At 49.2% G+C, this 48,968-nt stretch carries 44 protein-coding genes, 3 pseudogenes and 3 riboswitches; of the genes and pseudogenes, 15 read left to right on the top strand and 32 right to left on the bottom strand.

The genetic code is table 11. The annotated features are described in order from the left end of the window. The coding region (locus ON064_RS01955; protein ID WP_274623392.1) for a tryptophan 2,3-dioxygenase family protein at positions 1-220 on the bottom strand (220 nt) is incomplete at its 3' end. A gap of 146 nt (positions 221-366) precedes the next feature. Here ON064_RS01955 and ON064_RS01950 point away from each other — a divergent pair. After that, positions 367-885, top strand: a complete 519-nt coding sequence (locus tag ON064_RS01950) for a YusW family protein (protein WP_274623391.1) — start codon at positions 367-369, stop codon at positions 883-885. A gap of 45 nt (positions 886-930) precedes the next feature. Here ON064_RS01950 and ON064_RS01945 read toward each other — a convergent pair whose 3' ends face one another. The 4 genes and pseudogenes from ON064_RS01945 to ON064_RS01930 all read right to left on the bottom strand — a co-directional run bounded on the left by ON064_RS01945 (position 931) and on the right by ON064_RS01930 (position 6,518). Next, a complete protein-coding gene (locus ON064_RS01945; RefSeq protein ID WP_274623390.1) occupies positions 931-1,821 on the bottom strand; it encodes a GNAT family N-acetyltransferase in 891 nt (296 codons plus the stop codon). Between the two features lie 107 nt (positions 1,822-1,928). Beyond that, complete coding sequence (locus ON064_RS01940) at positions 1,929-3,752, bottom strand: ABC transporter ATP-binding protein (RefSeq protein ID WP_274623389.1); 1,824 nt, start codon at positions 3,750-3,752, stop codon at positions 1,929-1,931. After that, positions 3,745-5,469: an ABC transporter ATP-binding protein gene (locus ON064_RS01935; protein ID WP_274623388.1), complete on the bottom strand. Its 1,725-nt coding sequence runs from the start codon at positions 5,467-5,469 to the stop codon at positions 3,745-3,747. Before ON064_RS01935 ends, ON064_RS01940 begins: the two co-directional genes overlap by 8 nt. Before the next feature lie 166 nt (positions 5,470-5,635). Beyond that, positions 5,636-6,518 (bottom strand): annotated as a pseudogene (locus ON064_RS01930) (DMT family transporter). A 267-nt stretch (positions 6,519-6,785) separates the two neighbouring features. Between ON064_RS01930 and ON064_RS01925 the strand changes: the two are divergent. Together ON064_RS01925 and ON064_RS01920 are read left to right on the top strand one after the other, a co-directional pair. Beyond that, entirely contained in the window at positions 6,786-8,150 is a 1,365-nt protein-coding gene (locus ON064_RS01925) for a sensor domain-containing diguanylate cyclase (protein WP_274623387.1), read from the top strand. Beyond that, complete coding sequence (locus tag ON064_RS01920; protein ID WP_274623386.1) at positions 8,057-8,764, top strand: EAL domain-containing protein; 708 nt, start codon at positions 8,057-8,059, stop codon at positions 8,762-8,764. Before ON064_RS01925 ends, ON064_RS01920 begins: the two co-directional genes overlap by 94 nt. A 670-nt stretch (positions 8,765-9,434) precedes the next feature. Here the strand turns inward: ON064_RS01920 and ON064_RS01915 are convergent. From ON064_RS01915 to ON064_RS01890, 6 genes and pseudogenes are all read right to left on the bottom strand, one after another. Beyond that, positions 9,435-9,902, bottom strand: coding sequence for a threonine/serine exporter family protein (locus tag ON064_RS01915; protein WP_101191415.1), 468 nt, complete (start codon positions 9,900-9,902; stop codon positions 9,435-9,437). A 12-nt stretch (positions 9,903-9,914) separates the two neighbouring features. Next, the gene (locus ON064_RS01910) at positions 9,915-10,670 is read right to left on the bottom strand and encodes a threonine/serine exporter family protein (RefSeq protein WP_058382863.1); all 756 of its coding nucleotides are present in this window, start codon (positions 10,668-10,670) and stop codon (positions 9,915-9,917) included. A 91-nt stretch (positions 10,671-10,761) separates the two neighbouring features. Then, the gene (locus tag ON064_RS01905) at positions 10,762-11,901 is read right to left on the bottom strand and encodes a zinc-dependent alcohol dehydrogenase (protein ID WP_274623385.1); all 1,140 of its coding nucleotides are present in this window, start codon (positions 11,899-11,901) and stop codon (positions 10,762-10,764) included. A 108-nt stretch (positions 11,902-12,009) separates the two neighbouring features. Beyond that, positions 12,010-14,148 (bottom strand): beta-propeller domain-containing protein, encoded by a 2,139-nt coding sequence (locus ON064_RS01900; RefSeq protein ID WP_274623384.1) that lies wholly within the window; start codon positions 14,146-14,148, stop codon positions 12,010-12,012. Positions 14,149-14,219: 71 nt separating this feature from the next. Continuing rightward, positions 14,220-15,122 (bottom strand): DHHA1 domain-containing protein, encoded by a 903-nt coding sequence (locus tag ON064_RS01895; RefSeq protein WP_274623395.1) that lies wholly within the window; start codon positions 15,120-15,122, stop codon positions 14,220-14,222. 69 nt (positions 15,123-15,191) lie between these two features. Beyond that, positions 15,192-15,410 (bottom strand): annotated as a pseudogene (locus tag ON064_RS01890) (alanine--tRNA ligase-related protein); the annotation flags it as partial. 82 nt (positions 15,411-15,492) lie between these two features. On the opposite strand from ON064_RS01890, the gene ON064_RS01885 reads away from it, so the two are divergent. Beyond that, the gene (locus ON064_RS01885) at positions 15,493-16,305 is read left to right on the top strand and encodes a diacylglycerol/lipid kinase family protein (protein ID WP_274623383.1); all 813 of its coding nucleotides are present in this window, start codon (positions 15,493-15,495) and stop codon (positions 16,303-16,305) included. Positions 16,306-16,469: 164 nt separating this feature from the next. Here ON064_RS01885 and ON064_RS01880 read toward each other — a convergent pair whose 3' ends face one another. The 3 genes from ON064_RS01880 to ON064_RS01870 are packed head-to-tail and all read right to left on the bottom strand — an operon-like array spanning position 16,470 to position 20,338. Further along, the gene (locus ON064_RS01880) at positions 16,470-17,660 is read right to left on the bottom strand and encodes an acyl-CoA dehydrogenase family protein (protein WP_274623382.1); all 1,191 of its coding nucleotides are present in this window, start codon (positions 17,658-17,660) and stop codon (positions 16,470-16,472) included. 15 nt (positions 17,661-17,675) lie between these two features. Next, positions 17,676-18,842, bottom strand: coding sequence for a saccharopine dehydrogenase family protein (locus ON064_RS01875; RefSeq protein ID WP_274623381.1), 1,167 nt, complete (start codon positions 18,840-18,842; stop codon positions 17,676-17,678). 14 nt (positions 18,843-18,856) lie between these two features. Beyond that, entirely contained in the window at positions 18,857-20,338 is a 1,482-nt protein-coding gene (locus ON064_RS01870; protein WP_274623380.1) for an aldehyde dehydrogenase family protein, read from the bottom strand. A 205-nt stretch (positions 20,339-20,543) separates the two neighbouring features. Here ON064_RS01870 and ON064_RS01865 point away from each other — a divergent pair, with 205 nt between their 5' ends. Together ON064_RS01865 and ON064_RS01860 are read left to right on the top strand one after the other, a co-directional pair. After that, a complete protein-coding gene (locus ON064_RS01865) occupies positions 20,544-21,338 on the top strand; it encodes a MerR family transcriptional regulator (protein WP_274623379.1) in 795 nt (264 codons plus the stop codon). Then, positions 21,331-21,459: a hypothetical protein gene (locus ON064_RS01860; RefSeq protein WP_274623378.1), complete on the top strand. Its 129-nt coding sequence runs from the start codon at positions 21,331-21,333 to the stop codon at positions 21,457-21,459. The genes ON064_RS01865 and ON064_RS01860 overlap by 8 nt, the downstream gene beginning before the upstream one ends. Before the next feature lie 51 nt (positions 21,460-21,510). Here the strand turns inward: ON064_RS01860 and trhO are convergent, their stop codons facing one another. From trhO to ON064_RS01805, 11 genes and pseudogenes are all read right to left on the bottom strand, one after another. Further along, the gene (gene trhO / locus ON064_RS01855; RefSeq protein WP_274623377.1) at positions 21,511-22,473 is read right to left on the bottom strand and encodes an oxygen-dependent tRNA uridine(34) hydroxylase TrhO; all 963 of its coding nucleotides are present in this window, start codon (positions 22,471-22,473) and stop codon (positions 21,511-21,513) included. Between the two features lie 152 nt (positions 22,474-22,625). Beyond that, on the bottom strand, positions 22,626-23,576 hold the full coding sequence (locus tag ON064_RS01850; RefSeq protein ID WP_274623376.1) for a 2-hydroxyacid dehydrogenase: 951 nt from the start codon (positions 23,574-23,576) through the stop codon (positions 22,626-22,628). 46 nt (positions 23,577-23,622) lie between these two features. Continuing rightward, positions 23,623-24,224 (bottom strand): annotated as a pseudogene (locus ON064_RS01845) (DedA family protein). 129 nt (positions 24,225-24,353) lie between these two features. Next, on the bottom strand, positions 24,354-25,925 hold the full coding sequence (gene mbcS / locus ON064_RS01840; RefSeq protein ID WP_274623375.1) for an acyl-CoA synthetase MbcS: 1,572 nt from the start codon (positions 25,923-25,925) through the stop codon (positions 24,354-24,356). 21 nt (positions 25,926-25,946) lie between these two features. Continuing rightward, complete coding sequence (locus ON064_RS01835; RefSeq protein WP_274623394.1) at positions 25,947-26,501, bottom strand: hypothetical protein; 555 nt, start codon at positions 26,499-26,501, stop codon at positions 25,947-25,949. Positions 26,502-26,513: 12 nt separating this feature from the next. Next, the gene (locus tag ON064_RS01830; RefSeq protein WP_274623374.1) at positions 26,514-28,160 is read right to left on the bottom strand and encodes a solute symporter family protein; all 1,647 of its coding nucleotides are present in this window, start codon (positions 28,158-28,160) and stop codon (positions 26,514-26,516) included. A 3-nt stretch (positions 28,161-28,163) separates the two neighbouring features. Further along, complete coding sequence (locus ON064_RS01825) at positions 28,164-28,433, bottom strand: hypothetical protein (RefSeq protein WP_101191442.1); 270 nt, start codon at positions 28,431-28,433, stop codon at positions 28,164-28,166. A gap of 449 nt (positions 28,434-28,882) precedes the next feature. Continuing rightward, entirely contained in the window at positions 28,883-30,142 is a 1,260-nt protein-coding gene (locus ON064_RS01820; protein WP_274623373.1) for a mechanosensitive ion channel, read from the bottom strand. A 177-nt stretch (positions 30,143-30,319) separates the two neighbouring features. After that, positions 30,320-32,467, bottom strand: a complete 2,148-nt coding sequence (locus ON064_RS01815; RefSeq protein ID WP_274623372.1) for a sensor histidine kinase — start codon at positions 32,465-32,467, stop codon at positions 30,320-30,322. A gap of 137 nt (positions 32,468-32,604) precedes the next feature. Further along, positions 32,605-33,297 (bottom strand): response regulator transcription factor, encoded by a 693-nt coding sequence (locus ON064_RS01810; protein WP_274623371.1) that lies wholly within the window; start codon positions 33,295-33,297, stop codon positions 32,605-32,607. Between the two features lie 80 nt (positions 33,298-33,377). Next, a complete protein-coding gene (locus ON064_RS01805) occupies positions 33,378-34,241 on the bottom strand; it encodes a DMT family transporter (protein WP_274623370.1) in 864 nt (287 codons plus the stop codon). 178 nt (positions 34,242-34,419) lie between these two features. On the opposite strand from ON064_RS01805, the gene ON064_RS01800 reads away from it, so the two are divergent. Continuing rightward, positions 34,420-34,650, top strand: a complete 231-nt coding sequence (locus tag ON064_RS01800) for an excisionase family DNA-binding protein (protein ID WP_101191449.1) — start codon at positions 34,420-34,422, stop codon at positions 34,648-34,650. A 185-nt stretch (positions 34,651-34,835) separates the two neighbouring features. Here ON064_RS01800 and metX read toward each other — a convergent pair whose 3' ends face one another. Further along, complete coding sequence (gene metX / locus ON064_RS01795; RefSeq protein ID WP_274623369.1) at positions 34,836-35,855, bottom strand: homoserine O-acetyltransferase MetX; 1,020 nt, start codon at positions 35,853-35,855, stop codon at positions 34,836-34,838. A gap of 12 nt (positions 35,856-35,867) precedes the next feature. Continuing rightward, positions 35,868-37,157 (bottom strand): O-acetylhomoserine aminocarboxypropyltransferase/cysteine synthase family protein, encoded by a 1,290-nt coding sequence (locus tag ON064_RS01790; RefSeq protein WP_274623368.1) that lies wholly within the window; start codon positions 37,155-37,157, stop codon positions 35,868-35,870. A gap of 101 nt (positions 37,158-37,258) precedes the next feature. Continuing rightward, positions 37,259-37,373: riboswitch (SAM riboswitch) on the bottom strand. 186 nt (positions 37,374-37,559) lie between these two features. Next, positions 37,560-37,672: riboswitch (SAM riboswitch) on the top strand. Positions 37,673-37,804: 132 nt separating this feature from the next. Between ON064_RS01790 and ON064_RS01785 the strand changes: the two genes are divergently transcribed. The 5 genes from ON064_RS01785 (at position 37,805) to pepT (ending at position 42,956) form a co-directional block, all read left to right on the top strand. After that, complete coding sequence (locus ON064_RS01785) at positions 37,805-38,836, top strand: methionine ABC transporter ATP-binding protein (protein ID WP_121298546.1); 1,032 nt, start codon at positions 37,805-37,807, stop codon at positions 38,834-38,836. Further along, the gene (locus tag ON064_RS01780; RefSeq protein WP_058382841.1) at positions 38,826-39,476 is read left to right on the top strand and encodes a methionine ABC transporter permease; all 651 of its coding nucleotides are present in this window, start codon (positions 38,826-38,828) and stop codon (positions 39,474-39,476) included. Before ON064_RS01785 ends, ON064_RS01780 begins: the two co-directional genes overlap by 11 nt. A gap of 85 nt (positions 39,477-39,561) precedes the next feature. Beyond that, positions 39,562-40,395: a MetQ/NlpA family ABC transporter substrate-binding protein gene (locus tag ON064_RS01775; protein ID WP_274623367.1), complete on the top strand. Its 834-nt coding sequence runs from the start codon at positions 39,562-39,564 to the stop codon at positions 40,393-40,395. 65 nt (positions 40,396-40,460) lie between these two features. Beyond that, a complete protein-coding gene (locus ON064_RS01770; protein WP_274623366.1) occupies positions 40,461-41,666 on the top strand; it encodes a M20 family metallopeptidase in 1,206 nt (401 codons plus the stop codon). A gap of 72 nt (positions 41,667-41,738) precedes the next feature. Continuing rightward, positions 41,739-42,956: a peptidase T gene (pepT, locus tag ON064_RS01765; protein WP_274623365.1), complete on the top strand. Its 1,218-nt coding sequence runs from the start codon at positions 41,739-41,741 to the stop codon at positions 42,954-42,956. 98 nt (positions 42,957-43,054) lie between these two features. Here the strand turns inward: pepT and ON064_RS01760 are convergent, their stop codons facing one another. The 4 genes from ON064_RS01760 to ON064_RS01745 form a co-directional block, all read right to left on the bottom strand. Continuing rightward, positions 43,055-43,552, bottom strand: a complete 498-nt coding sequence (locus ON064_RS01760; protein ID WP_274623364.1) for a DUF4825 domain-containing protein — start codon at positions 43,550-43,552, stop codon at positions 43,055-43,057. Positions 43,553-43,599: 47 nt separating this feature from the next. Further along, positions 43,600-44,544 carry a lipoyl synthase gene (gene lipA / locus ON064_RS01755; protein ID WP_274623363.1) on the bottom strand — a complete coding sequence of 315 codons (945 nt, stop codon included), beginning with the start codon at positions 44,542-44,544 and terminating at the stop codon, positions 43,600-43,602. Continuing rightward, positions 44,541-45,380 carry a lipoate--protein ligase family protein gene (locus ON064_RS01750; protein ID WP_274623393.1) on the bottom strand — a complete coding sequence of 280 codons (840 nt, stop codon included), beginning with the start codon at positions 45,378-45,380 and terminating at the stop codon, positions 44,541-44,543. The genes lipA and ON064_RS01750 overlap by 4 nt, the downstream gene beginning before the upstream one ends. An 88-nt stretch (positions 45,381-45,468) precedes the next feature. Next, a riboswitch (TPP riboswitch) is annotated at positions 45,469-45,575 on the bottom strand. 147 nt (positions 45,576-45,722) lie between these two features. Continuing rightward, positions 45,723-46,742 carry an STAS domain-containing protein gene (locus ON064_RS01745; protein WP_274623362.1) on the bottom strand — a complete coding sequence of 340 codons (1,020 nt, stop codon included), beginning with the start codon at positions 46,740-46,742 and terminating at the stop codon, positions 45,723-45,725. Positions 46,743-46,876: 134 nt separating this feature from the next. Between ON064_RS01745 and ON064_RS01740 the strand changes: the two genes are divergently transcribed. Continuing rightward, on the top strand, positions 46,877-47,107 hold the full coding sequence (locus ON064_RS01740) for a hypothetical protein (protein ID WP_101191467.1): 231 nt from the start codon (positions 46,877-46,879) through the stop codon (positions 47,105-47,107). A gap of 74 nt (positions 47,108-47,181) precedes the next feature. Further along, on the top strand, positions 47,182-47,604 hold the full coding sequence (locus tag ON064_RS01735; RefSeq protein ID WP_101191469.1) for a pyridoxamine 5'-phosphate oxidase family protein: 423 nt from the start codon (positions 47,182-47,184) through the stop codon (positions 47,602-47,604). A 29-nt stretch (positions 47,605-47,633) separates the two neighbouring features. Here the strand turns inward: ON064_RS01735 and ON064_RS01730 are convergent, their stop codons facing one another. Beyond that, a complete protein-coding gene (locus ON064_RS01730; RefSeq protein ID WP_274623361.1) occupies positions 47,634-48,068 on the bottom strand; it encodes an RrF2 family transcriptional regulator in 435 nt (144 codons plus the stop codon). 216 nt (positions 48,069-48,284) lie between these two features. On the opposite strand from ON064_RS01730, the gene ON064_RS01725 reads away from it, so the two are divergent. Beyond that, a partial coding sequence (locus ON064_RS01725) for a globin domain-containing protein (protein WP_274623360.1) occupies positions 48,285-48,968 on the top strand: 684 nt, incomplete at its 3' end.

Here is a 48,968-nt window from a genome sequence, read left to right as displayed (position 1 = left end):
CCGCCGACAACTCATGCAAGATCAGCTTCATCCATAGTTCGGATACTTGATGGATGATGATGAAAAGCGATTCATCGTGGTGTCCGCTGACGCCGTCCTGTGCAGACAACAGCTTGTCGAGATGCAAATAATCACCGTAAGTCATGCTTTCCTTGAAATCCGTGCGGATATTTTGTTCGTTTGCAGCGGCGATATTCTGCCCGTTTTTGTATTTATCCATTTGAATGGCTCCATTCAAGCTCAGCTTATGCTCGACTCTGCTAGTGCTTCCTATCGTACGATACTTTTTTACATTTTTCATTGCTTACTCCCCATAATTTCGGGAATAGAACGGTAAACATAAATTTGAAAGGGAGTTTTTCTATTATGATCACCCATAAAAAAATGATCTTTCCAGTTCTTATCATGTCCGCTTCACTTGCCCTAGCGGCTTGCGGCGATGACGAAGAAGTCACGCAGCCTGTTACAGACGATGCTGCTGAAGAAACGACAGCACCGGAAGCGGAATCGACTGAAGATGCTTCTCCAAGCGGCGGAACTGAAGGAACTAAGGACGGCGAAACATACGGATTCACTGACTTGTCCGTTGAGGTCGATATGCCTGACCAAGATGACGCCCTAGACCTCAGCTACGAAGAAGAGCGCGGCCAGGTAGAAGCCGAATATGAGAACACAGTCGACGGTGTTGACCTGACAGGCGATGAAGCTTTCAATGAAATGGAACAAGGCATGTCCCAATTAAACTTAACCCCTGACACACCGGATGATGAAGTCATCAGTCAAGTTGTCGAAGCTTTCGGTATCGATCCTGGCTTCAAGAAAATTGAAATCGAAATAGACTATGCAGACGGCTCCGATAAAAACTACGAACAAACAAATCAATAAGCACTAAAGTATAACTGTCCGGCGGGTTTATCGCCGGGCAGTTTTTTATTGCAGCGGGCGCTGCCAATAGGAAATGGTCGATAACCTTGTAAAGCCCGCCTTTTCATAAACCGGCCACGCCACATTTTCCGTTTCCACTTCGACCAGCACACGCGCCAATTTTTTCTGATGCGCTAAATGCCGCGACCACTTCAGAAATGCTTGGCCATAGCCTGATCGCTGGGTATCCGGTGACACTGCGAGCGCTGTCACCCACAACGCCTGGTCTTCACTGCTCAATGTAGCCGTCGCCACGAGCTCGCCCTCCTGCCGCATCAAATAAACATGGCGCTCCGTATCTTCCAGGTTGTGCTCAAGCACCGGAAGAACAGATTCATCAAATGCCGCGCGCAGAAGATCCACCAATTCGCGTGAATATTGCTCTTCGTACGGAATAATTTCGACCGTTTCAGCAAGTTGGTACGTAGAAAGCGGTTGCGCTTCAAACTGCAATTCCTGGAAAGTACAATGATAGCCGAGTCCTTCTAACCAGCTATCTGATGCGCTATGTTCCGTGAATGCCGCGAGTTCACTTTCCGCCCCGCGCTGTACGAGGGAATGCTGCACGCCGTCAGCCAAAGCTGTTGCCAGCCCAAGGCGGCGGTAATCCGGCGAGACAAATGCCGACCATTCGTAATGATGCAAGCCGACCAAATCCGCTGCCGCCGCACAGGCCACCAGCTCTCCGCTATCGGTGTAAGCGAGCACCGCAAATCCTTTTGCGAACTGTTTTTGCCATAATTCACTTTGCAGCAAGGTCCGGCACTGTTCCGGCTCGCCGTCAATCAGCCGCTCCATTTCCCCGGCAGTCTCCGCATCCAGCGGAAACGACGCAATCGACAGGGACAATTCCATTTCCATCCCGCCTTCCTTTTTCTTCTTATCATAACCGCCCAAAGCGCTTGCCGCCACCTGATTCCCGAAATTAAGGTTTCTTCCCGTGGCTCTTCATTTCCATTAAAAAAGCAGAAGCCGGGATCTCCCCGCCTTCTGCTTAGTTTTCGTTATAATTTAGCATCTGCCAGCATGGTGGCATACAAGCCGCCTTTTTCCAGCAATTCGTCCTGGCTGCCTGATTCGACCAATTTGCCGAGTTCCATGACATAGACGAAATCCGCCTTCCTCACTGTATTCAAGCGGTGAGCGATGACAAAACTCGTGCGCCCTTCCATAAGGCGTTCAAGTGCTTCCTGGATTTTCAGCTCTGTCACGGTATCAATCGAACTTGTCGCTTCATCAAGCAGCAAGATGACCGGATCAGCGATGAGCGCGCGGGCAATCGACAAGAGTTGCTTTTGCCCTTGGCTGATCATCGAACCGTCGCCAGACAGCACCGTATCGTAGCCTTCCGGCAGTTTGGAGATGAAGTCATGGGCATTGGCTTTTTTCGCCGCTTCCACCACTTCTTCGTCACTCGCATCAAGCTTGCCGTAGCGGATATTGTCGCTGACTGAAGCTTCGAACAGGAACGGGTCCTGCAAGACGAAGGCAATCTGCTTGCGCAAAGTTTCTCGCGGCATCGCCCCGATTGGCGTTCCATCGATGCGGATCTCCCCTTCATCGACATCGTAAAATCTCGCCAAAAGCTGCATGACGGTCGTTTTGCCTGCGCCTGTCGCACCAACAAATGCCGCCGTCTGCCCGGTTTCCACCGTAAAGCTCAGATTACGGATCGTCCATTCTTCTTCCGCGCCTTCGTATTTGAAGGACACATTATTGAATTCGACTTTTCCTTCAAGCCGCTTATCGGCATTGTTTTTCGTATCGTCTGCTTCTTCTGCTTCGTCCATGATGGCAAATACGCGTTCAGCCCCCGCAATGGCCGAGAGCACCGTGTTGAATTGGTTTGCCAAATCGTTCAACGGGCGCGTGAACTGTCGTGAATACTCAGTGAAGATAACAATCACACCAATGGTGACCGAGCCGTTCAAGGCGAGCAATCCGCCGACACCTGCAACGAGCGCGAAACTGCCATTGTTCAGGAAGTTCATCACTTTCGGAATGAATCCGGCATACGTCCAAGCCCAGAAGCCGGTGCGGCGGAGTCGTTCGCTTTTGACGAGGAACTCATCCATGACGCGGTCTTCCTGGGAAAAGGCTTTGACGATTTTCTGTCCCGAAATGGTTTCTTCGATCATGCCGTTCAGATCCCCGACCGCTTTTTGCTGTTCTTTATACAAAGGGCCCGTACGTTTTGTGATCCAGCGAACGGCCCAATACATAATCGGGATGATGATAAATGTCAATACGGTGAGGAGCGGGCTGAGAAACACCATCACCACTGCCGTCCCGACCAGCGTCAAAATGCTCGAGAACACTTGAATGAACGAGGTGTTGAGCGTCGACGAAACGTTTTCGATATCATTGGTCATACGGCTCATCAATTCGCCGTGCTGGCGCTTATCGAAAAACGACACCGGCAAGCGTTGCAGATGGCCAAACAGCCCCGCGCGCATTTGATAGATGACTTGCTGGGCGATGCCGACCATCCAGTAGTTCTGCAAATAGAGAGAAACCGAATGGAGCACATAGACCATGATAAGCCAGCCGATGATCATGCCCATGCCTTCAAATGCACCCGGCACAATATAGGTATCGATGATATAACCGATCAAAAGCGGCCCGAGCAGTGCCATCGCAGAACTGATGAACACAAGCGTCAGGACGATGATCAATAGCGTCCGTTGTTCGTCGACCAGCTTCCAGATTCGCAGCAAGGTGGACTTCCAGTTTTTCGCGCGTTCATTCTTTTTATCGGGGGATTTCTTTAAATCTTCTTTCGTCAATACCGGCTCATAGCCAAAAGGCCGGCGGATTGCATTAAACATATTCATCCACCTCCTCCGCTTGCTGGGACAGCGCAATTTCACGATACAAAGAAGAGCTATCCAGCAATTCCTCGTGAGTGCCGTAAGCTGAAGCGATGCCATCCTCCAACAGCAGGATGCGGTCTGCACGCATCGCCGTCCGCACTTTCTGCGTCACCAGCAGTGTCGTCGCTTGTTCTTTGTCGAGCTCGGCCCACAGTGCAGATTCGGTCTTCACATCAAGCGCGCTGGTACTGTCATCGAGAATCAAGATCGCCGGTTTGCGGACCAATGCCCGTGCGATTGACAAGCGCTGCTTCTGGCCGCCGGATAAATTGACGCCCTTTTGGCCGACGCGCGTTTCATAGCCTTTCGGGAATCGCTGGACCGTCTCGTCAATTTGGGCTTTTTCTGCGGCCTCTGTAAGTTCCGGAAGCTCCGCATGCTCTTTGCCCCAGGACAGGTTATTGGAAATGCTGCCGGTAAAGAGCATCGACTGCTGAGGCACAAGCCCGATCGTCTTGCGTAGTTCCTGAAGGTCCCACTCGCGGACGTCACGGCCGTGCACCGATACGCTCCCTTCTGTCGCTTCGTAGAATCTCGGAATCAGCTGCAATAAAGAAGTTTTTCCGGATCCCGTGGCGCCCATAATGGCCAGTTTCTCGCGTGGCGCCAGTTCAAAGCTGATGTTTTCAAGCACTCTTCGCGAAGTGCCCGGATACGTAAAGGACACATCGTCAAAACGGACAGTCCCTTCTCTAACCGGCACAGTTGCACCATTCGATTCTTCGCCGCCATCATCCGCCAAAAGGATTTCTTCAATGCGGCCAGTAGATGCCATGGCACGCGCAAACGCCATAATGATGAATGAGAACATCGAAAATGCGCCGGTCATACGCATCGCGTAATTGACAATGGCGACCAATTCACCGATTTGCGCGTCTCCGCTCCGGATCTCAAAAGCCCCAAACCAAACAACCGCGAGTAGAGACACGTTCATGCCGAACAGCAGGATCGGCAAGATGATTTCCATGATGCGGAATGCTTTGACCGTATCGGTCTTGAGCGCACCCGCCACTTCCGAAAAGCGATTCGCTTCATACTTGCCACGCAAATAGGCTTTGATCAGCCGGACCGCCTGCAGGTTTTCCTGTACCATGCGGTTGACTTTATCAAGCCGCTGCTGCACAAAGCTGAAATAGACGACGCCTTTTCGTACCATGACATACAAAAATGCCAATAAAATTGGAAAGACGATGATCAAATAAATCGCCAATTGTGCATTGACGACAAACGCCATGATCATGCTGCCGATGACAAGCAACGGCGCGCGCAGCATGATGCGCAAGCTCATATACAGCACTTGCTGGATCAGCTGGATATCACTCGTCAGCCGTGTGATGAGGCCTGATGCTGGAAATTTATTGAACATCGCCAGCGAGAAAGACTGGACGCGCTCATAAACTTTGCGCCGGACATCAAAAGAGAAGCTATGGGATACATGGGAAGCGAAATATGAATTGGCGACACCCGATAAAAAAGCGATTAATGACAAGCCCATGAGCACAAGCCCCAAGCGAATGATCGTATCCTGGTCCCCTGCCACGATGCCGTCATCGATGATGCTCGCAATGACCAATGGCTGCAAAAGCTCGACGACCAACTCCAAGAGCATCAAGAACAAAGCGACGCCGATCAGAAATGAATATGGTTTGGTATAAGAAAAAACGGTTTTCATAAGGGTGCCTCCTGAACATTTCGAAACTCGAACTTTATTTAAAACTAGTATGCCATAATTTTCAGATATCAGGTAGAGATATCCCTTTTTTTGTCATGCATTATAATGAATCTTTTTTGCTTTCGAAAATGAAAAAGGCACGCAGCATTTTGCTGCATGCCTTTACTCAAGAGCGGTCATCGGCAGTTTTTTCACTGCCCGCAAAAGATAGCCAAGTGACGAAGACCAACATGAGAAAAGCTCCACCGATTTGCAATGGGGATAGAAAATGGCCGAACCAGACAAGCGAAATGACCATCGCCGTCAATGGCTCCATCGCGGATAAAATGCTCGTCTCTACAGGCGAGATGAATCGCATGCTGCTGAGAAACAGCACAAATGCCATCGTGCCGACCACAATAATCGCGATGATCGCCAAAATGAGCGTCGGGTCTGCCAATAGCTCCCATTCATCCGACAGGAAAATCGGATTGATGAGCCCTAGAAAGATGCCGCCGAACAGCATGGACCAGCCGACAACGAGCAAGACGCCCCATTCCTGCATCAGCCTGGCCGGATAAAGCGTGTAGAATGTAAAAGCCAAACCGACCAGAACGCCCCAAAACAAAACGCCCGTCCGTCAACAATAAAAATAAGCCAGCGAGCGTACCGACCATGCCGAGCACTTGATAGACCGGCGGCCATTTGCGAAGGCGCATGGAAATGAAAACAATGACATAGACAGGTGCCAGAAACTGCATCAATGTGGCAAAGACTGCATTGCTCGTATCGATCGCTGCGACGAAACTGTATTGGACACCGAGCATGCCGGCTACTGAAAAGATCAATAAAGGACGCGTCCATATCTTTTGCCGAAAAATCGACGTCACCTGCACCTGCTTCATTTTCAAGAACAACAGCAGCACGATGCCAGCGACAATAAGCCGAATAGTCAATAGAAAGGACACAGTGATCGGGTAGACGTCGAGCGTCCATTCCATGAGCGGCCCGGTCGCTCCCCAAAGCATCGCCCCTATCAGTATCATGGATACTCCCTTTAGCCGTTCCATTCGCCAGCACTCCTTCCATTTAACAAAGCCAATCCGTGACGAATTGGCTAATTCAGCTGTTTTTATCGTTAGAACCCTTTGTAATCGGGACAAATTGGTTGTTTTCCTCAATTTTCAATCGAATCATGCCTATTCTCTCACGAGTGGGTTAAAAAGGATAGTATGGTTTCTGTGCTAAAATTCCCGTATTATATTTTTGTAAAGTGGTGACGAAAGACCTTTTCTTCTTTATAATGAAAGTACAAAACGGTTAAGGAGCGTCAGTTAATGAGTGAAAAGCAGGATTTTTTGGCACAAACCCTAGCATATAACCATATTCCCTTCCCCATCATCATTTTCGATCAAGAAGGACTCATCACTTGGTTCAACGGGCATGCCGAACGCATCTTTCAACTAAATACAGAGACCGCTAAAGGCCAGCCCTTTTCCTATATGAATCCAGAACAAGCCGCACTCCACAAGCAGCCTTGGGAAATGCTGTTGGAAAGCACAAACCCGGTCCGGTTTGAGAACATGGAAATCGGCCTTGGCAGTGGCGGGCAAAACTATTCTACGGTCGTCACGAAAGCGTTCACATCGCATGGCGAGCGTTTCCTTCTGACCATCTATGAAATCGATGATAGCGTAAGCGCTGGCTCAGCCGCAAGGGAACTAAGCCACCTTCGCCATGGGCTGGATGATTCGTTCATGATGACTTATTTCGACCAGGAGTTCCTGGTCACTTACGCGAACCCCCATTTCCTCAAGCTCAGCAAATGGACCCCGAAACGCGTACTCGGCAAACCTGTCTGGCAGATGTTCCATGACAGCGAAGAAGACCTCGAGTTTGTTGATTCGATCCTGGAAAGCTTGAAAGATGGACATGTATGGAACGGCGAAGCGAAAAAAGCGACAAAAGATGGTGAAACTTATTGGGTCGACTTGACGGCGATTCCCATGCAATTATCAGAGGAGGATGCGTATTACATCTTCCTTGAAAAAGACATCACGGAAACAAAGCATGCCCAAAAGCACCTGGAGGAAATTGCTTTTATCGACCCGATTACAGGGCTTGAAAACCGCCACCGCCTTGAGCAGGCCGTCGCGGAACACATCAAGGAAGGCCGCCATTTCTCTTTCCTGTTCCTCGACATCGACCGCTTTTACACCTTGCGTGATGTATCGGATACGGATACGGAAAATGAATTGCTCATCGAATTCACGAAACGCTTGCGCATGTATTTCTCCGATTCATTGATTACACGCGCAGGGCTTCATGAATTTGCGTTGATCACGCCATTGCCGAACTGGTTCATCGAAGGCTTCCTGCCTTATTTGCAGCAGCACCCGATCTATATCGGCGGCACGGCAGTTCCCTTGACCGTCAGCGGCGCCATCACGAAATACCCGGAAGATCAGCAGAGCTTCGTCCACTTGATCAAAGCTTCCTATGCGACAATCAAGAAAGTCAAAGACCGCGGTGGCAGCGCCATTTCCACGTTGACGGCAGACGACCACGTAAACGCCTTGTCCATGCACTGGACCGGAAAAACCTGCAATTGTTGTATCAGCCACAAGTCAATCTCTCGACTGGCAATGTCGAAAGCGTCGAAGCGCTCGTCCGCTGGAATGACGATGAAATCGGCGTCGTGACGCCTGATGAACTCATTCCGATTGCGGAAGAAAATGGCATGATCCATGAAATCGGCAGCTTCGTGTTGGAGACCGCTTGTGCACAGCTGAAAGATTGGAAAGCAAAAGGGATCAATTTGCGCATCAGCATCAACTCCTCCATCCGCGAATTCCGCGATAAGGATATGGCGAGCATGCTGATCGAGCAAATGAAGGCAAATAATTGCGATCCCCATTCCTTGATGATCGAGATTACGGAGAAGTTCGCGCTTGAAGCGGAAGCGGAACGCCCGATCATGCAGCAAATGAACCGCCTGAACCAGCAAGGCGTGCAATTTGCACTCGATGATTTCGGGACAGGCTATGCTTCTTTCCGTTATATGCTGTTATTGCCGATTTCCTCATTGAAAATCGACCGGACCATCATCCAGTCGATCACGAAGCAGGAAAAAATGCAGAAAATGATTAAAGGCATGATCCAGTTCGGCAAGTCACTTGATTTCCAAGTGATCGCTGAAGGCGTCGAAACGAACGAGCAGCTGGAATTGCTTCGGGTGATGGATTGCAATAGCATCCAAGGCTATATCATCAGCCACCCGATGAACGCCCAGGAACTCGAAAAATGGTTAAAATAATCTCTCTCCCCCAGACTGCGGAAATTCCGTGGTCTGGGTTTTTTGTTCTGTTAGGATTGAAAACTTAGTATAGGAATTTAAAATTATTGGAGTTCACATCATACGGATATCCGCTGCCTTGCTTGGGGTTGGCCTTTAGCCACAAGACAGGAAGAACACCTGTCTTGCTGCGTCGGCTCACCCTGTGCGCCCGGCAGCTTATACATTTCACTGATTGTAAGGTGTTTACGGGAATCTGCTTTTTTACAAGTTGCTGGCTAGTGGGGAAATCGCTTCCCGGGGTTCGTGTCGGATAGTGGATATTTAGAAATTTGGAGTTCGCATCACACGGATATTCGCTGCCTCGCTTTGGGTTGGCCTTTGGCTACAATGAATTGGCGAAAGTAAATTGAGCCAATTCATCTGCGATGCTTGAGCGTAGCAAAAGTTGAGCAAGCCGGTTCATACGATTATTGGGTGCAGCTTTTCTCCTACTGCGTCGGCTCACCCGTCGCGCTTGGCAGCTCATATATTTCGTTGATTGCAACGTGTTTACATGGGTCTGCTTTTTTACAAGTTGCCGGCTAGTGGGGAATCGCTTCCTGGGGTTAGTATCGGATTGAGGCGTTATTGTCAGATCCTGCACAAAAAAACAGGCCGCCCACAAATGAGGCTGCCTGTTCGTTATGGATTATTCCTGTGTAAAGCCCATTTTTTTCTGAGTCCGTCTTGCTTGATGCTTGAAATATAATTGCATGAGCACTTCCGCGAACACCAGGCCCATGGCGATGGCACCCGAAATCATCAATGCCTGTACAGCGAAATCGACCGCTTCCATGTAATCATTCTCTACGATATTGCGCATCGCATTGTATGCACGGCTTCCAGGAACGAGCGGAATGATGCCGGCGACACTGAAAATGATCATCGGCATTTTAAAGATCTTCGCCAAGATGTGCGCAACGATCGCGACAATAAAGGCGCCGGCGAAGGTTGCTTGAATCGGGTCATCAAACATGAGGAAATAACTCCGGTAGAAAAGCCAGCCGCTCATCCCGACAAGCCCGCAACTGATAAGCGTCTTTCTTGGGATATTGAAAATGATGCCGAATGCGCCGGCTGCCAAAAAACTTAGAAACGCCTCCAAAGGCCAGTTCATTCGATCTCCTCCTTAAAATGACAATACGATAGCGATGCCGGCCCCGATGGCGAATGCCGTCAGAAAAGCTTCCGCACCCATCGATAGGCCCGATACAAAATGGCCGGCCATCATGTCGCGGACGGCGTTGGTGATCAGCAAGCCGGGCACCAGTGGCATGACCGAACCGATGATGATCGTATCGGGATCGTTCCCGAATCCACTATTCACAACGAGCACCGCTAAAGTACCGATGGCGACCGCTCCGATAAATTCCGCGAAAAACTTGACCCTTGTTTTCACAAGTACCATTTCCACAATATAAAATCCAATTCCCCCGATGACAAAAGCGAACGGAATGTCCGCCCAGCCACCGCCCATCAAAATCAGGAAGCAGGCACTGGCAACTGCAGCTGCGAGCACTTGCAGCCACAGAGGGAACAAGTAATGGTTTTTTTCGATTTCCGTCATTTCTTCATACGCCTGCTGCAATGTCAGCTGGCCCGCCACGAGACGCCTCGATACGGCATTGACACGTGCCACCCGTTCGAGGTCGGTACGGCGCCCATGGATGCGGACAAAGCGCGTCGGCAAATCATTGCTCGGGGAAAACATGATGCCCGCTGGAGTCACAAAGCAATGGGAATCCATCATATTTTGCGAAACCGCCATCCGGATCATCGTATCTTCCACCCGGTATGTCTCCGCGCCGCTTTCCATCATGACTTTTCCGGCCAATAGAAAACAATCCAGCGCAAGTTCTCTTCTGACTTCCGATATTTCGGCCATCTGGTCTCCCCCCTTTTTCTTCTGTACCATCATACCGCAGGCAAGGCAAAATTAAAACGCTCCGGTTACCGGAGCGTTTCATCGGCATATTTTATGGTTTCAAAATGACTTTGGTACACTCGTCTTCGTGGTCGTTGAAAATCCGGTACGCTTCACTCGCTTGATCGAGCGGCACGATGTGTGAAATGATTTCACGCGGATCGAACTCGCCTTTTTCGATCTTGTCGAGGAGCATCGGCATCAAATGGATGACCGGCGCTTGCCCCATCTTCATCGTTACGTTGCGTTCGAACAAATTGCCGAGTGGGAATTGATTATAGGTCAATCCGTAGACCCCCGTCAATTGGATGGTCCCGAATTTGCTGACGGCATCTTTCGCGATATCGATCGCGCTTAGCGTCCCGCCTTGCAGCATCAGCTTTTGCTGAACGGCTTCCGCAGTCGATTTCTTGCCGTCCATTCCTACACAATCAATGACAACTCGTGCGCCGCCTTTTGTGATTTCGTGGATCAGCGCCCCCGTATTATCATGCTGGCTGAAGTCAACGATTTCCACATTATTCATCTTTTTCGCTTTTTCCATCCGGTACGGCAATTCATCTACCGCAATAACCCGTGCCGCCCCTTTCATCCAGGCAAACTTCTGGGTCATGAGGCCGATTGGTCCGCAGCCGAGAACGACGACCGTGTCGCCTTCTTTGACGCCTGCGTTCTCGACGCTCCACCAGGCTGTCGGCAGTACGTCTGACAGGAACAGGACCTGTTCATCTTCGAGCTCTGAAGATTCTGGAATGACCAATGGCATGAAGTTAGCGTAGGGCACGCGCAAATATTCAGCCTGTCCGCCTGAATAATCGCCATAGCGTTCCGTCAACCCGAAATAGGCACCCGTATCAAAATGGGGATTGCCGTTTGAATTGTCGCATTGGCTTTCCATCTCGTGTGAGCAATAGAAGCACTGGCCGCAGCTAATATTAAATGGAAGGACGATTCGGTCGCCTTTTTTCACTTTGGTGACGTCTGGTCCCGCTTCTTCGACAATGCCCATCGGCTCATGGCCGATGACGGTATTCTTGGTGGTAGGCAATGCCCCTTGATAGATATGCAGGTCTGTACCGCAAATGGCGGTGGAAGTTATTTTTACGATGATGTCATCACGTTTTTGGAGTTCCGGGTCTTTGACTTCTTTGACTTGCATATCTTTCGTTCCTTGAAACGTTACTGCCTTCATGTTTTTCCCTCCCGTTTATTGATGTCAGAATATTTCTGTTATTCCCTCTTTCTGTCAGTGCAAACGTATCGGATCTCTTTAGAAGAGATCCGCTCTTATCCATCATTTTTATTGCAGGGGCAATGTGCCAAGTGGTTCGAAATCCGACAAGCTATAGCTTCTGACTTCAGTATTCCCCACTGTGTACAAGGCGTCTTTTGCATAAGCCAGGCGCTGGATCGATGTATTCCAGTCTTCATAGGGCTGGTCGGATGCTTGGGTCAAATCGGCTGATAGCTCGATTCCTTCTGGGGTGATCGAGTAAATTAAAGCCCCTTCTGCCTGAAATTCGATATACTCCATGCCGTCTCCTTTATAGATCGATACCGGAAAACCGAATAAGCTTTGCTGTTCATTACGGAATAAGGCTTTGTGGTCGTATTGCAAAGCAGAATAGGTCCCAGGGCCGCCGATGATTTCCGTATCGGTTTCCTTGGGATCCCCCATATCGCTGACATCGAACAGCGAGATCTTCATCCCGCCCGTCACGATGCGCGGCTCGCCGCCCCCTTTGACTGGCTCGATTTTTGTATCGTAGCCAAACCCGATCAAATGCTTGTCATCAAGCGGATGCAAGTAATTAGAAAATCCAGGAATTTTTAATTCACCCAATACTTCTGGAGCGGCAGGATCTGAAACGTCGATCGCAAACAGCGGATCGGTCTCACGGAAAGTCACCATATAGGCTTTACTGCCGATAAAGCGGACCGAGTAGATGCGTTCGCTTGGCGCCAAGTTTTCCACTGAACCAACTTGTTCCAATCGTTCGTTCAAAATGAACAGGTGGTTTTTCGGTTCGGAAGCCGGTGTCCAGGCGACTCCTTCTGTTGTCGCCAAACGGAAATGGCCTTCGAATTCATCCATTGAAAACTGGTTCAATAGAGACCCTTGCACACGGGCCGAAGCGATAAATTCCACCGAGATGCCGTCCAAGCCGAATTTGAAGATTTCTGTATCCGCTTGTTGCGGCACCCAAAGCGCAGTATCTTCAAACTCTCCTTCAGCCGTCTCAAACGCAGAAGCCGTCAAATAGAGATGCTGTTCGTTCATATACATTTGTTCATTGCCGCCTAAAAAGCCTTTTGTAGAAATTTCGTTTGAAGCGGGTGCTTCCAGGCTAACGGAGGTGATGACGCTATAGCTCCCTTCCATCGTTCCCGGCAGGATGGTCAAGTCGTCATAAGGCAGGGGTTCGAGCTCCCCGCCTTGCGCGGAATCGAATAATCTTGGACGCAGTTCGATATCAGGCTGCTCCTCCAATATCCAGTAATTCGGAAACACATTACTGACATAATACAGGATACCATTTGATAGCCTCGCATTATTGAATGTGCCTTCATTGCCAAATTCGCGGATCAGCTCCGGGTTCTCAGGTGAAGTTACATCATAGAGAAAGACAGCTGTGATGCCGGAATAAGGCATAAAGCTTTCCATTTCCGCATCTCCTTCGGTTTCCATGAGCGAAAAGCGGCTTGAAATGACGGCAAGCGTATCGCCGGATAAGAATAATTCCTCTGGATACGTTTCCCCGTCAAACTCCAAGACTGCTGCAAGCTCCATGTTTTCCGGGTCTCTGATATCGGAAATCATCACACGCGATTCGCTGACGGAATATAAATAATCGCCATCCGTTTGCACAATATCCCCTTCATCAATGCCTTCGACCTGGTTATTTGTGGACGAATGTTCGCCGCCTCCCATTCCGCCCGACTCGCCTGATGCACTGTCCTCCGCTTCTTCCACTCCTTCACCGAAGCCGCGGTAAAACGGATTGTCTTTTTGGAGATTCAGCAATCGCGTAAAATAAGTACGTAGTTCCTCTTCCCCCGCCAGGTTTTGGACTTCGTCTTGTATCGTGAACTCGAGTTGGTTTGTCGAAAGGCTTTTCAGGAAACTGCTCGATAAGGCAGATTTGGTGACATGAAGCGTATAGTCTCCGCTTGCGATGTCCGGAATTTCAAGCGTCCGGCCGCCATTCGCCAACTGCATATCGAGATCGAGCTTTTGGCCATCTGCACCCGTAAGGTAAACGGCGCCTTTTTCGATCGCATCCGCATCGAGCGGCGCTGAGAAATTGGCCCGCCAGCCGGATTCAGAAAGGGCTGTGGAGGATCCGCTGATGGCTACATTTTCTGTCAGCATAACAAAAGCTATACCTGAAAATACCAAAAGAATCGCCGCTATCCACCAGGCTCTGCTCCATTTCACGAACATCACGACCTTTCCCGTGCCATTTACCCATTAGACCCTTTACGCCTCCAAAAGGTTACAGCTTACGTTCAGCCATTCGCATGAATTTCGTTGAAAATTTCCTGGAAGCGTTCGAACGGCTCTTCTGTATTGCCGCCGCCTTGCGCAAGTGCAGCGGTTCCGCCACCCTTGCCATCTGTTTCTTGAAGCAAGCGTTTCAAGGTCTCTCTCATATCGGCGGAAGATTCATTGCCGCGGGCACATACTAACCGTATGCTGCCTTCTGTGTGTGCTGCAAACAACAGGCAGACAGACGGGTATTCTTCAGTCGCCAGGCGCGCCAGCTGCTGCAATTCCTTGACGGGCCGGTCGCCGAAATTCCGGATCGCGACGCCCCCTTCCGGCGTTAACGCTTTTGCCTCTGCCAGCAGAAGCTGTTTTTTCAACTCCACTATTTCCTTGTCGGCCGCAATTTTCTCTGATAATAAAGCATCTGCCGCTTGCACCAGTTCAGCGACCGGGGCATTCAGTTTCCCGATCAATGCATCGCTCGTGTCGCTCAATTTGCTGAAATGTTCGAGCGCTCGCTCTCCACATAGAAAATAGAGACGCGTGCCGCCTTTCGCTTTTTCTGTCCCAAGAATTTTCAACAGCCCGATTCCCGCGGTATTGTCAGGATGTGTGCCGCCGCATGCATTTAAATCGATGCCTTCCATTTCCACCAGGCGGATGTCGCCCTTGACAGCGGGCGGCTTCCGGAGATGCAATTGCTCGAGCTCCTGTTCATTTACGAAACGCGTACGGATTGGCAAATGACTTTGAATAATCCGGTTGGCTTCAAGTTCCACTTGCCGTAATGTTGCCTGGTCGATGGATGCTTGATGCAAATCGATCGACACCCGCTCTTGTCCAAGATGAAAACTGGTGGTCCGGTAGCCATGGCGATCTTCCAATAACGCGCTCAAAAGATGCTGACCGGCATGCTGCTGCATATGGTCCCATCTTCTTTGCCAATCCAGCGCCGCCTTGTATTCGCCAGGCTCTAGCTGCCGGTCCAGGTAATGGCGAATTTCCCCGTCACGATTTTGCACATCGAGCACTGCGGCCGTCCCGATCATTCCGTGGTCTGCCGGCTGCCCGCCCCCTTCTGGATAAAAGCAAGTCTGGTCGAGTACTGCATACTGGCCACTTTCATCTATTGCCGATTCGGTCACGTAAACTATTGTTTCCTTTAAATATGAATCGTCGTAATATAATTTTTTCGTCATATGAGCACTCCTTTTTACGGAATTCCGCTGATGCGTTTACTGGCCCTTCATTAGTGGAATGGTTGAGTAATGATGAAGAATGGAGGACTTACGCATGGCCGGATTCACGCATTCCGTATTATTGTATAATGCCGAAGCAGGTGCGTCCACGTTAGATGCGGTCATGGGATTGGCTGTGCCGCAACTAGCCGCATCTTCGAAAACACTGGAACTGATCAAGACCGACTCCCCGGAAGAACTGGAATCGGTCTGCCGTTCCGCCGCCGAACGCGCCGACGCATTATTTGTCGCAGGCGGCGACGGTACAGTCCATTTGGCTGCACATGCACTGAGCTCAATCGACAACCCGCCTCCCCTCGGCATCTTGCCGAGCGGAACGTGCAACGATTTTGCGCGCACGATGAACATTCCTTTGTACCTTGACGAGGCAGCAAAAAGTCTAAGCCAAGGCGCAATGCAACAAGTCGACACGGCGACTATCAACGAAGGGACGTTTTTGAACTTCGCAGGTATCGGCTTGATCACAGACGCCTCCTTCAATATCGACCCCGATTTGAAGGAACGCTATGGCAAGCTCAGCTATTTCATGAGCGCGATGCAGTCGATGAGACAAGCAGAACCGTTTAATGTGTCACTGGTGATCGACGGGCAAGCATATGAAGAAGAAGCCGTTTTGGTGCTAGCCATGAACGGAAAATCCATCGGCACCCATTTATTTCCGATGCAAAGCATCGACCCCGCCGATGGGCTGTTGGATATTTTCATCATCCAAAGTTCGTCATTCGCCGCTATACGCGAATGGTTTTCATTATCCAAACCCAATCTTACTGCAGAAGACCTTGAGCACATCATCCATCTGCAGGGACGAGAAATCGACATTCGCACAGAAGACACCGGCATCGATTAATGTCCAACCTGGAAAACTCAATTTGCTTGTCCCGAAAGAAGAAGATATTTTTACGTAAAAAAACTGCCGGATACTACTCGGCAGTCGGTTGAAGGAACGGGCTTTACTCCCGTTCTTTTTATTTTTTTGAAAAGAAGTCGAACTTCTAGGCGCGGAATCCAGCTTTACCCGAATGGCCAGGCAGGCAGCATGCGGTTCAATTCTTTGTCTTCCCGTTTGCCGAGTACATAATCCGCCTGCATGATTGTATGGATTTCCCGGGTGCCTTCGTAAATGACCGGCGCTTTGGAATTGCGCAGGTAGCGAGCGACCGGATAATCATCCGAATAGCCGTAAGCCCCGTGGATCTGCACTGCGTCGTCCGCCGCTTTATTGGCAAAATTGCACGCCTGCCATTTAGCGAGCGAAGTTTCACGCGTATTGCGCTTGCCGCTGTTCTTCAATTCGCCCGCCCGGTAAACGAGCAAGCGGCTCATCTGGTAGCCCGCTTCCATATTGGCGAGCATTTGCTGCACCAGCTGGTGCTCGCCGATCGGCTTGCCGAAGGTCGTGCGCGTCTTGCAATAATCCAAACTTGCTTCCAAACAGGCCATCATCAAGCCGCATGCGCCTGCAGCGACCGTGAAACGGCCATTGTCGAGTGAAGCCATCGCAATCTTGAAGCCTTCTCCTTCTTCCCCGAGCCGGTTACCTGCCGGGATGCGCACATCTTCCATGAATAATTCGCCTGTATTGCCGGCACGTATGCCGTATTTCCCTTTGATCGCCTTGGAAGAAAAGCCTTCACGGTCACGTTCTACGATGAAAGCGCTGATTCCTTTATGCGATTTCTCTTTATCAACATAGGCAAAAACGAGGAAATGATCCGCTTGGTCACAGAGTGAAATCCAGGTTTTCTGGCCGTTCAGCACATAGTCGTCTCCGTCGCGTTTGGCGGTCGTCGAAAGCGCCGCCACGTCCGACCCGGCTCCTGGCTCTGTTAGCCCGAACGCGCCGATTTTTTCGCCTTTTGCTTGCGGCACCAAAAATTTCCGTTTTTGCTCTTCTGTGCCCCATTGTAGAAGCGATAATGAATTCAGGCCGGTATGGACAGAAACGGCCGTGCGAAATGTGGTGTCGCCACGCTCCAGCTCTTCGCAGACAATGGCCAGTGCATTATAATCCATGCCGCTTCCACCGTATGCTTCCGGAATACACACGCCCATCAAACCGAGATCGGCCAAGCGCTTCCAAATCGATTCTGGAAAATGTCCCTCTGTGTCCCAGTCTTTTATATGCGGCATTATTTCTTCATCAACAAACTTCCGGACGGTTTTGCGCAGCATCTTTTGTTCTTCGCTATGTTCAAAATCCATGCTGTTCCCTCCTTGCTAGTTGTAATGCGTTGCCCGCTGTACTGTTTCGTGAATGTTTACACCGCGCTGCTTCATTTCCGCGATGTATTCAGCACCCGGCACAATCTGCTCCGGTGGATAGACGCCGTGTTTTTGGATACGCCCATCCGCAATCATCTGCGCGACAACAGAAATGCTGTAGGCCGTGGCCTGCGCCATCGCCGTCACACCGGTTGACTCGTCGCGAATGGTCACCATTTCATATCGGTATGTGCATTCCTCTTGCTCTTTCAAACCGGAAACTGTGACGCGCAAAAGCACCGCATCTTTCTCGTCGCCAAGTTCTGTAATCGGCTCGAGCACTTTCAGCAGCACTTCGCGGAGTGACACTTCATGCCCGCCGGCGGTCACTTTTCCTTCACGGTTCGTCAAGCCCAATTCGACGAGCAAACGGAACTTTTCGGCATGCCCCCGGTAGCGGATCGTTTTGTATTCCAGTGAATCCACATCGTGGAACGTCTTCGTCAAGGTCGATGTGCCGCCTGATGTATGGAATGCTTCCAACTCATTGAACCCTTCGAACGCGATCGGCTCGATTTCCGATAGCGACTCGACTTCTTCCAGTTCTCCACCACGGATGACGTGCGACGGGTCCGTGTAATGGTCGAAAACGCCTTCGAGTGAGAAAACGTGTTTGTATTCGAGAGGCGGTTCCGGATGGAGCGGAATGCCTCCAACATAAATGCGGATCGATTCGACCTTGTCCAACTGGCTCGCACCACACCCGGTTAAAATATTGATCATCCCAGGTGCCACGCCAAGATCCGGAATGACGGTTACGCCTTGACTGGACGCTTGCTCGTGCATGGCGAGCACCTTATCCGTCGCGCCACCGATATGCCCGCCGAGATCGACGGAATGAACCCCACATTCGATGGAAATTTCTGCCACTTTCTCATTAAAGGTATAGAACAGCGCATTGATCACGACATCTGCCTGTGAGATGACTTGCTTTAGTTCGTCATCACGGCTTGCATCCATCTTAGCGATTTCAAGCCGCGGATCGTCCAATTGCCGGCGGAACGCTTCCGCTTTTTCCGTGGTCCGGTCCGCCAGAAACACTTTCTCCACCTGCTCATTGCGAAGTAAATCACGCGCTGCTTGTTTCCCCATCAATCCAGCTCCGAGTACCGCAAATTTCATCTCCGCCGCCCCCTTTATGCTTCGTTGTCGATCTGTGCCCGTTGCAATTTGCCGCTGAAGTCCACATAGACGCTTTTCCATTCGGTAAAAACATCGAGTGCCGCGACGCCTGAATCGCGATGGCCATTGCCGGTGCCTTTCGTACCGCCGAACGGCAAATGGATTTCAGCCCCAGTTGTTCCAGCGTTGATGTAGACGATTCCTGTATCAAGATCGCGCTGCGCTTTGAATGCCCGGTTGACATCCGCTGTGAAAATTGAGCTCGACAAGCCGTAAATGACGCCGTTGTTCACTTCGATCGCTTCTTCAAAACTTGCAACTTCAATCAAGGAAATGACCGGCCCGAAAATCTCTTCCTGTGCAATACGCATTCCTGGCGTTACACCCGCAAACAATGTCGGTGCGTAATAGTTGCCTTGATCGTAATGGCCGCCCGTTAAAATTTCGCCGCCCCTGACGAGTTCTGCGCCTTCTTCTTTGCCGATTTCAATATAAGAATGGATTTTCTCCAACGCTTTCTTATTGATGACCGGCCCGATTTTAACGGATTCATCCATGCCGTCGCCAATCGTCAATTTGTCCATCTTTTCGAGCAGACGCTGCTGCAGCTGTTCTTTGACATCCCGATGGACGATGACACGGCTGCAGGCGGTGCAGCGCTGGCCAGCTGTGCCGAATGCACTCCATAAAATACCGTCGACTGCGAGGTCCAAATCCGCATCGTCCATAACGATGACCGCGTTTTTCCCGCCCATCTCAAGAGATACTTTCTTCAAATGGCGACCGCCTAGTTCTGCTACTTTACGTCCTGTATCCGTCGAGCCCGTAAATGAAATGACCCGGATATCACGGTGCTCGATCATCGCCGTCCCGACTTCTGAACCGGAACCGAAAACTATGTTCGCAACACCATCCGGCAGGCCGGCTTCCTTGAAGATTTTGGCCATTTCATAAGCCATCATTGGCGTTTCAGTCGCAGGTTTCCAGATGAATGTATTGCCCGCCACGATCGCTGGGAAAGATTTCCACGTTGCGATCGCCACAGGAAAATTCCAGGGGGTAATGAGCCCAACGACACCGATCGGCGCACGGACACTCATTGCAAATTTATCCGCAAGTTCCGAAGGCGTCGTCTCGCCAAATAACCTTCTGCCCTCACCTGCCATATAAAACGCCATATCGATGCCTTCCTGAACCTCGCCACGGCCTTCTTCGATCACTTTCCCCATTTCTTTCGTCAGTACTGCCGCGAGCTGTTCTTTCCGTTGTTTCATCAAGCGCCCGATTTCATATAGATAATCCGCTCGTTTCGGTGCCGGGACAAGCGCCCATTTTTTCTGGGCTGCTTTAGCTGCTTTCACCGCTCTCTCTACATCTTCGGCAGTTGACCGCTGTACCGCTGCCAACTCTTCGCCTGTTGCCGGGTTGATGACAGGCACAAAATCAGCGCCTACCTCCTGCTGGAACTCCCCATTTACAAAATTCGTCAGTTTCATCGAATTACCCCTTTCCGCAATGAATGTAAACGCTTTCACTATTTACTCTATTCCCTACAAAACGGAAAACTCCTACATGCTTTCATAACTTCCTTCCATAACTTTGCAAAGTCGGTCATATTCGGGCGCCTTTGCAATAAAATTACCCGGAAACGGTTGACACTGACCATTCGTCATAGTCTAATCAAGAGTAGAGGTGATTGAAATGTACAAAGTACAAGAAGTGGCAAAAATCGCAGGCGTCAGCGTACGGACACTGCACCATTACGACAGCATTGATTTAATGAAACCGAGCAATAAAGGATCGAACCGATACCGCTATTACAGCGATGACGACTTGAAATTGCTGCAACAAATCCTATTCCTTAAAGAACTCGGATTTTCATTGAAGAAAATCCAGGAAATCATAAAAAATGGCTATGATGCAGAATATGCCATGGCGCGCCATATCGAATTGCTTGAACAGAAAAAATTCCGCATTGAGCAATTGATCGATAACGCACGCGCAACACAAGAAGAGTTTTCATCAGGAGAACCCCTCAGCAACGGACAGCGCTTTTCTGCGTTCTCCCTCCGTCATACGCCGGATCGCATCGACTTGTACCAGAAGCCCGAAATTGAAGTATCCGTCAAGGACGACCTTGAAAACATCAAGGAAGAGACTTCTGTCCTGGAAGCTTCGGAACCCGAGGCAGCAAAACCACAGAAAGAAGCCGAGAACCTGGAAGAAATCGACCGTGAAGCGAACCGCATCTACAGCGCTGTTGCCAGCCTTATGGATTTACCGGTCGATGCACAGGAAGTCCAGAAAGAAATGGCCGCGTATTACCATCTGCTTGACCGCTTCTATGAATGCACGCCGAATATGTTCCGCAATTTGGCCAATCTTTATGCGAACGACAGCCGCTTTTCGCGGACCATCGACCAGCACGGCGACGGTTTATCCGACTATCTGAAAGACGCGATGCACGTGCACGCGAATGCCTTGCAGCATGCGTGAACTCATTGGCCCTTGCAGTAACTGTGGCAAAGATGTCTATTGCCGCGATGGATTTTTGGACGGTGTCTATATCGACGGCGAATTGATCTGCCACGATTGTGCAGAAGAACTAGAAAATTAATCCATAAAGAAAAGCCTGAACGGATAATGCCGTTCAGGCTTTTTGGGTTACTTATGATTGTGCAGTTTCTTTTAATGCATCCAGGCGCTGTTTTACTTCTTCGCCAGTCAAACCATGCTCAAAAGCATAGCGGTTACGTGGATGCTCGCGGCATTCGTCTGAACATGAACGCATGTATTTGTGCTCGTTTTCTTCTGAAGCCAAGATTTTCGCATTGCATTCAGGGTTCGCACAGTTGACGTAGCGCTCGCAAGGCTCACCCGTGAAATGGTCTTTCCCGACAATTGTGTGTTCGACACGGTTGACCGGCACGGCGATGCGCTCATCAAAGACGTACAATTGCCCGTCCCAAAGCTTACCCTGTACTTCCGGGTCCTTACCGTACGTGACGATGCCGCCGTGAAGCTGGTTGACGTCATCAAAACCTTCGCGTTTCATCCAGCCTGAGAATTTTTCACAGCGGATGCCACCTGTGCAATAGGTCAGGATTTTCTTGCCTTCGAACTGCTCTTTGTTTTCACGGATCCATTCCGGCAAATCACGGAAGGTTTCAACGTCGGGACGCACCGCGCCGCGGAAATGGCCCAAGTCGTACTCGTAGTCATTGCGTGCATCGATGACCACTGTATCCTGGTCTTGCATGGCTTTATAAAATTCTGCCGGCTCCAAATAATTGCCGGTCAATTCATTTGGGTTAATATCTTCTTCAAGTCCAAGGTGGACGATTTCATTTTTAGCACGGACGTGCATTTTTTTGAAAGCATGGCCATCTGCTTCGTCGATTTTAAAGACGATGTCAGCAAAGCGCGGATCGCTCTTCACCATATCCATGTATTGTTCAGTTTGCTCGATCGTGCCGGAGCATGTGCCGTTGATTCCTTCGTCCGATACGAGAATGCGGCCTTTCAATCCGATTTCCTTACAGGCAGCTAAATGCTCGGCAGCGAACTCTTCGGGATTTTCAATCGGGGTGTATAGATAGTACAGTAAGACATTATGTGTATGATTTTGCATGAATCATACCTCCTGATTTTCGATTTGGCACATTTCCTTGATACAGGAAAAACCTAGCCTATTTTACCCCAACGCGCAAAAAAATTCAACATTCCTTGAAGCTTCATCCCCGAATGCATATAAAAACAGCCCCGCTTTACGGGACTGTTTTTTCAGCACACCCGGTTCTTGACGGGTTTGCTGTTTGCGCAAGCTTGCAGCGCTTCTTTGTTCAATTGCATCATCGCATAGCGCGTCTGCACCGTTGCGCTTCCGATATGTGGCGTAACGGTCAAATTGTCGAGCGTTTGAAGCGGATGGTCCAGCGGCAGCGGCTCTTGTTCAAACACATCAAGCCCCGCTCCCCATATGGATTTATTCTTCAAGGCTTCATAAAGGGCCTGTTCATCGACAATCCCGCCTCTGCCGCAATTGATGAGAATCGCAGTGTCTTTCATCAAGGATAGCTCACGTTCGCCGATCATGCCTTTCGTTTGTTCGGTAAGCGGCGCAAGGATCACAACGAAATCGGAACGCTTCAGTAAATCATCAAGTTCCGCATATTGGGCTTCTTCCAGGCTTTTGCGCGTCCGGTTATGATAGATGACTTCCATATTGAAGCCTTGCGCCCGCATGCACACCGCTTCCCCGATGCGTCCCATGCCGACAATTCCGACAGTGGTGCCGTGCACGTTCTGGCCAGTCAATCCCATCGGCGTCCAAGCTTGCCATTCGCCGTTTCTCACTGTCTTTTCCGCTTCGACCAAGCGGCGGGCCGTGGCCAGCATCAAAGCAAATGTTAAGTCAGCCGTTGTTTCAGTCAAGACATCTGGTGTATTGGTGACGATTACTTTATGTTCTCTCGCTGCATCGAGATCGATATTATTATAACCGACTGCCAAATTCACGACGATTTTCAAGTTCGGCGCCGACTCGAATAGCTCGCGGTCGATTTCATCGCCGAGCATTGTCCAAAGCGCCTTCGCTTCCTTCGCTTCTTCAAGCAATTTTTCACGCGGCGCATTGCGTTCCTCTTCGGGCCACATGCGCACTTCGTAGACATCGTGCAAATCCGCTACTGCCTGTTTCGGCAATTGCTGGGTAATGAATAAAATCGGTTTCATGAAACTCCTCCACCCTTCTCCTGATTAACTTTCCTATTGTAAAGAATCACTGTCCTGCGCCGCGCCTTTTCTTAAACAACCAAAACCCGACGATGGCACCGATAATGAGCAAGGCATAGACGATATTCGAATAAATGCCCAATTGTTCCAGGATTTCTTCCCGGTTCTCCCCGACCGCCCGACCGATATAGACAAGCACAGTGTTCCAAATCAAGGTGCCGGCTGTCGTAAAAGCCAAGAATAAAACGAACTTCATATTGGACATGCCTGCTGGAATCGATATGAGGCTGCGGACAAGCGGAATCAGCCGACCGATGAATACGGCAAAAACACCGAAGCGATCAAACCAGCGATCTGCTTTGTAAAGGTCTGCTTTTTTGAGGCGCAGCCAATTGCCGTGTTTGCCGATAATTTGCTCCAGCCGTTCAACATCCAACAAAAGCCCGAGCCCATAGAGCATGAAACCGACCCTGCCGTGGCTGACAGGATGACTCCCCACACAGTGAGGGTGGTCGTCGATGTCATAAATCCCCCAGCCGTCAGAACTACTTCAGAAGGCACCGGCGGAAAGACATTCTCCAACAAAATAAGCAGGAAAATCCCGAAATAGCCGTAATTTTCCATTACCGATGTAATCCACTGTTCCATATGCTGCCCCCTCAAAACACACCCGGACTCCCAAGTTCCTTCATGTCCGTCTACCTATATATATTGACGAAAGCAGGACATCTTAAACAGCATAGAAAAAGCCGCGCTTGTTTCAGCGCGGCTTGCTTTTTAAGCGTTCATCTTACGCAATTCCACGCGGCGAATCTTTCCGGAAGTCGTTTTCGGGAGCTCCGTCAAAAATTCGATGACACGCGGGTATTTATAAGGTGCGGTGATTCCTTTGACATGGTCCTGCAATTCCTTGACCATCGTCTCGTCCTGCTTGCCGCCATCTCTCAATACGACAAATGCCTTGACGATATTGCCGCGGATTTCATCCGGCGCTGCTACGACTGCACATTCCTGTACGGCTGGATGTTTCATGAGCGCATCTTCCACTTCAAACGGCCCTATTGTATAGCCAGAAGAAATAATGATGTCGTCGCTGCGGCCCTCGAACCAGAAATAGCCATCTTCATCGCGTGAAGCCTGGTCACCGGTCAAATACCAATCGCCGCGGAACGAAGCTTTCGTCCGTTCCGGGTCCCGGTAATATTCACGGAACAGCGCGGGACAACTTTTGTGTACGGCAATATCGCCGACTTCTCCTGGCGCGGCTGGCTGCCCGTCTTCGTTGATAATATCAACCGGATTTCCTGGTGTCGGTTTGCCCATGGAACCGGGTTTCATGTCCATGTCCTGCAAGATGCACACAAGCAAGGTGTTTTCTGTCTGTCCGTAGCCATCACGCACATTCAATTGGAAAGCTTCCTGGAAAGCATCGATCACTTGGCGATTGAGCGGCTCTCCAGCAGAAACTGCACTGCGCAGATGAGGCAATTTATAATCGTTCAGGTTTTCGACTTTGGCCATGATACGGTATTCAGTCGGTGTACAGCACAGCACATTGACTTTTTCTTCCTTCAGAATATCCAAATATTTCAGTGCATCAAACCCGCCATTATAGACGAGCGCCGTAGCCCCAAGCGTAATCGTCGAAAGGAACGGGCTCCAAATCCATTTTTGCCAACCTGGAGCTGCCGTTGCCCAAACGATGTCGCCGCTTTGCACGCCGAGCCATTCAGTCGCAGCCGTCCGGACGTGCGCGTAGCCCCAACCGTGTACATGCACGACACCTTTCGGGTTGCCGGTCGTTCCGGAGGTATACGATAGAAACGCCATGTCTTCACGATTCGTGTCGACTGCTTCAAATTCTTCTGATTCTGCAGAAGCCAATTGTTCCAGTGACTGCCATCCCTCTTCTTTTCCGCCGACAATCAATTTATTGTCCAGCGCAGCGTATTTCTCATCAATGGAATTCGTTTCGGCTGTCGTTTTAAAATGTGCGATAATCGCTTTTGCGCCAGAATGCTCCATGCGGTAGCTCAAGTCTTTTTTGCGCAGCATTTCAGAACACGGAATCGCGACTAGCCCTGCACGCAAACACGCCAAGTACGTAATATACGCTTCCGGAATACGCGGCAGGATGATCAATACGCGATCTCCCTTTTCGAGCCCTAATTTCATGAAGGCTTGTGCATATTGATTCATTTTGGAGAAAAGATCCTGATATGAGAGTTCGAGACGGTTGTTATCCGCATCGAACCAGCGAACCGCAATCCGTTCGGTATCATTTTTGTATGCTTCCAACTCGGAAGTAATATTGTATTGTTCAGGTGCAATCAATTGTTCCACATTCATCTAATTTCCTCCTTTTCCTATTCAACTCGCAGGGATGACCAAATAATAGACGCTTGCCAAAAACAAGAATGCCATTCCAGCAGACAAATACGCTTTCGTTGCATTGAACCCTTGTACGGCTTGTATGATCTTCACGCTGACCAGATACATCCACACCACGCCGGTGACAAGGAAGAGATTAACCCACAATGAACCGTCGCCAAGACCAGCCAGGTGAGGCGCGCCGAGCAAGCCTGGAAGAAGGGCCACCGGGGCCACCAAGCTGATAGCTCGGTATTTTGCCGTTCCGCCGAGCGCTTTAGATCCCGCCCACAGCAGCGCCGCCATTCCAACTTTCGTGATAAATGCCGTCAAGATCCCAAAAATGATGAAGATGGCCGGGACGAGAAAATTCTGCAATAAAGCGGAATCGAAACTGCTTATGTACGAGGCTTGCGACGCGATTGAAATCGCGCCGTAGCCTACTCCCACGATGAGCAGCAACATCCGGCTCACCGTTTCGGTTTTCGGTAATTCCAGGAATGACCGGTAAGATGGATCATCCAGGCTTATCATTTTTCCAACCAACTTTGCCACTCCCTTTACCATTTACATTCCCCAAGGCATTAACGCCCAGATTGCCACTGCCGCAGAAACAATCACTGTGATTCCCGCACCGAGCGTGCTGTTATAGCGGTAAGCTTTGATATCTTTCCAGCCATGGATACGCTCGATCAATTCGATGTCCGCTTGTTTCGTCAATTTCCCGGAAAGTCCCGGCATGCGGTTCGTAATATAAGAAACGACAATCAGCAAGATAAAGCTGATCGGTACCGCAAGCATTGCACCCGATAGCCCCATGCCGTCAGTCACTCCATGTCCCGTCAACACAATGCTCGGGAAAACGAATGGAGATACAATGATATAGATAGCACCGCCGATGACAGAGGCTGCGATCGCGCCGAATTTATTCGCTTCTTTCCACCAGACACCGACGATGATCAGCGGCGCATTGGTGACCCCTGCCAAACCGAACGCCCAGAGAATACTGACGACAAGGAATGCTGGCGGGTTAATCGCAAGCAGGATACTCGCAATCCCTCCTGCAAAAATTGCGATAAAGCCAATACGCAAGTTTAAGCGCTGCGAAATGTTCGGTTTCAATGTAGAAATGATGTCTTGTGAAATCAATGCACCGATTGCCAGCAAGTTCCCGCTCAAGGTCGAGAGGCCAGCGGAGATTGCACCGGCAATAACAAGCGCTGTTACCCATTCAGGGTTATAGACCATATTCAAAATAATCGTTAGTTTATCCGCATCTGCATCTGAAATCGTCACGCCTTGCGTAGTTGTCGCAAAGACCCCGACAAAGCCCATCGCATAAGTCGCCGAGAAGACCAGCCCGAGAATGAACGCGAACCAAACCATCGCAGAGCGCGCACTTTTCAATGAAGAAGCCGTGTAGACGCGCATTGCCAAGTGAGGCAATCCGAGCGCCCCAATCGTCAGCGCAGGGATGATGGAGAAATACCATTTCGGTGAAAATTGGTAATCAAAGAATGAAGGTAATGCGTCCATCATTGCCGGAACCATGTCCGAATAAAGCAATGGCGGGAAATACCATCCTGAAGCACCGATCGCTTTCATGATCGCCGCAAGCGGGACGATGAACATCAAGGCAATGATGACCATCTGGATCGCAGCATTATTCGTTGCCCCTGCCATGCCACCGATCGTGATGTAGCCGACGATCAAGATACCAAAGATGAACAACCCTGTAATATAAGGAATGCCAAGCAATGTCTCAAACGTAATCGCAATGCCGATCATCTGGCCAAGTGCATACATAATCGATACTAAGATCATGAACAATGCAGCAATGATAGAAGCCGTCGTGCCGTAACGGTCACGGATAAAATGAGTCGGTGAAAATGCACCCATACGGCGTAAACTTGTTCCATAAATAATCGTGATCAAGGGAATCGCCAAGATCAATTGAATCCACAACATAATAAACGGAACCTGCAATTGCAAAATAAGAGCGGTAATACCTAAAAATGTTGCCAAACTCATATATGTAGCAGCCATCGCCAAGCCATTCGTGATCGCTCCGACGTTTGACCCGCCCACGTACAGCTCTTTAGCCGACTTACTTTGGCGGTTCGAGATGAAACCTACGATATAAAACAAAACGAATGTTGCACCTACGACCACAAGCCCAAGTATTGGATTGTCCAGTTGCCAACTTTGCTCCATCGCTTACACTTCCTTTGCTTCGTCGGCATTGCCGAGCGTGTCATTTTCTCTTTCGATCTCATCATCGATCCGGTTGCCGATTTTCCCTGCCACAAGTGTCAACAGGAAAACGCCGAACCAGCCCATCAAAATAGGCACGATGTACATGACCGGAAACCCGAATAGCATGGCATCTACCGGAAAGATAGAAAAAATCAAGCCGACATTTCCTACTAGAATGAACGCCGCCGTCATCCAAATTGTAAACTGGACTTCCTTTTTGTAAGCTTTCATGCTTTCCCCTCCAATTTGTGTAATTTCTCTTTTCATACACCCCAGACTGAGCGTTCGCTCAGATTTTATTCAAGCGATCCCCCTTCAAAAATTATTATGATAATAACTCCCTTGATTGTAACCGCTTGCATAAATGATAGTCAACTGAATTTTTATAAAATTTAAACAATTATATTAATAACCTTTTGAACTATATTCCTGTTTATCCATTCGCTTAACTATGCTATTTATCCCTTATATTCTTTTACAAAAATCATTTTCCAAACTGTTTTTCAAACATAAAAAATTATATAAATATATAATTACTTCAAACTAAAATAGGGTTTTTCTGTAAAATAATATGTATATTGATGATTAATTATTCATTCCCTAACGGAAGCTTCTTCTCTCCGCTGTATGTGAAGACAAAAAAATACGCCTGGCATATGCCAGGCGCATCAGAAGACGAATTACATATTCGGTTTATTGTCTTCTTCTTTCATTTTCTTTTCCATTTTAGCCAATTGGTTTTTCGCAAAGTCGCGGCCGCCAATTCCGAATGCGATGGCGAAAGCAACTGCAAGGCCGGCAATGATGAACAGGAAGGCCAAGTTGACAATGTTTGAAGCAAAGTTCAACTGGTCGAGCGTCATGAAAATCGCAATGATGAAAATTGCGTATTTTACGATGCCGCCGAACAATCTATTGCCCGAAGCGCGCGTGATGTAATTCCCGAGCATACTGCCTCCAATGAGCCCGAGCCCAAGGATGATCAACGAGCTGATTAATAGCGGCAAGTACGCGATGATTGCGCTGCCAATGGAATTCAACACATCGAGCTTCAAGACATTCATGGCTTCGACCACGAAGAAGATGATGATGATCGCCTGTACGACTTTACCAATAATCTGGGCAATGTCGAATGATGGCTCTTTGTTCTTGTCAGGGCTCAAATATGAAGAGAAGCGGTTGATCCCTGTGCCGTTCAATAGGCCAATCAGCAAATCAGCGACGAATTTCGCGATGAAGACACCAGCAAGGATAAGGATGATGCCGACAAAGATATTCGGGATCATGCCGAGCACTTGGTTGAGCATCGATACGATCGGTTGTGAAATCGATTCGATGTTCAAGGTTTCAAGCGCTACCGTTACGATCGGGATGAGCACGATGACAAAGACCACATTCGCCAAAACTTTAGCGAGCGTATTTTGGTCGCTTGGAGCCACCCGCTCGTTCGTTCCGGATTTATTGGTCATCTTATTGAACCATTTGTCGATGTTCATCGTGGCCAATAAACTCTCTACCAACTTCTTGACGAACTTCGCGATAAAGTAGCCAATCACCAAGATCAAGAGGGCCATGAACAGGTTTGGCAGGAATGCCAGGAACTTGTCCATCATGTTCGAGATCGGCTGGGCGACATTATGCATGTCGAGCGCTTGCAATACACTTGGAATGAACAGGATGAAAATCAAATAATAAAGAATTTTTCCGATAGAGTCCAGTTTGTCATCCGCGTCTTCCTTCGTTTTAGCCATATGGCCTTTGACCATGGCGTTGTCAGCACCGACTTTTTTCAGCCCTTTCGAGAAAATCGCTTTGACAATCGTAGCGACGAGCCACGCGACAACAAGCAATAAGAGGGCGCCGAGAATATTCGGGATGTAATTGATGATGGTATTCCCGACATTCTGGAATGAATTGGTTACATCATTCAAATGTTTCATCTCCTTTACAATTTAATGGTTCATTTTTAGTATCCCCCCTTATATTTTTCCTAAACGCAATCTAGCGCCATTCCAGCGCCAATGCCAACTTAATTTTTAAAGGGCATTGCGCTTTTTCCGAACTTGGCAAAAAACCGCCAGCAGGAATCCCACCGGCGGTTACTAGTATTCGTTCATCTATTGATGATTCGGCAATAGAACGGTCACTTTGAACAGGTCACCATCCACTTCTAGTTTCATCTGCCCGCCGTGGAGATCCACGATAGACTGGGCAATGGCAAGTCCAAGCCCTGAGCCTTCTGTTTGGCGTGAAGTGTCCCCGCGCTTGAAGCGTTCGAGCAATTCCTCCGTATTATCCCCCAGTTCGTAGCGCGTGACATTTTTCATCGTCATGGCCAGTTCACCGGCTTGTTCTGTCAGACCAATATAGACACGGCTTCCCGGCAATGAATATTTGGTGGCGTTCAGGATCAAGTTGTCGAGAAGGCGCCACCACTTCTGGCCGTCAACCGAAGCATGCACAGGATGGTCCGGCGCTGTGATACGGACGTCAAGTTCAGCTTCCTGCACCGCTTCCTCATGCTCTGCCAAGGCTTGTGTGACCAATTGCTTCATATCCAAGCGCTGCTTTGAGAGTTCTGCGTTTCCGCTGGCCATTTTTGAAACTTCGAATAAATCTTCGATAAGGACTTTCAAACGCTCTGATTTCCTATCAAGTATGTCGACATATTTTCGCCGTTCTTCATCTCCCAGATCCTCGTTCTTCAATAGATCCGTATAGGTGATGATCGAAGTGAGCGGCGTGCGGAGATCATGGCTGACATTGGTGATCAATTCGGTTTTCAAGCGCTCGCTTTTTGCCCGTTCAGACACCGATGCCTTGTACCCTTCACGCAACACATTCAAATGTTGGGCATGTCTACTAAGCGGCGACTTGCCTTTCACTTTCAATTCCGCTCCCAAGCTTCCGGCAGCCAGCTGTTCCGTACCTTGAAGAAGCCGGTTCAAATACCCAAAACGCGTCATTAAAAACAGCAGCGATGGCAGCCCGAGCAATACTGTAGCCGGCAGCCAAACAATGACTAAAACCGGTTGCAATATCATGAGTGCTGTTCCGGCGCCCCATAAAAACACTACTGCTAGCACCCAGGCCATCTGGAAGCCGATTGTGCGGTTGAGAAACGCATCTTTCGCCGAATAAACCTGGGAGGCGGTGAAACTTTGCAGAATTTCTTCTTTAAAGCAACTCCATTTGCCGAAATGCTGCCATAGCCAAATTGCCTGCAATATAGTCAGCGCCCAGAACAGAACTGCGAGTGCCAGCGCAATGAAGACACTTGGAAGAGAGACACTCCCCCCTTCCCACGGCTTTGTCAATAACGCCGCGAAATGGTTTGCAGCTACCAAAGCGAACGCAGCCGATACGATGAATCCGATAAGCTTCCACTCGACAGCGAGTTTTTGCCAGTTGTGATAGCTGGTTAATCCGGTATACCACGCTATCTGGACCGGCCGCTTTTTGAACAGCCACCATGCACTAGCTGCTACTGCAGCCAATAGGAAATACAGAAAGAACTTGAGCAGTCGGAATTGGTTTATCCCGCTAATCACCGAAGCACCTGCTACTCCTTTTTCAGGTATTTGAATAACTCCTGAAAAGCGGTTATCGGCCAGCGTGCTGTTAGCATCGTCGTACGGAAAGTCAAAACTCCAATAACCATTACTGAAATAAAGCGGCTCTTGTGCAGAATACATTTGTTCGAAATAAGGCTCATCGCTAATTGTGCCTTTGGTGAATACTTCTCCGCTGTCCAAATCCCGTAATTGATAAACATACCCTGAAGCTTGGCCTTCAAATTGCCCTTGCTGTTCTGCCAACTGCCGGAGCGCTTCCTCGTAATCCGTTTCGCGTTGTTCGATAATCGCTTTTTTCGCTGCTTCGTCGTCGGAAAAATTTTCACGCACAGCCGAAATTTCCTCTCCGCGCTGCTCTTCCAATTCTTCCACTAAAGAGCTGTCGCCTTCTTCCTCCGCCGCTGAAATCGCATCCGCATATTGATCCCGGACCATCTGAATCTGGTCAGTCAGGGAATTATGATCCATGCGGTATTGGTCGATTTCCCAGGAAGCGACCGATTGATCGACAGTGGATGTCGGCGGGGCCAGCTCGAACAGCAGCAGACCCTCCGTAAACCTGGCAAAATCATGGTGAAACTCTTCTGTGTCCGTATATGCCTTGCCAAAATAACCCGATCCTTTTTCCATGACGGTCCATACGCACAAAAACAACAAGGAAATGCCTGCAAGCCACATCCATTTCTTCATATTATAGGTCTCCTTTTGTTAAGTGGCGGAGTGTGGCAAGCAGATCTTCCGGTGACTTGATGACAAAGTCCAAAATAAAAGAAGAGCAGTAGGCGAGGCATATTACAGCAACCGCAATCGCAGCGACAGACCAAAGATCATTTTTCCATTTTGTAGCCAATGCCCCACACCACCTTCACATACCTTGGATTTTTCGGATCCGCTTCGATTTTCTCCCGGATTTTGCGGATATGTACAGCGACAATGTTTTCTGCATTGTATGCTGGCTCACGCCAGACCCGCTCGTAGATCTCACCGATGGAAAAGACACGGCCTGGATGCTGCATCAATAATTCAGTTATATTGAATTCCGTCGGTGTCATGCGAATTTCTACACCGTCTACCGTAACCGTTTTCGACTCCGAATCCAGCCGCAATCCGTCGATTTCTAGTGCAAGGCCGGACTGCCCATAATCTCCAAGCTTCACGTAACGTCTGAGTTGCGATTTCACCCGTGCCATCAATTCCATCGGATGAAAAGGCTTGGTCACATAATCATCCGCACCGATTGACAAGCCATGGATCTTATCGGAATCCTCGCTTCTGGCACTCAGCATGATGATCGGGATATTACGTTTTTCACGAATCTTGAATGTTGAATGGATGCCGTCAAGTTTCGGCATCATGATATCCATGATGACCAGATGCACTTGCGTCGTTTCCAGCAAATCAAGCGCTTCCTGTCCATCTGCAGCCCCTACTACCAAAAAGCCTTCATTTTTCAAATAGATGCTGATGCCTTCCCGGATTTCCTGGTCATCATCTGCCACCATGACTGTCAGCTGTTCCACACGTCCCACCTCTTTTCATTTCTGGCTTAAGTATAATGTGAAATTCTTAAGCGAAGACCATTCAAATTCTGAAGAAATTCTTAAGCTTTGCGATTTTTGCCGAATGCGAGCAGCGCAATGCCGCCGATCAACAGCGCCACACCGACCCAAGACTGTCCGCTTAAAGCTTCACCGACTACGGCAACTCCCAATACAGAAGCAGTCAGCGGCTCTGCTAGCGATAGGGTGACCGCAGAGGAGGAAGGAATATTTTTTAATCCACTCGAGAATAATAAATAAGCAAGACTTGTCGCCGCAAGGCCCAAATATGCCGCGATCATTATATTTTGCGGTACTGCTAAATAGCCGGTATCCAGGAAAAACAGGAACGGCAATAAGCCAAGCCCGCTGAGTGAAAAGATCACAGCCACCGCGGGTACTACTTCCATGAGGCCCAGGACATTTTTGCTGAACATGGCATATCCTGCAAATGCCAATCCTGCTAGCAGCCCAAGCATCACGCCGAGTGGATCGACGATATAACTGTCACGGTTCGCAAAAAGCAAAATACAGCCAGCGACCGATAAGACGCTTGAAAATACCCATACGCGATCGGGCTTGCGCTTCAAGATGAGCGCTTCCAATATTCCCGAAAAAGCGGGTGCACTGCCGATTGCCACGACGGTTCCGATCGCAACTCCCGTCAATTGCACGGCCGAAAAAAAGAACGGCTGGAACAAGGCCATGCATAATGCGGAAAGCCCGACCCAAAGCCACGGAATCTTTACGCCTTTTAGCTTTCCTGAAATCCACACAAATGCCAAAAGGCCGAAACCGCCGATTGCAAGGCGAACTGCACCAATCGTCAACGGATGGGCTTCCCCCACCAGAAACGTCTGTGCTGTCCCTGTCGTGCCCCAAAGCATCGCCGCGAATAACACCCATATGTATGCCTTAATTTGCATCAGCTTTCCCCCGCTTTCTCTCTCTAAAGTTTGAAATGTTTTAAAGCATAGTTGGAAAATAACCATGCTTGTACTAGATTATGGAAAATTCATTCACACTCCTAAACATACCATGGCACGGATGGTTTGAGATAGGGTTCAAATAGCATTATAATAGAAGAAAAGAGGAGGCGATCGCATGTATATGACAGTCCCGGAAACTGCCGTTTTTTTGTCGATGCCGGAAGAGCAAGTCAACCGTTACGTACTTGAAGGCCGGATTCGCGCAGTCCATGACGGAGAACAATACTTGATCAACACCTCCCAATTCGAGAGCCATTTCAAACAGCTCGAAATCGCCAAACTTGAGCTGGAAGAGTGGCGCGCTACGCCAATCCCCGATGATATCGATATTAAAGACGAGGATTGACGAAACGCAAAAAAAGATCGGAGCCATGTAGGCTTCGATCTTTTTTGATATCTTGTGGAGAAGCTAAAAAGTTGTATTTTCCGAAGCTTATAGAGGTCATTGATTTTAGAATGTAGAAAAGGTCATCAACTTTTTAATTTGTTGTTCATCATGGACTTCTTCAATACTTTTTATGATGAACAAGTTTATGCTAATACATGGCTTTTGGCATTCACCGTTTTCTGTAATTGGGCCTCTACGTGGTGTGCCCATTTTTCGAATTCCACCAAGAACCCATCATGGCCGAAATCCGTTTCGATTTTCTCCCATTTCGCATTGGGCTGGTTTTCGACCCAAGGAATCATCAATTCTCCCGGATATAATAGATCGTGGCTATAGGAAATCGATAGCAGCTCTGCGGCTAATTCCACTTCTTCCACATCGTGTGTGTTCATGGCTTTCAGCAAAACGAGATAGCTATTCGGGTCAAAGCGCCCCGCCAATTTGCGCCCCTGATAATCCAGATAAGACTGAACTTCGAACTCTTCCCCGCAGCGCGAACGGCCGAAGCGGCCATTGAATAATTGGCTGCTCCGGTACGTCACCATGCCGGCCATACGCGCGATTTCGAATCCTTTCAGCCTGGTTTCCGGATGGTAATTACCTGACTGGAACTCGGGATCGTTTTCGATTGCCTGGATGCCGATGTGATTGAATGCGACACCATAATCTCCATAATAAGGTGTTACGGCAAGTGCAATGGCCGTATCCAGAAACTCTGGATAAAGCTTTGCCCATTCCAAGGTTTTCATGCCCCCGAGAGAACCACCGATCACCGCTGCCAAATGGTTGATGCCCAGTAGTTCAAGGGCTTTCCGCTCCGCTCTCACCATATCCCGGATGGTCAATTCAGGAAATGACGATCGGTAAGGTTCACCGGTTTCCGGATTGACCGAAAGCGGGCCGGTCGAACCGCTGCAGCCCCCGAGCACATTGAACGTGATGACTTGGAACTGCCCGGTATCCACCGCTTTTCCTGGGCCGATCAACCCTGCCCACCAACCTGGTTGATCTGCAGTACCCACTGCATATTGATCGCCCGTCAGCGCGTGGCAAACCAGAATCGCCGGCGCAGAACTTTCTCCGACGCGTTCATACGCCAATTCCACTTCACGCAATAGTTGACCTGATTCAAGTTTTAGCTGGCCGATGGATACTGTCGTCATCCGGATCCCTCCTTACGCGTTCTCGAGTACTGCCGCTTGGATCGCTTGCTCCAAATCAGCGATTAAATCTTCGTGGTTTTCCAATCCTACAGACAAACGGATCAATTCTTCCGTTACGCCGCTATTTTTCAACTCTTCTGCTGACAATTGCTGGTGTGTCGTGGACGCCGGGTGGATGATCAATGATTTGGCATCGCCGACATTCGCCACGTGCGACCATAAATGGACGCCGTCGATCACTTTGCGGCCAGCTTCCCGTCCGCCTTTGATGCCGAAGTTGACGATCGAACCATAACTGTCTTTCAAATATTTATCAGCAAGTGTCTTGGATGGATGTCCTTCAAGGCCAAGGTAATTGACCCACTCGACTTGCGGATGGTCTTTCAAATATTCAGCGACCTTTTGTGCATTCGTCGCGTGGCGCGGAATCCGCAGATGCAATGTTTCAAGTCCCTGAAGCAGTGCATGGGCACTGTCCGCACTGAGTGAAGGGCCGAAATCGCGCAATAGCTGGACGCGTAATTTCGTCGCGAATGCCGCTTCCGGCACATCAATTCCGAAACGGATGCCGTGGTAGGTTTCATCCGGCTCCGTGTAATTCGGAAAGCGCGGGTTGTCCCAGTTGAACCGTCCGGCATCAACTGCTACGCCGCCGATCGTCGTCCCGTGCCCGCCGATCCATTTCGTGGCCGAATGGATGACCACGTCTGCACCGAATTCGATCGGATTACTGACAAAAGGCGATGCGAATGTATTATCGATCAACAGCGGAACCCCGTTTTCATGAGCGATATTAGCTACCCGCTCGACATCGAATACGTTCAGGCTCGGGTTCCCGATAATTTCTCCGAACAAAGCTTTCGTCTTGTCGGTGATCGCTGCGCGGAAATTTTCAGGGTCAGTCGCATCGACGAATTTTACGTTAATGCCATAGCGCGGCAATGTGTTGGCGAATAGGTTATAGGTTCCACCGTATAAATTGCTGTCGGCGATAATTTCGTCTCCAGCTTCAGCTATATTCAACACTGAGAATGCAATGGCTGCCATTCCTGATGACAAAGCCACCGCAGCAGTACCGCCTTCAAGAAGTGCGACGCGCTGCTCGAACACATCAACTGTCGGGTTCATGATGCGCGAATAGATATTGCCCGCTTCTTTCAAGCCAAATAGGTTCTGTGCGTGCTCGGTATCTTTGAATACATAAGAAGTCGTTTTATGAACCGGTACGCCGCGAGCGCCTGTCACTGGATCCGGTTCTTGGCCACCGTGTAATAGAAGAGTTTCTGGTTTGAAGTTTGTCATTGTCAATTCCTCCTGTTTTTGTAATAGTTTTGTTCGTTTTGAGGAGGACACAAAAAGACCCTCTTCAGAAAGAAGAGGGCCGTTAGTTACGGATTTGCCTCCTCTTATCTTTCAGCGACGCAAATGCGCACTGTAGGATTTAGCACCTTTCCAGACATGAGCCTGTTGGTTGCCGGGCATCGTAGGGCCTATTCCCTCCGCCTCTCGTGATAAGAGTATTCAGTTATTTTTTTGCTTGTTGAAAAGTATAAGGGACAGCCCTGGCTAAAGTCAAGCATATTTTTCTAAAAATTTTAACTACTATAAGTAGCTTATCTCCCGAAAAAAAATACGTCAAAGCTGTTGACTTTTTCGCTATTTCGAAATAAAGTAGGAATCACGAATTGAATAGCTTACATCACTTTCTTATCCAGAGAAACCGAGGGACAGGCCCTATGACGTTTCGGCAGCAGATTCGCAAACCAGCGAAAACTGTGCTAATTCCTGCAAATGCTCTAGCATTTGGAAGATGAGAATGAGATGGTTTCATATTTTGGAGCCCTCTTTTTTCTTGCGTATAAGAAAAAAGAGGGCTTTTTGTTGTTATTTCAAGAAAGTGTTCGTTCGCACTCATTCGAATCGCTATTTGCAGCCACAGGAGGGACACCATGATTCAATTTGAAGCAGTCAAGAAAACTTATGTATCGGGCAAACAACAAGTACATGCGCTCAATGGCATTGACTTGACCGTCGAAACCGGGGAAATTTACGGCGTCATCGGATTTAGCGGCGCAGGAAAAAGCTCGTTGATCCGCACGGTGAACTTGCTCGAGCGCCCATCAACAGGACGCGTGCTCATCCACGGAGAAGATATCTCCACTTTAAGCGCACGCAAAATCCGCGATACGCGAAAAGATATCGGCATGATCTTCCAGCATTTCAATTTGCTGAACTCGAAGACCGTACACCATAATATCGCGATGCCGCTGATTCTGGCCAAGACCCCGAAAGCAGAAATCGACCGGAAAGTAGCGGAACTATTGGAATTTGTCGGGCTTGCCGACCAGGCCAAAAAATACCCCGACCAACTGTCCGGCGGGCAAAAGCAGCGCATCGGCATTGCAAGAGCACTTGCAACGAACCCTTCGATATTACTGTGCGATGAAGCAACATCAGCGCTCGATCCGCAGACGACCCAGTCCATACTGGATCTGCTGCGACGCATCAACCAGGAATACAACATCACCATTTTGCTCATCACCCACGAGATGGGCGTTATCCGGGAAATCTGCGACAAAGTGGCCGTTCTCGAAGAAGGCCGTGTCATCGAGCAAGGCAGCGTATTTGAAGTGTTCAGCAATCCCCAGCACGCGACGACGAAGCGGTTCGTCCGTTCTGTCATGAACGATGAATTGCCGGATTCGCTGCTTGAGCAAATCCGCCACAACGACGGGACACGCCCAATCTACCGGGTGCAGTTTACCGGGAATTCAGTTGGCCAGCCGTTCATGTCGAGAGTATCGCGTGAATTCCAGCTCGATTTGAATGTGTTGTTCGGCAACATTACAGAACTTCAAGGCATTCCATACGGCAACTTGATTGTCGAGTTCGACGGCGCTCATGCAGAAATCGACCGCGCACTCGCCTCGATCCGAAACGATAACATCCAAGTAGAGGAGGTGCAGCAACATGCAGGTTGATCAATCGCAAATTCTAGAAGCTTTATGGGAGACGCTTTACATGACGGGTGCATCATTCGTTTTCTCGCTATTCATCGGCTTGCCGCTCGGCATCTTGCTGGTCGTCACGAGAAAAGGGCATCTGCTTGAGAATGAAGCAGTCTTTAACGTATTGAACATCGTCATCAATATCTTCCGTTCGGTTCCGTTCATCATCTTGATGGTCGCCATCATTCCATTGACGCGCATCATTGTCGGCACATCGATCGGCACCGCCGCAGCCATCGTCCCATTAGTATTTTATGCAGGTCCGTACATCGCCCGGCTGATCGAGAACTCATTGCTCGAAGTCGATAAAGGCGTCATCGAAGCCGCCCAGGCGATGGGCGCTTCTCCCGGCCAAATCATTTTCCGCTTCCTTATCCCGGAAGCGCTCAGCTCCCTTGTCCTGGCATTGACCATCGCCATCGTCGGCTTGATCGGCGCATCCGCAATGGCAGGTGCAATCGGAGGCGGCGGGCTCGGCGACTTGGCCATCACTTACGGATATCAGCGCTTTGACACAGTGGTCATGCTATTGACTGTCGCCATTCTGGTCGTCCTTGTCCAAGGCGTCCAATCGCTCGGCAACCTCATGTCCCGCAGAGTACGCCGGAGCTAAGTCCTTTTATTCACATCAATTAAATTCAATCAAGCGATTTATTGATCAGTACAATCACTTAAAAAAACCATTGGAGGATTTCATCATGAAAAAAATTACAGCTCTTTTTGCAACAGCAGGCATCGCCGCGCTTCTCGGCGCATGTGGAGACGATAGCTCAGCCGGCGAAACCACGAAAGTGACACTTGGCATCAGCGGATCGGACACGACGATTTGGGATTATGTCGGCGACAAAGCCGCTGAAGAAGGCATCGAACTCGACATCATCACCTTCTCCGATTATGTGGCCCCGAACTTGGCACTCGCTGAAGGCGAACTTGACTTGAATGCCTTCCAGACCATCTCGTATTTCGATGAGTTTGTCGAAGAGCACAATGTCGACATCGTACCGATAGGCTCTACCGTTATTGCACCGATGGGCTTGTATTCCGATAAATACGAATCGATTGAAGAACTTCCCGAAGGCGCCCAAATCGCTATGCCAAACGAAGCGACCAACATGGGCCGCGCACTCCTCTTGCTCGATGAATCCGGGCTCATCACTTTATCCGATGATGCCGGATTGACCGGAACAGCAGAAGACATTGTCGACAACCCGAAAAACATTGAAGTCGTCCCGATGACTTCCGCCCATACGCCGCGCGCTATGGCTGACGTCGCTGCTTCCATCGTCAATAACGGCATCGCAGTGGATGCCGGATTGAACCCGACAGAAGACCCGATTGCCCGTGAAAGCGATACGGCAAAACCTTATATCAACTTAATCGCTGCACAAGCTGGCGAAGAAGATAACGAAGCGTATCAGCGCATCGTCGAATTGTACCAGGAAGAAGACACAGCTGAATTTGTCATCGAGCACACAGAAGGCGCTCAAATCCCGACTTTCGTTTCGGTTGAAGAATTAGTCGATTACCAATAAGAAGGCAGTCATTCTGCAGTTGCACGCCGTTGAAAAATGAAATTCCATTCGAGGGGGACCATTACATGACCATCATTAGCGAAGCGCGCGAGACAATAACCGAATCGATCGACAAGAACCGCGCACAATATTTACGCATCAGCCATGCCATCCATGAAAATCCTGAAATCGGCAATGAAGAAGTGTTCGCGAGCGGGCTGTTGACCGGATTGCTCGAAGAAGCCGGATTCCAGGTGGAAGATGGTGTCGCTGGCCACCACACCGCCTTTTACGCAATCCGCGACAGCCAAAAGCCAGGACCGACCATCGCGTTTCTTGCTGAATACGATGCTTTGCCGGGCATTGGCCATGCATGCGGACACAATATTATCGGCACGACCAGTGTCGCAGCCGCGATTGCGCTCAGTAAAACCTTGGAATTGACCGGCGGGCGCGTCGTCGTCCTGGGCACCCCCGCCGAAGAAGGCGGACCGAATGGCAGCGCGAAAGGAAGTTTCGTCAAACACGGACTTCTTGAAAAAATCGATGCTGCATTGATGCTTCACCCTTCAGGCAATTCGGCTGTTACTGGCCCATCACTTGCTGTCGACCCGCTGAGTTTTCATTTCTTCGGCAAGCCGGCCCATGCTGCCGGGTCTCCTGAAAAAGGCATCAATGCTCTCGATGCCGTGCTTCAATTGTTCAACGGCATCAATGCCCTTCGCCAACAATTACCGGATGATGCACGGGTGCATGGCATCATCACTCACGGAGGCGACGCACCGAATATCATTCCAGAATACGCCTCTGCCCGCTTCTACATCCGCGGAGATTCTTGGAAAAAGACCGCCGCGACCGCGAAAAAAGTGCGTGCCATCGCTGAAGGCGCTGCCCTTGCAACAGGCGCCCGTGTCGAAATCGAACGTTTCCAGAATGAAGTGAAGGATCTTGTTGTCACGCCTGAGCTCGATGAAATTCTCAAAGCCGAACTTGAAACACTAGGCGACAAAGTAGCCAATTCGCGTATTTCCGGGCTCGGATCAACCGATGCCGGCAATATCAGCTATGAAGTGCCGACTGCCCACGGCTATATCAAAATCGGCCCTGAAAGCCTCATTGCCCATACCGAAGAATTCCGCGAAGCCGCCCGTTCAAAAGAAGGCGACGAAGCCTTGATCAAAGGCGCAAAAGCATTGGCGCAAACAGGTTACCGTCTGCTGACTGAACACGCTTTATTGGCGCAGGTCAAACAAGCCCATATCCGGTCACTCGCCACCAAACAACAAGATTAAAAACCAGCGTTTTTCTATGTATTTCGAATTTCGTGTTAAAATGGAGTCATTACATACATAGGAGGCTCTACCATGATCGAAAAATTGATCGAACGCCTGATTCGCTACGCCAAAATCGACACGCAATCCGATTTTGAAAATGACGCAACCCCTTCTACACCGGGGCAATGGGATTTACTCGCTGAATTGGAAAAAGAAATGAAGAACATCGGCTTAGAGGAAGTCGAAGTGGACGACCACGGCTATTTATTCGGCACTTTGCCGGCGAACACGGAAGAACAGCGCCCTGTCATCGGATTTCTGGCACATGTCGACACGGCCACCGACTTCACCGGAAAAGGCGTCAACCCGCAGCGCATCGAAAAGTACGACGGGAAAGACATTTTATTAAACGACAAAGTGACAATGAAAACGGCTGATTTTCCGGCCTTGCAGAATTACATCGGCCATACTTTAATCACGACAGATGGCACGACTTTACTCGGTGCCGACAATAAAGCAGGAATCGCTGAAATCATGACCGCCATGGAATATTTAATCGAACACCCGGAAATCGAACACGGCAAAATTCGCGTCGGCTTCACGCCGGATGAGGAAATCGGCCGCGGCCCGCATAAATTCGATGTCGCCCGTTTCGGCGCCGACTATGCGTACACGATGGACGGCGGCCCACTTGGCGAACTTCAATACGAAAGCTTTAATGCCGCGAGCGCGAAATTGACAGTCCACGGCACCAGCGTCCACCCCGGCTCCGCCAAAAATAAAATGGTCAACGCTATTACGGTCGCGACGCGCTTCCAGGCTGAAATGCCATCTGCTGAAGTGCCTGAGAAAACGGAAGGCTACGAAGGCTTTATCCACTTGAACAACTTCAACGGTTCCGTCGAACAAGCGGTGCTTCAGTACATTGTGCGCGATTTCGATAAAGACAAATTCGAAGCGAAAAAACGCCATATGGAACAAGTGGCTGCCGAATTGCAAAAAGAATTCGGTGAACAAGCGATCGAACTCGAGCTCGAAGACCAGTACTATAATATGCGCGAGAAAATCGAACCGGTGATGGAAATCGTCGATCAGGCCGAACAAGCGATGAAGACATTGGGGCTGTCCCCAGACATCATCCCTGTACGCGGCGGTACGGACGGATCCCAATTATCTTATATGGGCTTGCCGACGCCGAACATCTTCACAGGCGGCGAAAACTATCACGGCAAATTCGAGTTCATCTCCGCTGAAAACATGGAAAAAGCGACTCAAGTGATTGTGGAAGTGGCAAAAACCGCGAAATAACTGGCTTTACCCGTTAATTTCCCGGGAAATCTATTCAATACAATTCAACATAAAAAAGCAGTGGCCCAATGCCCTGCTTTTTTAGGTTTCATGCATTTTCAGGATTGTGTTAACAGCGCGTCAATTTTTCGGTCTTCATCCAAATATTGTTCGATCAGCTCTTCCAATTTCTCTTGCTCATCAATTCCGGTCAAATCCACTTCGTACCAAGCTTGCAATCGCTCTCTCGTTAAGCGGTATTGTTCAACGCCTGCTCCTGTGTCGAAGTCAAATTGGACCCGCTCCACATTGTCGATCAGCGTAAACAAATACGTTGCATTGCGGACCGCGGTTTCTTTATCCGATGACGCGGTTTCTGTCCAATCGTAAGAGGCGATGATTCCATAAGGCTGTTGTTTCGTTTCCAATTCAAAGCCTGTAAAATGCTCTGCGCCCGGCAGCCTGTTAAGGGTATTGAGGACAGCACTGTTATTCCCTACTACCGCCCCTTCATACTCAAAGAGGTCTGGTTCCTTTGCCGCCAGAAGCGGGCTGCATGCGCCAGTAATGAACAGCGCAGCAGCTAACAGCATGGCCGCAATAAGTATTTTCCTCAATTCAAGCTCTCCTCTAAGAAAGGTTTTTATACACTAGCCCCATTATTTCAAAATTCGATACGCTCGATTTTTGCGCCAGTCGATTCGACGCCTTTCATGTATTTGATGCGTTTCTGCACAGCGGTTTCGTTCACTTGCTCATCCGCATGGTATGAAGAACGCACCATCGGGCCGGCCTCGCAATGCTTGAAGCCTTTCGCCAATGCGATTTCCTTCAATTCCTGGAACTCGTCCGGATGGTAATAACGGACAACGTCCAAATGCTTCAATGTCGGTTGCAAATATTGGCCGATCGTCATGATGTCGACTTTGTGCGCCAACAAATCATCCATCGCTTCGATAATCTCTTCTTTCGTTTCCCCGAGTCCAACCATGATGCTTGATTTGGTCGGCACATGCGGTGCGATTTCCTTGACCCGCAATAGCAATTCCAGCGAACGGTCGTAAGTCGCTCTCGCACGGACACGCTTGGTCAGGCGCCGCACCGTTTCAATATTATGGTTGAAAATATCCGGCTCGCTGCTCATCAACATATGCAAGCTTTCGTAATCGCCTTTCATGTCGGACGGCAAGATTTCGACGGTAGTTTCTGGCATTTTCCGGTGGATGGCACGGACAGTTTCCGCAAAAACGGCAGCACCGCCATCTTTCAAATCATCACGGGCAACTGCTGTAACGACGACATGCTTCAAGTTCATGATTTCTGTCGATTCCGCTACGCGCTCCGGCTCGCCCCAATCCAGTTCGTTCGGCAACCCAGTCTTGACGGCGCAGAACCGGCACGCTCTTGTACACGTATCGCCCAGGATCATGAAGGTCGCGGTGCGGCGTTCACTCCAGCATTCATGGATGTTCGGGCATCTGGCTTCCTCACATACCGTGTTCAAATTTTTCTCCCGCATTAGTTTCTTCAGATCATTATAAGTTTCATTGGTGTTCAATTTCACTTTGAGCCATTCGGGTTTACGTTCACGCTGCTTTGTTTTTGTCATCGCATAAGTTCCCCTTTCTCTTCTCGTCTGTGATTCCATTCTTCGCTTGCATATTTGGCTTCGAGCACGTGCACTTCTTCCAATAGTTCAGCTGGCGGTTCGAATTTTTCTAGACGGATGCCAAGCCCCGTTTCAAATCCATCCTTGAATGCCTGTTGCACTTCTTCTAAACTTGCCGGTTCTTCCATTAGTTCGTTGATTGCAACGGCACGTGTTCGGAAAGCTTGACGCGCCCTTTCCTTCACCACTTCACTCGGGTACACGAACAAGTCGAACAACTGGTTTTCATCAAGCTGAAGCGGAATCGAGCCGTGCTGCAAAATGATGCCTTGTTTTCTTGTCTGCGCGCTTCCTGCCGCTTTTCGACCCTCAACAGTCAATTCATGCCAAGACGGTTCTTCAAAGCAGACCGCTGAAGATTCTTTCGAACGCTTCTTCTCCGCAGCCAGTTTTGCTTGAATGCCTAAATTGCGGTAGCCTTCAAGCAAGCCTCGGGAAATGACCAAATACGCTTCTTTTACTGATTTCGGCATGGATGGATGATGTTCCGGTATCACCACGCTGTAAGTCAACTCCTGATCGTGGAGTACGGCTTTTCCGCCTGTCTGCCTCCTGACCAAAGGGATGCCCATTTGCGCGGCTTTTTTGAGATCGATGCTGCCATTCAGTTTCTGGAAAAATCCCACTGAAATGCCGGCTGGCGCCCATCCATAAAATCGGAGCACAGGCTTCATGCCTGTCTTACGCTGCCAGTTCATCAATGCTTCATCCATTGCCATATTGTGTGCCGGCGTGCAAAGCCCCGACTCCATATAGCCCCATGTTTCCTCCAAAATGTCTCAACTCCTCTCAGCTTATGCATGACTTCAAAGCCCATAAAAAAACACCGCTTTCCCATGGGGAAGCGGTGTATGCAGGCAAAAGGAAGCATACGTACCACTTCCCTACGCTGGCATGGTCCAGATCAGGTTCAAGGGGTCCAAGCATTCGCTCGTCTCAGCCAGTCAATTCCGGCTCCCCCAGTGGTCAGCTATGTATTGTTCTTCTCGAGCTTATCATTTCTTTCAAGAAATCTCAATATACTAAATAGTATTTTCTTTATATTTTTATCCAATTTATTCAAAAATATCCAAAAAAAGCTTCCCCTATGCGTTTTGCTAATAGGGAAAGCTTTATTATTAAATAATCGTCTTGCCATTCTGTGCCAAAGCAAAGTGGATGCTGTGTTGAAGCGTACGGAAGCATTCGTAGCCAGAGAGGTCTACGGCCGCTTCTGTGATGGTCATGCTAGTATGCGGTGAAATACCGGCCAGCACCGTTTTCGTACCGATCAAATTCGCGGCAGACCCTAATTTTTCGATCAGCATCGCCGTATGCTGGTTGAAGCTTTCATTCAGCCCGGTCAAATCGAGCAGCAAATAACGCGCTTTGTATTTCGGCAAATTCTCAAGCGTTTTGGTCAATAACTCTTCGGCACGCGCTTCATCATAGCGTCCGAGAAGCGGAACGACCACAATATCTTCTAGCACTGGAATTAGCGGCGAAGAAATTTCCCGGATCATGTCATGGAGATCCGCTGTCTTTTCATCCACCAGTTGTTCGAGTTCGCGGATTTTCTCCGATTCCTTACGGCGCGCCAGCGTATGGATGTTCTTTTCAATCGTCTCTTCTGACGGGAAATAGCGGATCAGGCATTCATCATGCCCTTCGATTTGCGAGTGGACCACTTCATACCAAATGCTGCGGTCCAGAAGCGAGCTGAAAATCCCTGCATAATGGGCCGGCAAAAAACTGCCGCCGGTCTTTTTTCCCTGTGCCAGGTTAATCTGGTATTCCCAGCTATTTTTCAGCGTCACTTCCAAGGTGCCCGCTTCCACATCCAGGTTATGGATAGCAGCCACTCCCCAGCCGGCTGATGCGTATGTATTGGTAATGAGTTCGGAAGCTTTAAAAACCGAAATCCCATCCATCCCATGGAAATAATCCCCGACTACCTGGCCTTGGCGAAACCCAGTCGACTCCAAAACGACAGCGGCCGCTTCTTCCCCGGAAATTTCCTCGATGGAATCAAAGAACATTTTCATTGCAGTGGAAGTCCAAAACAGCACAGAATTTTGCCCTTCGAAAAGAAAGCGCCCTTGTGGGAGATCCCATTCAAAATCCAGGCCGCCCACGTTTACCTTCGTTTGTTGCGTCATTGTATAGCCACCCTCCTTATTTAGCCCTATTAAATAATCATACGCCAGCCGGGTATCCCCAGCAAGTTCTAATGTTTTAAAGCACTCCAATTAAGGAATAGATAGACAAGAACGCTAAAGGAGAGGTGCTAACGATGGCAGAAAAAGACCGTTTCAACGAAAAGGAACGCAAAACAAGCGACGGAGCTCCAATGGACAATCCTGAGCAAGTGAAGACAGATAAAGAAACCATGACAGAAATGCACGAAGAAGAAATGAATGTGGATTCCATCCCTTTGGAAGACTTGAAGCAGGACATGAAAGACGAAAAAAATCCCCGTGATACGAAAGATGATTCAGCAAGCGAGGAAAAACATCCGGAATGATTTCTTCTGCGGGCTTGTCGCCCGCAGTTTTCCTGACAAACGATAAACGATACTACCGTAAAGGAGAGATTTGAATGGCACAACAAGAATTGAAACAACAAGCATTGAAAATTTTGGAAGACAGCATGATCGGGACTTTGGCAACGATCAAAGACAACAAGCCGCATTCCCGTTATATGACCTTCTTCAATGACGAATTTACATTGTACACGGCTACAAGCAAGCAGACGCAGAAAGTGGACGAGCTCGAGAAGAATCCTAACGCCCATATCCTGCTTGGCTACGAAGGGGAAGGCGTCGGCGATAGCTTCCTAGAAATCGAAGGGCAGATGTCGCTGCGGGATGACCGTGAGCTGATCGACAAAGTGTGGAACGAACACTTGACCGGCTGGTTCGACGGCCCAGAAGACCCGAACTTGATCATCCTGGCAATTACGCCAACGCGTGTCCGTTTAATGAACCGCAAAGGCAAAGATCCACAAACAATCGAATTATAAAAACTAAGCCTCCGATAGCGGAGGCTTTTTTACGTGCGCAATAAATCGCGTAATCCTTCTTTATTAAATAGAAGATCTTGCAAATTGTATTCATCCAATACTGACAGATACGCATGCAGCGCTTTGCCAAGAACACCACGTAGCCCGCAGATCGGGGAAATCGGGCACATATTGGTCTCCGGGTTGAAACATTCCACCAAGTGGAAATCTTCTTCCATTCTACGGACGACCTTGCCGACATTGATGTTCTCTGGACGGTCCGCCAAACGAATACCGCCTCCCCTGCCCCTGACCGTCTCGATAAATCCTGCTTTGCCGAGTTCGAACGTCACTTTCATCAAATGGTTTTTCGATATATGATAAGCATCGGAAATTTCCTGTATGGTTGTCAGTTTGCCATCTTCTTTTGTTCCCAAATAGATGAGTACGCGTAATGAATAATCCGTATACATCGTCAATCTCATTGGTTTCACCTTCCCTGCACGTTTATTATACGCGCCGCCATAATTTCTGGAAAGGAAACGCATCTGCAGAATCGGGGCTTTTTCAGCCCATTATTCCATGTGTGACTTTTCTGTGAAATGAAATGTGTCTAAATTTTAAAGATGTATTTTAAATATATCTTTAAAATCCCTTTCGGTTTATAGTGGGATTATAGAAAACAAAAGGAGAGATTGACTATGTTATCCGAACAAACAAGAACCATCGTCAAATCCACTGCCCCTGTATTAGCTGAACACGGAAAAACCATTACAACCGTTTTTTACAGCAATATGTTCGAAGCGCATCCGGAACTCTTAAATATTTTTAACCAAGCCAACCAAAAACAAGGCCGCCAGCAAACGGCGCTTGCCAATACGGTGTATGCCGCTGCTGTGCACATCGATAATCTCGAAGCGATCCTTCCAGTAGTCGTCCAGATTGCCAATAAACACGTCAGTCTCGGCGTCAAAGCGGAACATTACCCAATCGTCGGTGAATATTTGCTGAAAGCGATTAAAGAAGTGCTCGGCGATGCCGCGACAGATGAGGTCATCAACGCTTGGGCAGAAGCATACGGCGTCATCGCCGATGTCTTCATCAGCATTGAGAACGGCATGTACGAAAAATCCGAAACCCAGGATAACGGCTGGAGCTTCTTCAAAGACTTCACGATTGCACGCAAAGTGAAAGAAAGTGAAAATATCACTTCCTTCTATTTAAAACCGGCTGATGGCAAGAATGTGCCGAGCTATGAAGCTGGCCAATACATCACGGTCCGCCTCGCAATCCCTGGAGAAGAGTTCCTTTTCAACCGCCAATACAGTTTGTCCCAAGCATCGCGTCCGGATGAATTCCGTATTTCCGTCAAACGCGAAGCCGAT

The sequence above is a fragment of the Planococcus sp. A6 genome, from assembly GCF_028823615.1.
GTDB lineage: Bacteria > Bacillota > Bacilli > Bacillales_A > Planococcaceae > Planococcus.
This window is presented reverse-complemented; position numbering and strand designations above follow the sequence as displayed.

Excerpts from the sequence above, each read along its gene's own strand:
- ON064_RS01895 (WP_274623395.1), bottom strand. The coding sequence starts at position 15,122 with ATGCAGCAGCATGCCGGTCAGCATCTTTTGAGCGCGTTATTGGAAGAT.
- ON064_RS01790 (WP_274623368.1), bottom strand. The coding sequence starts at position 37,157 with ATGACAAACTTCAAACCAGAAACTCTTCTATTACACGGTGGCCAAGAA.
- ON064_RS01735 (WP_101191469.1), top strand. The coding sequence starts at position 47,182 with ATGGCACAACAAGAATTGAAACAACAAGCATTGAAAATTTTGGAAGAC.
- ON064_RS01925 (WP_274623387.1), top strand. The coding sequence starts at position 6,786 with ATGAGTGAAAAGCAGGATTTTTTGGCACAAACCCTAGCATATAACCAT.
- pepT (WP_274623365.1), top strand. The coding sequence starts at position 41,739 with ATGATCGAAAAATTGATCGAACGCCTGATTCGCTACGCCAAAATCGAC.
- ON064_RS01780 (WP_058382841.1), top strand. The coding sequence starts at position 38,826 with ATGCAGGTTGATCAATCGCAAATTCTAGAAGCTTTATGGGAGACGCTT.
- ON064_RS01800 (WP_101191449.1), top strand. The coding sequence starts at position 34,420 with ATGTATATGACAGTCCCGGAAACTGCCGTTTTTTTGTCGATGCCGGAA.
- ON064_RS01730 (WP_274623361.1), bottom strand. The coding sequence starts at position 48,068 with ATGAGATTGACGATGTATACGGATTATTCATTACGCGTACTCATCTAT.
- ON064_RS01785 (WP_121298546.1), top strand. The coding sequence starts at position 37,805 with ATGATTCAATTTGAAGCAGTCAAGAAAACTTATGTATCGGGCAAACAA.
- ON064_RS01850 (WP_274623376.1), bottom strand. The coding sequence starts at position 23,576 with ATGAAACCGATTTTATTCATTACCCAGCAATTGCCGAAACAGGCAGTA.
- ON064_RS01805 (WP_274623370.1), bottom strand. The coding sequence starts at position 34,241 with ATGCAAATTAAGGCATACATATGGGTGTTATTCGCGGCGATGCTTTGG.
- ON064_RS01950 (WP_274623391.1), top strand. The coding sequence starts at position 367 with ATGATCACCCATAAAAAAATGATCTTTCCAGTTCTTATCATGTCCGCT.
- ON064_RS01775 (WP_274623367.1), top strand. The coding sequence starts at position 39,562 with ATGAAAAAAATTACAGCTCTTTTTGCAACAGCAGGCATCGCCGCGCTT.
- ON064_RS01915 (WP_101191415.1), bottom strand. The coding sequence starts at position 9,902 with ATGAACTGGCCTTTGGAGGCGTTTCTAAGTTTTTTGGCAGCCGGCGCA.
- ON064_RS01870 (WP_274623380.1), bottom strand. The coding sequence starts at position 20,338 with ATGAAACTGACGAATTTTGTAAATGGGGAGTTCCAGCAGGAGGTAGGC.
- ON064_RS01830 (WP_274623374.1), bottom strand. The coding sequence starts at position 28,160 with ATGGAGCAAAGTTGGCAACTGGACAATCCAATACTTGGGCTTGTGGTC.
- trhO (WP_274623377.1), bottom strand. The coding sequence starts at position 22,473 with ATGCAAAATCATACACATAATGTCTTACTGTACTATCTATACACCCCG.
- ON064_RS01825 (WP_101191442.1), bottom strand. The coding sequence starts at position 28,433 with ATGAAAGCTTACAAAAAGGAAGTCCAGTTTACAATTTGGATGACGGCG.
- ON064_RS01815 (WP_274623372.1), bottom strand. The coding sequence starts at position 32,467 with ATGAAGAAATGGATGTGGCTTGCAGGCATTTCCTTGTTGTTTTTGTGC.
- ON064_RS01770 (WP_274623366.1), top strand. The coding sequence starts at position 40,461 with ATGACCATCATTAGCGAAGCGCGCGAGACAATAACCGAATCGATCGAC.
- ON064_RS01875 (WP_274623381.1), bottom strand. The coding sequence starts at position 18,842 with ATGAAATTTGCGGTACTCGGAGCTGGATTGATGGGGAAACAAGCAGCG.
- ON064_RS01740 (WP_101191467.1), top strand. The coding sequence starts at position 46,877 with ATGGCAGAAAAAGACCGTTTCAACGAAAAGGAACGCAAAACAAGCGAC.
- ON064_RS01910 (WP_058382863.1), bottom strand. The coding sequence starts at position 10,670 with ATGGCCGAAATATCGGAAGTCAGAAGAGAACTTGCGCTGGATTGTTTT.
- ON064_RS01905 (WP_274623385.1), bottom strand. The coding sequence starts at position 11,901 with ATGAAGGCAGTAACGTTTCAAGGAACGAAAGATATGCAAGTCAAAGAA.
- ON064_RS01880 (WP_274623382.1), bottom strand. The coding sequence starts at position 17,660 with ATGGATTTTGAACATAGCGAAGAACAAAAGATGCTGCGCAAAACCGTC.
- ON064_RS01745 (WP_274623362.1), bottom strand. The coding sequence starts at position 46,742 with ATGACGCAACAAACGAAGGTAAACGTGGGCGGCCTGGATTTTGAATGG.
- ON064_RS01860 (WP_274623378.1), top strand. The coding sequence starts at position 21,331 with ATGCGTGAACTCATTGGCCCTTGCAGTAACTGTGGCAAAGATGTCTAT.
- ON064_RS01885 (WP_274623383.1), top strand. The coding sequence starts at position 15,493 with ATGGCCGGATTCACGCATTCCGTATTATTGTATAATGCCGAAGCAGGT.
- metX (WP_274623369.1), bottom strand. The coding sequence starts at position 35,855 with ATGACGACAGTATCCATCGGCCAGCTAAAACTTGAATCAGGTCAACTA.
- ON064_RS01940 (WP_274623389.1), bottom strand. The coding sequence starts at position 3,752 with ATGTTTAATGCAATCCGCCGGCCTTTTGGCTATGAGCCGGTATTGACG.
- ON064_RS01820 (WP_274623373.1), bottom strand. The coding sequence starts at position 30,142 with ATGAAACATTTGAATGATGTAACCAATTCATTCCAGAATGTCGGGAAT.
- mbcS (WP_274623375.1), bottom strand. The coding sequence starts at position 25,925 with ATGAATGTGGAACAATTGATTGCACCTGAACAATACAATATTACTTCC.
- lipA (WP_274623363.1), bottom strand. The coding sequence starts at position 44,544 with ATGACAAAAACAAAGCAGCGTGAACGTAAACCCGAATGGCTCAAAGTG.
- ON064_RS01865 (WP_274623379.1), top strand. The coding sequence starts at position 20,544 with ATGTACAAAGTACAAGAAGTGGCAAAAATCGCAGGCGTCAGCGTACGG.
- ON064_RS01935 (WP_274623388.1), bottom strand. The coding sequence starts at position 5,469 with ATGAAAACCGTTTTTTCTTATACCAAACCATATTCATTTCTGATCGGC.